The organism is Pseudomonas sp. NY15435 (assembly GCF_048068295.1).
Lineage (GTDB): Bacteria > Pseudomonadota > Gammaproteobacteria > Pseudomonadales > Pseudomonadaceae > Pseudomonas.
Window position 1 is genome coordinate 165,353 of the sequence record NZ_JBLUQA010000009.1, and the last position, 55,856, is coordinate 221,208.

Consider the following 55,856-nt stretch of genomic DNA (forward strand, 5'->3'; position numbering starts at 1 on the left):
CGAGAAGAATCGCCCCCAGAGACCGGCTCACGCGCCGGCCAGACATGGATTCTGGAGGGCAACCAGATGAGTACCTGCACGATTGCATTGGCGCGCCGACACGCGCCGCCGTTCGTTCCCACGCTGCTGGCGGTGGTCATCACCTCGCTGGTGGCGCTGCCTTCGCTGGCCGAGGATTTCGACACTCCACAGTCGTTTTCCCCCTGGGAGAACAACACCAGCGAGCTGCACGACGCCCACTTCGACGTGAATGCCAGCCAGTCCGCCATCACCGTCAACGACATGGAATTCAGCATGGACGGCGGCTGGGTCCATAACACCGGCGCGGGCGGTGGCCTGCTGTTCAACCTGTGGAGCGGCAAGCAGGACCAGGTCGACCACGTGGAGATCGACAGCGCCGGCAGCTTCGGCCTGCAGGTCAACGGCGGCAAGGTCAGCATCGTCGACTCCCAGGTCAGCACCCATGGCGACAACGACGCCGGCCTGGACGCGCAGAGCGGCGGCCAGGTCGAGTTGGTGGGTGGCAGTGTCGCCACTGACGGCGACAACTCCGCAGCGGTGCACGCCCACAACAACGGCGGCGCCCAGGTCAATGGCAGCGCGCTGACTACCGCGGGCGACCACGCCGCCGGCGTGCTGCTGGACAACAACGGCACGTTGCTACTGGACGCGTCGCAGATATCCACGAGCGGCGACGACAGCAGCGCTATCCAGGCCAACAACGGCGCCTCCCTGCAGGTCAGCGGAGCCACTCTCGAAACCGCCGGGCAGGGTAGCCATGGCGTGCATATTTCCAGCAACGGCGCGGACAACACGCTGGCTGACTCCAGCATCACCACCCATGGCGCCGGCAGCATCGGCGTGATGGTCAATAACGCCAGCGGCTCGGCGCAGCTGCAGAACAGCCGCATCGTCACCGAAGGCGAGGGCAGCCACGGCCTCTATACCCGTCAGGGAACCCATATCGATCTCACCCAGGGCAGCCAGGTGGAAACCAGCGGCGCCAACGCTGATGGTGCCTGGACCGCCGAGGGCGGCAGCATCGCTATCGCCGACAGCAGCCTGGCGAGCACCGGAGCCGGCTCGGCAGCCGTGCACGCGGCGGCGTCCGGCACCATCAAGGTGGAGGCCAGCCAACTCTCCAGCGGAGGCAGCGCCGGGGCGAGTGTGCATCTGGACAATGGCGGGGCGGTCACCGCCAGCAACAGCCGGATCGATTCGCAGAATGGTTCCGCCATCCTTTTCAGCCAGGGCGAGCTGCAGGGCGGCGGCGAAGCGCACATGGACCTGAGCGCCAGCCGCGTGACCAGCGATGCAGCCGTGGTGACGGCGCAGGCCGGTAGCTCGGGCACTTTCAACGCTACGGGCAGCCAGTTGCAGGCGGGCAACGGGGTGGGTTATGCCATTGCCGAAGGTGCCAATCTGCAATCCACGCTTACCGACTCCAGCCTGGACGTCGGCGATGCCGGGCTGCTGGCGGAGGTCGCCGGCAATGGCTCGCTGCGGCTGACCAGCGAAGGCAGCGACCTGCACGGCGATACCCGTTTGCAGGACAGCGACCAGGGCCTGCTCGACATGACCCTGCACAATGCCCGCTGGCAGATGAACGCCGACTCCACCCTGAGCAACCTGGACGTGGACGGCGCGACCGTGGCCTTCGGTGTCAACGGCTATCACACCTTGTCGATGGCCGGCGATCTGACCGGCTCCGGCACCTTCGACATGAACACTGATCTCTCCAGCCTGCAGACCGACCTGATCCTGGTCGGCGGCCAGGCCTATGGCGCGCACACGCTGGTGGTGGCCGACAGTGGCAAGGAGGCGGGCGGCGACCAGCTGCGCGTCGTCGGTACCCAGGGCAGTCCGGGGGCCTTCAGCCTTTATGGCGAGCACGTGGATGCTGGCGCCTACCGCTACACCCTGGAGCAACAGGGCAACGACTGGTATCTGGTCGCCAGCGGCAAGAATGTGGTCGACCCGGGCGACCCGACCGATCCCGAGGATCCCGACCAGCCCTCCACGGGAACCGGTGACGGCGGCGACCCCGGGACGACCACTCCCGATCCGGGTGACGGCGGTAATGAAAACGGCAACCAGGGCGGCACGGACGGCGGCGAACAGGGTGGCAGCTCGGGCGGGGACCAGGGCGGTACCGACGGTGGCAGCCAGGGAGGCAGCGACGGCGGTAACCAGGGCTCCAACGGGGGTGGCAGTACCAGCCAGCCGGACATCATCTCCAAGGGCTCCAACGTCGCGCTGGGCATGCAGAGCGCCGCCGCCAACCTGTACTACGCCGAACTCGGCACCCTGGTACAGCGCCTGGGTGAACTGCGCCTCAGCCAGGACGAAGGCGGCGTGTGGATTCGCGGTATCGGCAAGCGCATGCGCATGGGCGAGCACTATGGCCGGGCCTTCGATCAGAACCTCGATGGCGTCGAGATCGGCGCCGACAAGGCCATTCACCTCGACGGCGCCCGCCTGTACCTGGGCGCCATGGTCGGCGCCAGCGAGTCGCGCATCCGTTTCACCGAGAACAGTCGTGGGCATCTGGACAGCACCAGTGTCGGCGCCTACGCCACCTACCTGCGCGACGACGGCTGGTACCTGGACAACGTCATCAAGTACAGCCACATGGACGGCGACGTGAAAGTGCCGACCAACCTGGGTCAACCGGTGAAGGGTGACTACAAGGCCGATGCCTATGGTGTGAGCGTCGAGGGTGGCAAACGCATCGACCTGCAGGACCAGTGGTTCGTCGAGCCCCAGGTGCAGCTCAGCGCCACGCACTTCGAAGGGCCGCGCTACACCAGCAGCGACGGCCTCAAGGTGCGCGCGAGCGACACAGACTCGCTGCAGGGCAGGATTGGCCTGCGCGGTGGCAAGGAAATCCAGCTGGACCGCGATATGCGCCTGCAGACCTACGCGACCGCGTCCTACATCGACGAACTGGCCGGCAACACCCACGTCCGCATCAACGGCGAGAAGCTTAACAACCAACTGCCCGGCTCGCGCGGCGAACTGGGTGCCGGCGCGGCGCTACAGGTCAGCCGCCAGCAGAAGGTCTCGCTGGAAGTGGACTACGCCAAGGGCGACCACCTCGAACAGCCCTGGGCCGTGACCCTTGGCTACCGCTACCTCTGGTAGGCACAGACCCACGGGGAGGGCGCTGACGCCCTTCCATTCCCCCTTCGACATTCCGTGCGGAACCGGTGCTCCCGGTTCCAGGGAGACAATCATGTACAGGAAACTTGCGGCCGAGCTGATCGGCACCTTCTGGCTGGTCCTGGGCGGCTGCGGCAGCGCCGTTCTAGCCTCCAGCTTCGGTGGTCATGGCATCGGGCTTCTCGGCGTCGCGCTGGCCTTCGGCCTTACCGTCGTCACCATGGCTTATGCGATCGGCCCGATCTCCGGCTGCCACCTCAACCCGGCGGTAAGCGTCGGCCTGATGTTCGGCGGCCGTTTCCCGGCCGCCGACGTATTGCCCTATATCCTTGCCCAGGTCGCCGGCGGCCTGTTGGCCGGCGGCGCGCTGTACCTGATCGCCAGTGGTGCGCCCGGCTTCGATGCAGCCAGTGGTTTCGCCGCCAACGGCTATGGCGCGCACTCGCCGGGTGGTTACAGCCTGGCGGCGGTGCTGCTGTGCGAACTGATCATGACGGCCATGTTCCTCTTCGTGATCATGGGCGCCACTGATCGCGACGCTCCGGCGGGCTTTGCGCCGCTGGCCATCGGCCTGACGCTGGCACTGATTCACCTGATCAGCATTCCGGTCAGCAACACTTCGGTGAACCCGGCACGCAGCCTGGCCGTGGCCTTCTACGCCGCACCCTGGGCTCTGGAGCAGCTCTGGGCCTTCTGGCTCGCCCCGCTGGTCGGCGGCAGCCTGGGGGCGCTGGTCTATCGCGCGGTCCGCGGCCGCTGATGTCTACACTCGCTGTGGCGCTTGGCGCCGCGTCGTCTGCCACCAGGAGATCGTCATGAATACCCGTAAACTGATTCCCACCGCTCTTGCCGTCGTACTGCTGCCCTGGTCGCTGGCCCAGGCAGCGTCCCTGGGCGATGTTGCCGGCAGCCTCGGCGGCCTCGGCAACCTGTCGTCGGTGTCGTCCAGCAGCAGCGGCAACGTCGCCGGGTTGCTGGAGTACTGCGCCAAGAACAACTACCTCAACGCCGATGCGGCCACCCAGGTGAAGGACAAGTTGCTGGGCAAGCTGCCGGGCAACACCACCACCAGCGACAGCGGGTACAAGGACGGCGCCAAGGGCATCCTCACCGGCAGCGACGGCAAGAGCCTCGACCTGTCCGGCAGCGGTATCAAGGAGAAGGTCACCAAGCAGGTGTGCGACAAGGTCCTCAGCCAGGGCAAGTCTCTGCTCTGACGCTCCGGCATGTCGGAGGCGGGTCCTCGTCAGGGGCGGGATTTCTCGTAGCGGACATCCCGCTCGTCCACCCGCCCGGCGAACTGCCAACCGTGGCGACGGTAGAAAGCATTGGCGCGAATGCCGTCGCCGCCATCGGTTACCAGCCAGATGTTCCCGTGCTCGCGGAACAGCTGTTCCTCGGCCGCCGCCAGTAACAGGCGGCCCATGCCCAGCCCCTCGCACTCCGGGCGCACGAACAGGGCGAAGAGTTCTCCCTCGTCGGTATCCACCATGGCGAAGCCGCCGGGAACGCCGTCGATCTCGGCAATCCACGCGCACGGCGCGGATTCGATCGCCTCGGCCAGTACCTGCGGCGTGATACCCAACTTGGCCATCTGCTCGCGGCTCAGGTGGTTCTCACGCACGCTGGTGCGGATGTCGAAGAGGGTGTCGATGTCCGTCGGGTTTGCGGGGCGGATCGATAGGGGCATGGCGGCTGTTCTCGTCGTCAGGTCGCGGAGAAACCGCTGTGGTAGGCGACCTGGCCGGCGGCCTTCGAGCCATCCAGCGACAGCGCCATGAAGTATTCGGGCGGCACGCCCGCGTACTGGATCGCCGGGTCCTGGTGGAAGCCGAAGCGCGGGTAGTAGGCCGGGTCGCCCAGTACCACGCAGCCTTTTGCGCCGAGAGCCGCGAGTCGCTCCAGCCCCGCATGGATCAGCGCCGCACCGATTCCCCGGCCGTGCAGGTCGGGACGCACGGAGACCGGGCCGAGTCCGTACCAGCCGAGGTCCGCGCCATCCAGGGTCACGGGGGAGAACGCCACATGGCCGACGACCACACCTTCCACGGTGGCGACCAGGGAAATGCTCAGCGCCCCGGCTGCGCGCAACGCATCGACGATGGCGCCTTCGGTACCGCTGCTGTGCTCGGCCTCGGCGAAGGCGGCGGTGGTCACTTCGCGGATGACGCTGAGGTCTTCCGGGTGCTCGGGGCGAATGCTGTACTGCATGCTGTTTGTCCTCCTGGAATGCCGGCCTGGGGTGATCCTGTGGGAAGCGGGTAAAGTCGATCGTTGCAGTCTGAAGACTAGGCCGGCTGAACTGCGGGCCTGGTCATCTCAAACCTTGCGCCAAACGCTGGCCAGCCAGGGCTGCTGCTCCCGCGGCAGGCCTGCGGGGCGGTAGTAGTGTTCCAGCTCGCGGAAGCCCGCGTCTTCCAGCAGGCGGGTCCAGTTCTGCAGGTCGTGGTAGGAGCCATAGCGTCCGCCGTTCCAGCCTTCCTGGTTTTCCCCGCGAGGGTTGGAGCTGAACAGCACGCCGCCGGGCTTCAGCGCGGCATGCAACTGGCCGAGTACGCGCGGCAGCTCGCTGCGCGGCACGTGGAACAGGCTGGCATTGGCATAGATGCCGTCGAAGCGCTCGGCGGGCAGGTCGAGGGCGAGGAAATCCTGCTGCCAGACTTCGCAGCCGCTGGCTTCGCGCGCCATGGCGACAAAGCCGGCGCAGCCGTCCAGGCCGACAGGAGCATGTCCCAGGCTTTTCAGCGCGCACAGGTCACGCCCCGGACCGCAACCGAAATCCAGCAGCACGAAAGGTGCTTCGCTCTGGATGTGTCGCAGCAGCGCGGCAATGTTCTGGGTGACGTCGTGGTCCCAGGTGCCCTCACGGAAGGACTGGGCGCTGTCCTGATAGTGCTGCAGGGTGACGCGGGAGATGTCGCGCAGGATCGGGTCTTCGGTGCTCATGGCCGTAGTCGGTCTGGGTGGATGCCTGTGATTCTACAATGCGCCACGCGCGGTGGCCCAATCGACGGGCCACCCGCAGCAGCGAGCGATGCCCGTTTCTGCAGGTCCGGTTTGAAAGTCAGTGCCGGGACGCGAACGGCAAGGGGGCGGTTCTAGACTGAGGCATTGCCACCACGGATTGCCAAGATGTCCCTCTCCCGAAACCTGCCTGCCGTAGATTGGCCCGCACTCACCGGGCAACTCGACGCCGATGGCCATGCACTGATCCCCGGCCTGCTGGACAGGGCACAGTGCGAGACGCTCCGCGCGCTGTACGACCAGGACGCGCCATTTCGCAGCCGCGTGGTCATGGCCCGACACAACTTCGGTCTCGGCGAATACCGCTACTTCGCCTATCCCTTGCCGGCGCGGCTGCAGGAGCTTCGCGAGGCCCTCTATCCGCCGCTGCGCGCCATCGCCAATACCTGGCAGGAGCGCATGGACACCGGCATCCAGTACCCGCCGGAGCATGCCGGCTTCCTCGCCCAATGCCACGCCGCCAGCCAGCGCCGGCCGACGCCCTTGCTGTTGCGCTACCGCGCCGGTGACTACAACTGCCTGCACCAGGACCTCTACGGGGAGCTGGCGTTCCCGTTGCAGGTGGCGATCCTGCTTTCGCGGCCGGGCGAGGAGTTCGAGGGCGGCGAGTTCGTGCTGACCGAGCAGCGCCCGCGCATGCAATCACGGGTGACGGTAGTGCCGCTGCAGCAGGGCGACGCCGTAGTGTTCGCGGTGGCCCAGCGGCCGGTGCGGGGCGTGCGCGGCTACCATCGGATCAACCTGCGCCATGGTGTCAGCCGCCTGCATACCGGCGAGCGCTTCACCCTCGGAGTGATCTTCCACGATGCGCTGTGAGGAGTAGCATGGATCGGTCCAGGGAACCGGGAGATCGACATGCACTACGAAGTGATTCAACGCCACCGTAGCGAGTACCCCGCGCCCATCACTTTCGCCAAGGGTGCGCCGCTGTTCGTCGGCGAACGTTACGAGGGCGCCGAGGGCTGGGAGGACTGGTACTTCTGCTCCACGCCCGGCCAACGTGAAGGCTGGGTGCCGGCGCAGGTGTTCAACATGACCGCGCCGGGCGCCGGCGTGGCCATGGAGGACTACACCGCCCGCGAGCTCGACGTGGAGGTTGGCGAATGCCTTGAAGGTGGCCGCGAACTGGGCGGCTGGCTCTGGTGCGTCCGCTCCGGTGGCGAGGCCGGCTGGGTGCCGCTGGATTGCCTGCAGGAAGTCAGCGCCTGACCCTGCAACGCCTGATCTGCAATAGAGTCAGGCCTTGTAGCGGCGCCCGGCGTGCTGCTTGAGCCAGGCCATCAAGCCGCGCTGCTGCACCACCGTGGGTTGCTCCACCAATAGCGCGGCGCTGGCCTTCTGGCGGAAGTCCAGCAGGCGGCCCATGGCCTCGGCAATCTCCTGGCGCGCCTCCATGCAGGGGGCGAGGGTCTGCTTGTCGATGTAGTAGGCGGCGCCATCGCTGATCGCGGTGAATTGCGCCTGCCACGCGGAGCCGGTGAGCACGCCGGCCTCGCCGAACACTTCGCCCGGTCCCATGCGGCCGGCCTCGATGGTCTGGCTGTCGTGGGGCAGGGTGACGCTGACCACGCCGGAATCGATGATCAGCAGGCGCTCGCTGACATCCCCCGGCGCCAGCAGCACTTCGCCTTGCTTGAATGGGCGGCGCTGCATGCGGGTCGCCAGCTCGTCACGCTCCTCGTCACGCAGCGCATCGAACAGCCCTGAGCGCACCAGCAGCGCCCGTGCGCGTGAGGCGCTTTCGCGGATCGGAGCATCGGCCTCGGCCAGCAGGTTGATGCCGGCGGCCTGCAGGTGGCGGTAGGCGAGGTCGAACAACTGGTTGCGCACCTCGCGCTTCTCGCCCATGGCGGCGACGAAGCCGCTCATTTCATATTCCACCCCATCGGGCGCGGACTTGCGCACGCTCACCGCCGGTGCCGGGGTAGCCAGCAGGGCACGACAGCCGCCCAGGGCATGCTCAAGCGCTTCGATCACCTTGCGCGGGCGGATGTGCGGGCTGACCGTCAGGCTCACGCTGACGCCATAGAGGTTTGCCGGGCGACTCAGGTTGAGCACCTTGGCCTTGGCGGCGAGGGAGTTGGGCACCACCGCCAGCGTGCCCTGGGAGGTCTGCAGGTAAGTGGAGCGCCAGTCGATCTCGGTGACCTTGCCCTCGATGCCGTCGATGGAGATCCAGTCGTCCAGCTGGTACGGCTTGGTGGTGTTCAGCACGATGCCGGAGAACACATCGCTCAGGGTGCTCTGCAGCGCCAGGCCGAGGACGATGGCGACTACCCCGGAAGTGGCCAGCAGGCCCTTCACCGGCAACTCCAGCACGTAGCCCGCAGCGGCGATGATGGCGACCAGGAAGATCAGCGCGCCGACGACGTCCTGCAACAGCCGCCCGCCATGGCCGATGCGCTGCACCAGGAGGAAACCCAGGACAACCGTCAGGCAGCGGGCGGCGAACAGCCACCAGATGATCTGCACGGCGGTAGCGACCATGTGGCTGGGTAGGTCGTCCGCCCAGGGCGCGGCGCGCAGCGGGTTCATCCCGGCGTTGAACAGCAGCAGGCTGAACAGCAGGAAGCCGAGCAGGCGAACGGCCAGCCGCCAGTGCGGATGGGCCGGGCCAACCAGCCGCCAGAGCAGCAGGTCGATCAGCAGCAGGGCGGGGGCGGCGAACAACGGGTGGGTGGTGAGCAGCGCGGGCATCGAGCCTCTCCTTGGAACGATCGCAAGAAGATGGCACAGAAAGCGCTTTCTGGCAGCGGCTTCAGCTCGGGTTGTGCGGGCCCACCAGCTTCAGCCACTCATCGGTCTCCACTTCACCGGCAATGCGTAGCTGCGGCCTGGTCTCGTCGAACAGCACCAGGGCGCTGCCGTACTCGGGAGTATCGGTCTCGCGCACCTTGAGGTTCTCGCGCAGCAGGTCGAAGCATTCGCTGTGGGTGACCAGCACCAGGTTGCGATGCGCGGTCTTGTGTTCGCGGATCTGCGCGGCAAGGTCGCCGTCCTTGCAGGTCAGCAGCCAGTCCTGGCGCGCCACACTCTGGTTGAACATCAGGTCGGCGGTCTGCATGGTGCGGTTGGCGGGGCTGCTGTAGATGTCGGTGGCCGTCAGGCCCAGGCGGGTGATGCTGTCACCCATGCTCCGGGCCAAGGCGGCGGCGCGCGCGGTGATACCGTCGGCAGCGCCCAGGCACTCGGCGCTGGAACGGTCGCAGCGCTCCATGTGGCGCACCAGCAGCACGACTCCGCCGCGGGCCCAGTTCTGGGCGAACAGGCTGCTGCTCGGCACGTCTTCCAGTGGCGTGGGCAGCGAGCGCCAGGCCACCAGGGCGAGGGTGGTGCAGGTCAGCAGGGAAGCGGCCAGAAGGCGAAGGCGGGGCAAGGGGCATCCTCGTGCGCAGGCGTCCGCGCGGGATGCGGGAAGCTGGGTGCATGCTGCACCGGGCGGGTGACAATCACGCGATGGGTTGATGACGGGGCGGTGATGAAAGTTCCCCCTGCCCATCGGAAGTTTGGGGGCTAGCGGGCGCCTTCGACCACGCTGACGGTGGCGGTGGTGCCGGCTCTGAGGAGGTCGCGGCCCTTGTAGTCCGGGTCGATGGCGATGCGCACGGGGATGCGCTGGGCGAGTTTCACCCAGGTATAGCTGGGGTTGATGTTCGCCAGCAGGCGCGCGCCGGGGGCGTTCTCGCGGTCGGTGATGGCGAAGGCGATGCTTTCGACGCGACCGTCGAAACGTTCGCCGCTCATCAGTTGCACGTCCACCGCATCGCCTTCGTGGATACGCGGCAGCTTGGTTTCCTCGAAGTAGCCGCCGACGTAGAAGGAGTCGCTGTCCACCAATGCCACCAGCGAATGGCCGGCGGTGGCGTAGTCGCCGGCGCGGGTCAGCAGGTTGGTCACGTAACCGTTCACCGGCGCCACCACCTGGGTGCGCTCCAGGTCCAGGCGGGCCTGCTTCTGCGCGGCTTCGGCGAGGGCGACGTTGGCCTGCGCCAGGCCCAGGTTGGCCTGCTCGCGCAGCAGTTGCGCCTCGGCGACGGTGACATCGGTATGCGCCTTCTCCCATTCCTCGTTGGAGATCGCCGAGCGCGCCTTCAGCGCCTTGCGGCGGACTTCCTCGCTCCGGCGCTGCTGCAGCAGCGCCTGGTTGGCGGCGATGGCGGCCTGGGACTGGCCGAGCGCGGCGCGGGCGACTTCCACTGCGCGGTCGGCGTGCAGCACTGCCAGTTCGTAGCGCGCCGGGTCGATGCTCAGCAGCAGCTCGCCTTTGCTGACGTGCTGGTTGTCCTCCACCCGCAGGTCGACGATGCGCCCGGTGACGTCCGCAGAGACGGTCACCACGTCGGCGCGCACTCGGGCGTCGCGGGTCCAGGGCGCGCGGGTGTAGTAGGTCCAGGCGAAGTAGCCGAGAATCAGTGCGAAGCCGACGACGGCCAGGGTGATCAGCGGTGGCAGGGCTTTGCGCAGGCTGGCCATTCAGTGTAGGGCTCCCATGAGCAGGATCAGGCCCGCGCAGATGCAGGCGTAGAGCGCGCCTTCGAACAGCGCCTCGTGCCACACCAGGCGTAACACGCCGAGGCGGCGCAGGCTCCAGTCCAGCAGCAGGAAGATCGGCAGGGCCAGCAACAGCGCCTGGGCGAGCGGCGGCAGGTAGACCCCGCCCAGTTCGATATCAACGGGCATGCAGTGCGGCTTCCCCGTGGTCGTCGTGGAAGGCGGCGGACTCGCCGTAAAGGTCACGGAAACGCTCCAGCAGGTCGGCCGCTACCAGTAGCGCCACGCCGCTGACGAACACCGGGCGCATGGCATCGCCGCTGGGGTAGTTGCCATGGCTTTGCAGTTCGTCCAGCTCATTGCCCAGCTCGCGCATGGCGGGCAGTACCCGGTGCAGCGGCGCGGCGGGCGGCTGGTCAAGGCAGGCGGCGAGTTCATCGAGCAGCAGCGACAGGCGCTCGCGCAGGGCTTGCGGCAGGCCGTTGGGGTTCAGGCTCTCGCGGCGTAGCTGGTGCAGCACCACGCCCAGGGTCATGCTCGCCAGGCTGCACTGGAAACGCTCGCTCGAGTGCGGGTCGCGCGCCGCCGGCAGCAGCCCGAGCATGATCGCCAGGCGATCCACCATGCGGCTCTCGAACAGGAAACGACGTGCCTCGCTGGGTTTGGACAACAGCACCGAACGCACCTCGGCGCGGGTCCGGCGCGACTGGCGACGCAGGCGTGCGTCGGCGTCGAAGGGGAACACCCAGGCGTACACCAGCAAGGCCAGCACCCCGGCGCTGACATAACCGCCGGCGAACTCGAACCATTGCAGCGAGGTATTGATCCACGCGCCCTGGTTCTGCGGGCCGACCAACAGGAAGGTGGATAGCCCAAGGCCAATGCCGATGCCTGCGGTCTGCGGATTGGCCAGCCCTACCGCGATCACGTACAGCAGCGGTGTGAGGAACAGCGCGAGCATCTCGAAGTCGCCGACGCTGGGCAGCAACAGGAACTGCAGCAGCGCGGCCGCCACCAGGGCCATGGCCAGCCCACGCATGTACGCCAGGCTCGCCATCAGCGGGCGCGGGAAGGTGGCGAGCAGGGAGCAGAGGATGCCCACCAGAATCATCCCGGCGCGGGCGCCGTCCCAGGCGGTTTCGATCCAGATCCAGCCGGCGCAGCACAGCGCGACGAAGGCTCGGGTGGCGTTCATCGCAGCCAGGTGGAAGTCCAGGTGCAGCGCGTGGGCCTGGCTTTGCGGGTAAGAGCTGCTGCCGGGGCGGCCTTCCTGGATCGCTTCGCTCAGCTCGATCATCTCGTCCAGCTGCTGCATCAGCCGCGCCTGCTCGAAGCGCAGAGCCCAGGCCAGGGAGCGCAGCGAAGCGGGGAGGCCGTCGGCCAGCTCCTCGGCCTGCCGCGCGGCGGCGTCGAAGCGCTGGCGCAATTGGGTTATGCGCTTGCGGGTGGCGCCGGGCAGGTGGCGGCCAAACTCGGCCAGCTCAGCCAGGCAGGCCAGTTCATCCTCGCGCAGGCGCCGTACGGATTCGGGCAGCGGGCCGCTCAGGCGCGCCTCGATCAGCTTGCGCTGGCGTCGCAGGATGGCTAGCCGCGACGTCATCAGCACCAGTTGGTTGGCCAGCTGTTGTACCAGCTCATCAGCGCCGCGCAGGCGCGGTGCATCGAAATAGAGGTGGCGGCGCAGCATCTCCAGGGCGGCGATTTCGCCCAGCAGCTGCTTCTGCCGTTGCTGGAAATCTTCCTCCAGTTCCTCGCCCCGGATCACTGCGGCGGCGTGCACGGCGATCAGGCGGATCAACTGGTCAACCTTGGCGAAGTAACCGCGTGCCACGCTTTGCGGGCGGGCGAAGAACAGGCTGACCAGGGTCACGCACGCCACGCCCAGCAACGTTTCGGTGACCCGGGTGATGGCCAGGGTGTAGGTGGATTCGGGCGCCGGCTGGGCCAGCAAGGCGACGATCACGGCGGTGAACCCGCTGAGCACGAAGGCGTGGGAGTGAGTAAAACGCATCAACGTGCCGCCCGCCGTGCAGATCGCCAGCCACAGCGCCAGGGTGACGATGAAGGGCAGCGGCGCCTGGGGAAACAGCGCCATGATGGCCACGGCAACCATGGCGCCAATGGTGGTGCCGATCACCTGGGCGAAGCTTTTCTGCAGGGTCATGCCGGCCAGCGGGGTGCTGATGATCACCACCGTCATGGTCGCCCATTTGGGCTGGTCGAGGTCCAGCAGGAACGCCAGGTACAGCGTCAGCAGCCCCGCGAGCACGGTGCGCAGGGCGAACAGCAGGGTATCGCGGCCAGGATGGATGATGGCGCGCAGGTACAGCAGCATGGGTGACATGCCAGGCCCCTTCGATCTGAGCGGGACGGCACGGCGTTACAGCGCGGTGCCAGCGAACCTTGATCAGTGTGGTCGAGGATCGCCGACTGTGCGGGAAATTTCCTTCAGCCGGTGGCATGCAGCGACTGCGCCAGACGCTCCTGGATAAAGTCGAGGAAGCACTGGATGCGCAACGCCAGCTGCGAGTTGCGGTAGTACACCGCATGAATCGGCTGGCGGCGTTCGCTGGTCATCTCCGGCAACACGCGCACCAGTCGCCCGGCGCGGATGTCGTCGCAGGTCATGAAGCTGGCAAGGCAAGCGATGCCCTGGCCGCCGATGGCCAGTTGGCGCAGGGTTTCGCCACTGGAGGCGGACAGCGACGGGTCGACCGTGAGGGTATCGCCGCCAGCGTGGCGGATCGGCCAGACGTTCAGCGCCTCGGGCTGGGTGAAGCCCAGCAGCGAGTGGCCGAGCAACTGCTCCAGGTTGGTCGGGATGCCGTGGCGTTCCAGGTACTCCGGCGCCGCCAGCAGGTTCAGGCGGCTGCTGCCGAGCGGGCGGGCGTGCAGGCTCGAGTCGGCGAGGTGACCGATGCGGATGGCGATGTCCGTGCTCTGTTCCAGCAGGTCGATGTTCAGGTCGTTGGTGTTGAGTTGCAGCTCGATGTCCGGATAGCGCTCGCGGAAGGCGCCGATGTGCGGCACCACGGCGTGCAGCATGAAGGGCGATGCGGCGTTGATCCGCAGGCGCCCGGCCGGGGACTGTTGGCGCAGGGCCAGGCGCTCTTCCAGGGCATCCATCTGTTCGAGGATATGTCGGGCGTTCTCGAGGAAGAACTCGCCTTCCTCGGTCAGCTTCATTCGCCGCGTGGTGCGGTTGAGCAGGGTGGTGCCAAGCTTTTCCTCGAGCTTCGACAATGCCCGGCTGACCGCCGAGGGCGTCAGCCCCAGCTGTTCGGCGGCGGCAGTGATGGAGCCGCAGTCGATGACAGTGGCGAAGGTCTTGAGTTCGTCGGAGTGGGCTTTCATCGGCGGGCCTGTCAGGAAGCGGCGGGGTGGATTGTAGGAGGGGCAGCGGGGCGTTGTCTCGGGGTGATGGGTGTAGGAGCGAGCTTGCTCGCGAACAGATTCCTGGCAATTGCGGCGTTGGGCGGTTCGCGAGCAAGCTCGCTCCTACAGGCTGACTGCGGTGCTTCGGTCGTCGTAGGAGCGGACTTTGTCCGCGATTGACTCATCGTCACTTCGTTCAATCACGGAGCACGGCCAGCCAATCGCGGATGGAGTCCGCTCCTACGGGATATCGCACCAGTCGAGGCCAGGATCAGTACGTCCCCGGATACGCCCCGCCATCGAGCAGCAGGTTCTGCCCAGTCAGGTAGCCGGCCTGTGCGCTGCAAAGGAACGCGCAGAAAGCGCCGAATTCCTCTGCCGTGCCGAAGCGTCCGGCGGGGATTTCCCGTTTTCCGGCTTCTACCAGTTCGCCTTCGTCCTGGCCGCTGAGGTTCGCTGCGCGGTGGAAGCCGCTGCGCAGGCGGTCGGTATCGAACGAGCCGGGCAGCAGGCCGTTGATGGTCACATTGTTGCCAGCAACCTGAGGCTGGCGAGCGACACCGGCGACGAAGCCGGTCAGGCCGCTGCGCGCGCCGTTGGACAGGCCGAGGGTGGCGATGGGCGCTTTCACCGAACCGGAGGTGATGTTGACGATGCGCCCGAAGCCGCGATCGGCCATGCCGTCGAGGGTGGCCTTGATCAGCTCGATGGGCGTGAGCATGTTCAACTCCAGGGCGCGCAGCCAGTCTTCGCGCTCCCAGTCGCGGAAATCTCCGGGCGGCGGGCCGCCAGCGTTGTTGACCAGGATGTCCACCTGCGGGCAGGCGGCGATCAGTGCGGCGCGCACGTCCGGCTGGCTGATGTCGCCAGCCACCTCGCGCACCTCCACGCCCAGTTGGCGAAGTTCGGCGGCGGTGGCGGCGAGGGTGTCGACGTCGCGTGCGTTGATCGCCAGGTTTACGCCCTCGCGGGCCAGCGCCAGGGCGCAACCCTTGCCCAGGCCCTTGCTGGCGGCGCAGACCACCGCCCAGCGACCCTTGATGCCCAGATCCATGTTGTTCTCCTGATATAGGTAGCTAACCCTGTAGGAGCGAGCTTGCTCGCGAACCAAGCCCCGCTGCAATGCGGTTCGCGAGCAAGCTCGCTCCTACGAAAAGCGCAATTCAGAGCCCATCGGCGCGGTCAGGCAACGACCATCGGCGCGGGCAGCAGACTGATCCATTTACCGCCGCTTTCGCCGGACTTCAAGCGGCGCAGCGCTTCGGGCAGTTCGGCAAAGTCGACGAACTGCTTCGCCGGGGCCTGCAGCTGGCCGTCGGCGACGCCCTGCATCAGGTTTGCTGCGGCTGCGTGCAACTGCTGCCAATCGAGGGCTTCGCCGTGGGCGTGGATGCTGTTGAGCGCCACTTCATGCAGTGAGATGGCGGTGCTGAAGGCCGGCAACGGCGCATTTTCCTGGCGATCCTGGATGCACACCAGATGGCCGTTGTAGCCCAGCAGCGGGGCGAGGCTGGCGGCGTGGTTGCCGCTGACCGTATCGAAAATGCCATGCAGGCGGCGAGGGCCGAGGGCTTCGCGCAGGTGTTGGGACCACTGGCCGTCGCGGTAATCGAAGACACCGGCGACACCCAGTTGCAGCAGGTGCTCACGGTGTTTCGCCGAGGCCGTCACCCACACGCGCAGGCCGCGCTGCAACGCGAGTTGTGCCAGCAGGTAGCCGACCGCGCCGCCAGCGCCCGTTACCAGTACGTCGCGATTGCTGCAGGCTGGCAGCTTGTCCAGCGCCTGCCAGGCGGTGAGGCCGGGGCAGGGCAGGCTGGCGGCTGTGGCATCGTCCAGCGCATCCGGCACCGGGTAGACGGCACGGGCGCGCAGCAGGCTGTACTCGGCAAAGCTGCCGCCGCGGGTCAGCGCCTGGTGGTAGGCGACGCGGGCGCCGGCGCGCAGGTTTACCTCGCTGCCCACGGCGATGACGATGCCGACGCCATCCACGCCGGGCACCTGGCCTTGCTGCCAGTCGTCGCGGCCCCTGTCGATCATCTTCCAGTCCACTGGGTTCAGGGCGATGGCGGTGTTGGCCACCAGCACTTCGTCCGGACCCGGCGCAGGCACCGGCAGGTGGGCGAGGCTCAGTCCGTCGAGGCTGGCGCCGGGCGTCCAGGTCCAGGCGGCATAGTGGTTTGCGGTCGTAGGGCCGTTTGTACTCATGAAAACTCCTCGAAAACAGGAAAGCCGCCCCGAGGGGCGGCTGTCGATCAGCTACGGATCAGTCCCAGGCCGGGGCCAGGCTTTCCGGGCTGGTGATGCGCTCGTTGCGCTCCAGCGCGGCGATGGCGGCCATGTCGGCATCGGTCAGGCGCAGGTCGACGGCGCGCAGGTTGCCTTCCAGGTTCTCGCGCTTGGTGGATGACGGAATTACCGAGTAACCCAGCTGCATGGCCCAGGCCAGGGTGACCTGCGCCGGGGTAACGCCGTGGCGCCTGGCGATCTCGATGATCGTCTCGTCGCTCAGCACCTTGCCGTAGCCCAGGGTCATGTAGGAGGTGATGTGGATGCCCTGGCTTTTGGCGAAATCGACGACCTTGCGGTTCTGCAGGTACGGGTGAAGTTCCACCTGATTGGTGGCGATCTGGCCGGCGCCGACGGCAGCGATGGCTTCCTGCATCAGCGCGATGGTGAAGTTGGACACGCCGATTTCGCCGGTCAGGCCCTGGGCCTTGGCTTCGGCCAGGGCGCCCATGAACTCGGCTACCGGTACCTCGCCCTTGGGCGACGGCCAGTGGATCAGGGTCAGCTCGACGCGATCGGTACGCAGCTTGTGCAGGCTGTCCTTGAGGCTGGGGATCAACTTGTCGGCGGCGTAGTTCTCGGTCCAGATCTTGGTGGTCAGGTACAGCTCGTCACGCTTGACCCTGGCGCCGGCAATGGCCTCGCCAACGTCGGCTTCGTTGCCGTAGATCTGCGCGGTGTCGATGGCACGGTAGCCCAGGTCCAGCGCGGTGCGGATGGAGTCGATGACGGTCTGGCCCTTGAGGCGGAAGGTGCCGAGGCCGAATGCGGGAACGCTCATGGGATGTCTCCTTGGTCGATCAGTGGGTGGGAACCGCGCCAGGGGCGGTCGGTTCCATGGAATTTCTGCGGTCCAGACGACCACTCAGGGCGGTCAGGCCGAAAGCGGCGAGGGTGACGACGGCGGCGATCCACGGCGTATGGCCCAGGCCCAGGTGGCTGACGACAAGGCCGCCCGCCCAGGAGCCGCCGGCCACGCCGAGGTTGAAGGCGGCAATGTTGAAGCCGGCGGCCACGTCCACTGCATCCGGTGCCACGCGCTCGGCCTGTTGCACGACATACACCTGCAGACCGGGGACATTGCCGAAGGCCACTGCACCCCAGGCCAGCACCGTCAGAACCACCAGCCACGGGTTGCCGGCAGTGAAGGTCAGCACCAGCAGTACCGAAGCCAGCAGGCCGAAGATGATCTTCAGGGCGCTGACCGGGCCGCGCTTGTCGGCCAGGCGGCCACCCCAGATATTGCCGATGGCCACCGAGACACCGTAGGCCAGGAGTACGGCGCCGACCATGTTCGGGCTGAAACCGGCGAGGTCCTGGAGGATCGGTGCGAGGAAGGTGAAAGCGATCAACGAGCCGCCGTAGCCCACGGCGGTCATCGCATAGACCAGCAGCAGGCGCGGTTGCAGCAGCACGCGGGCCTGGCGCAGCAGCGGTGCCGGCGGGGTGTGCTGGATGTTCTTGGGTACGAACAGCAGGCTGCCAAGCAGGGCGACCACGCCGAAGGCGGCGACCACCAGGAAGGTCACGCGCCAGCCCAGGTGCTGGCCGATGAAGGTGCCCAGCGGGATGCCGGTGACGAAGGCGACGGTCATGCCGCTGAACATGGTGGCGATGGCGCTGGCGGCCTTGTCCTTGCTCACCAGGTTGGTGGCGATGATCGAGCCGACCGAGAAGAACACGCCGTGGGCGAGGCCGGTGAGAATCCGCGCGATGATCAGCGATTCGTAGCTGGGCGCCTGCCAGGCCACCAGGTTGCCGACCGTGAACAGCGCCATCAGGCCGACCAGCAAGGCCTTGCGCGGGATGCGCCCGGTCATGGCGGTGAGCAGCGGTGCGCCAATGGCGACGCTGAGGGCGTAGAGGCTGACCAGCAGGCCGGCGGAGGGCAGGGTGACGCCCAGGTCGGTGGCGATGGTCGGAATCAGGCCGACGATGACGAACTCCGTCGTGCCGATGGCGAAGGCGCTGAGCGTCAGCGCCAGGAGTGCGAGGGGCATGGTGTGGGGCTCCGGACGAATGGGATGCGATGGCAGGCATTGTCCGGAAGTCGGCCCTTGAGAAAAACGCGGCAAACGGCAAAGGATAGTTGAGCTGGAGTCATGAATGGTGCGACGGTCTACGCTGGACGTCATGTCACCCGAGGAGTTGGACCATGCACTACACCGGTACCTGCCACTGCGGTGCAGTGGGCTTCGCCTTCGAAGCCGAGCTGGATGAGCTGGTGCGCTGTGATTGTTCGCTGTGCGGCAAGCGCAACGCCCTGATGGCGACTGTGCCAAAGGACCAGTTCCGGCTCACCCGCGGCGACCAGGCGTTGCGCCTGTATCGCTGGAACAGCGGCGTCGCCCTGCATTACTTCTGCGGGACCTGCGGCATCTACGTCTACCACCAGCGCCGCAGCAATCCGGCGATCCTCAGCGTCAATGCCAGCTGCATTGACGGCCTCGACCCGGAGTCGCTGCCGTTGCGGCGCGTCGACGGCAAGAGCATGAGCACCGTGGCTGGGCCGAGCGTGTAGGAGCGAGCTTGCTCGCGAACCCGTCCAGCTTCGAAGCCGCCGGGAAACTCATTCGCGAGCAAGCTCGCTCCTACACGTCAATGCAGCATGCCGCACTGGAGGCAGGCTTTGTGCAGGAGCGGACTCCGTCCGCGATTGACTGAGCGCCGCGCCGATCAACACCCACCGACGAAAAAAGCCCCGCACAAGGCGGGGCTTCTTCTTTATCTATGCGCGATCAGTTGGCGGCTGCGGCAGCGGCGGCCATGTCCGATACGCTCTCGCCACGGTGCGCGCTGAACTGCGGAGCCAGCGAACCGACGATCATGCCGATGGCGCTGCAGATCAGGCCCACCAGTTGCGGCGGCCAGAAGTCGCCTTCCTGGTAACCCAGCTCCAGCGATACCCAGCCGATCAGGCCGCAGGCGATGGCGGTCAGGGCGCCCTGGGTGGTGGCGCGCTTCCAGAACAGGCCGAAGAACAGCGGCACTACGGCAGCGACCAGGGTCACCTTGTAGGCGTTGCCGACCATCTCGTAGATGCTGGCGTTGGACAGCAGGGCGAACAGGCAGGTGGCGACGGTCATCGCCAGCACGCTGCAACGCATGGCCAGCAGGGCCTGACGGTCGTTCATGTTGGGCAGGAAGTGCTTGACGATGTTCTCGGTCAGGGTCACCGACGGGGCCAGCAGGGCGCCCGAGGCGGAGGACATGATGGCCGAGAGCAGGGCGCCAAAGAACATGATCTGGGCGAACAGCGGAGTACGTTCCAGGATCAGGTGCGGCAGGATCTGCTGGGAGTCTTCGGCCAGCCAGTGCTTGACCATCTCCGGCTCGATCATCGAGGCGGCGTAGATCAGGAAGATCGGCAGCATGCAGAAGACCAGGTAGCAGCAGGCACCGGTCATGGTGGCGCGCTGGGCGATCTTCTCGGTCTTGGCCGACATCACGCGGGCATACACGTCCTGCTGCGGGATCGAGCCGAACATCATGGTTACCGCCGCGCCGAGGAAGGCGACGATGTCTTTGGCCGAGGTGCCGTGCAGGAAGGTGAACTTGCCTTCGCTGGCGGCGTGGCTGATCACGTTGACCGGGCCGCCGGCCATGTCGCCGATCAGCCAGACCAGGTAGAACAGGCCGCAGACGATGATGATCATCTGCAGGAAGTCAGTCAGCGCAACGGACCACATGCCGCCGAACAGAGTGTGCAGCAGGACGATGATGGTGCCGATGATCATGCCCTGGGTGGTGGTCAGGCCACCGTCGGAGAGCACGCTGAAGACCACGCCCAGCGCGGTGATCTGCGCAGCGACCCAGCCCATGTAGGAAATGATGATCACCAGGCTGGTGAAGATTTCCACGTGTTGGCCGAAGCGCTTGCGGAAGAAGTCACCGATGGTGAGCAGGTTGAGGCGGTACAGCGGGCGGGCGAAGACCACGCCGACCAGCATCAGGCAACCGAAGGAGCCGAAGGGGTCTTCGATGATCCCGGCGAAGCCTTCTTCGAGGAAGGTGGCCGGAATGCCCAGCACGGCTTCGGAGCCGAACCAGGTGGCGAACACCATGGTCACGACGAGGGGGAAGGACATGCTACGACCGGCGGCCGCGTAGTCCGAGGAGTTGTGCACGCGGGTGGTGGCGTAGAAACCGACAGCTACGGTGATCACCAGATACACCGCTACAAACCAGATCAGCATTTGTTCGTTCCGTTGGCTCGCCGGGAACCGTACCGCCGAGACGAAACTCGGGCAGGTGGGCCACGACTGACAAAGTTGTTTTTGTTGTGTTGCGCGGCCGAGGTCATCCGGTGCACCAGGCAGGGGAGCCGGAAAAACGTAACCAGTTGCGACAACGGGCCGCAGTCTGCCAAATCCGTTAAATATGTCAAACACTTGAATCGCTCATGAGCGAAAAAAATTACATCCTTAGACGAGTGGTGTAGCTAAAGGATTGATTTGATTGGTTGCTAACGATCTGGAGTGACCGTTTAGTCGTTTATTTTTTACAGCCTATGTTCGATAAGCAGAACATCCGCCAAGCCGCTAGGCTCTTGGCACGGCACGTTTTCAGGGGCGTTCATGTTCGAGCATTTCGATCTGGCTCAACTGCTTTCCAGCTACGGTTATCCGGTACTTTTCCTCGGGTGCCTGCTGGAGGGCGAATCGATACTGCTGTTGGCAGGTATTGCGGCGCACCAGGGGTTGCTCGGCTTCACCCCGGTGGTGTTCTGGGCGACGCTGGCGGGAACGCTGGGGGACCAGTTGCTCTTCTGGGGCGGCCGCCGCGCGGGCGAGCGTGCCGTGCCCTGGCTGCAACGGCGGGGGCTGGCCGTCGAGCGGGTGACCGGTTTGATCGAGCGCTATCCGCACCTGTCGATCTTTGCGGTGCGCTTTCTTTACGGCATGCGGCTGGCCGGGCCGCTACTGATCGGCGCGAGCCGGGTAGGGCCGCTGCGCTTTCTGCTGATCAACCTGCTCGGCGCTTTCTGCTGGGCGCTGCTGTTTGCCAGTGCCGGATACTGGGCCGGCCAGTTGCTGGAGCAATGGCTGGGCAACCTGCGGCCATACCGCCTGCCGGTGTTCGTCGCGGTGGCGCTGGTGTTCGGTGGTCTGGCGTTGTGGCGCTACGGGCGGCACCGGCACAAGCGCAAGCTCGGCACATCCGCGAACTGATCGCCAAGTCCTTGATACAGAGCGGTTTGGATTCGTGCGCGGGGCGATTAGAATCGCCGCTCTTTCGTTCAAGGACGCTGTCATGAGCCTTTACCAGCCCGGCATTCTCGCCACCCCGGTTCCCGCCCACGCCCGCCACCTGTTCTTCGATCTGAAGTCGCTGCAGGACCTGCCGGCTGCGCTGGACCGCCTGATGCAGTTCGCCGATGGCGAGCGTGCGGTGGTTGGCTTCGGCGAGTCGTTGGTGCGCGCGCTGGGGCGCCGCATCGACGGGCTGCGCGAGTTCCCGGCGATCTCCGGCGTGGGCGTCGACAACCCGTCCACCCCGCATGCGCTGTGGGTCTGGCTGCGTGGTGAGGAGCGCGGCAGCCTGCTGCTGCGCACCCAGGAACTGCAATCCCTGCTGGCCCCGGCACTGGAGCTGACCAGCCTGACCGAGGCCTTCCGCCACGGCAGCGGCCACGACCTGACCGGTTACGAGGATGGTACCGAGAACCCGCAGGACGATGACGCCATCGCCGCCGCCATCGTAGAGGGCGACGCCGGGCTTGCTGGCGGCAGCTTCGCTGCGATCCAGCAGTGGCGCCACCAGTTGCAGGACTTCGCCGCGCTGCCGCAGCACGAGCGCGACGACATCATGGGCCGTCGCCTGAGCGACAACGAGGAGCTGGACGATGCGCCGGAGTCCGCCCACGTCAAGCGCACGGCGCAGGAGAGCTTCGAGCCGGAAGCCTTTATCGTGCGCCGCTCCATGCCCTGGACCCAGGGCCAGGACGCCGGGCTGATGTTCCTCGCCTTCGGCTGCACCCTGGATGCCTTCGAAGTGCAGCTGCGTCGCATGAGCGGGCTGGAGGACGGCATCACCGACGCGCTGTACCGCTTCAGCCGACCGCTGACCGGTGGCTACTACTGGTGCCCGCCGCGCAAGGATGGACTGCTGGACCTGAGTGCGCTGCTGGGCTGATCCTCCTGCTGCGTCGCGAGAGCCCTGCCATGGCGCAGGGCTTTTTGTTGGGCCGGTGCATTCGTAGGGCGTACAACCGTTCGCGGTTGTACGCCGTTTCGCTGTGGGGCGAAGAGCCGGCGCATAACGTCGAACGTTATGCGCCCTACGTTCTGGAGAGCTCCGCCGTTGTGTTCCGGCGCAGGCGCGCCGGTTCGCGAGCATGCTCGCTCCTACGGGTAAAGCCGGTCCGCTCTTCGTAGGAGCGAGCTTGCTCGCGAACCCGCATGGCACGCACCATCCGGTATCTACGAATGGCACCCCGATCTTCCGCGGAATTGGCTGTTGGTCGGCCAACTCGCAAGGCGTAGCGTGAATCCCACGACCTGACTGCCCGAGGATTCCCCCATGCGCCCATCCACTTCCCTGAAATGCCTCCTCGCCGGCCTCGGCCTGGCGCTGAGCCTGCCGCTCTTCGCCCACGACGCCACCCAGGAAAGGATCGAAGTCCAGCAGGAGCAGAAGCTCCCCGACGCCGCAGGCAAGAAAGGCCTGATGATCATGGTTGCCTACGAACCCGGGCAGTCCTCCGGTGCCCATGTGCACAGCGGTTCGGTGTTCGCCTATGTGCTCGAGGGCGCCGTGATTTCCCAGCTGGAAGGGCAGAAGCCGGTGACCTACCAGGCTGGCCAGTCCTGGTACGAGGCACCGAATACGCCGCACCTGGTGTCGCGCAACGCCAGCGACAAGAAGCCGGCCAAGCTGCTGGTGTGGATGTTGCTGGACGAGGGCGCGCCGGTGCTGACGCCGCTGAAGAAGTAGCTCCCCGAAATGAAGAACCCCGCCAATCGGCGGGGTTCTCGTTCAGGCGCGGAGGATCACTGCGCCGCGCCGGGCACCTTGCGCGGGGCCATGAAGAACATCCAGGTCAGCGCCAGGAAGTACATGGTGGGAATGATGGTGAACAGCACCGCATAGTTGTTGTGGGTGACGGTGAGGATGTAACCGACGATCTGAGTCATGAACATGCCACCAATCGCCGCGCACATGCCGCCGAAGCCGAACACCGTGCTCATCATGTGCTTGGGCGTGTAGTCCATTACCAGGCTCCAGATGTTCGCCGTCCAGGCCTGGTGCGCGCCCACGCCCAGGGCGATGGCGCCCACGGCGATCCACAGGCCGCTGGCCTTGGCGGCGAAGACCACGCCGATGATCGCGCAGGCGCAGATGAACATGGAAAGCAGGCGCGCGTTGATCGCCTTCATGCCGCGGCCGATCAGCCAGGACGAGAGAATGCCGCCGCCGATGCTGCCGAAATCCGCGGTCAGCCAGATCAGCATCAGCGGGATGCCCATCTGGGTCACGCTGATGCCCAGGCCGTATTGCTGGTTGAGGAAGGGCGGCAGCCAGTAGAGGTAGAACCAGAACACCGGCGCGGTCAGCGAAAGGGCCACGGCGAAGGCCCAGGTGCCACGCATGCGCAGCACGGCGGAGAAGGGCACGCGCTCGGCCGGCGGCTCGTTGGCCTCCTGAATGTAATCCAGCTCGCTCTGCCTGACGGTGGGGTGCTCTTCGGGGTTGAAGTACTTCAGGCTCCACAGCACGACCCAGATGAACCCCAGCGCGCTCATGCACAGGAACGCCGCCTGCCAGCCCCAGGCTGCGAGGATCAGCGGCAGCAGGGCGGGAGTGATCATGGCACCGACGTTGGTGCCGGCGTTGAAGATGCCGGTGGCCATGGCCCGCTCGCCGGCAGGGAACCACAGCCGCGTGGTCTTCACGCAGGCCGGGTAGTTGGCCGCCTCGGTCAGGCCGAGGATGAAGCGGCAGACCATGAAGCCGGCCGCCGAACTGGCCAGGCCGTGGGCACCGGTGGCGAAGCTCCACAGCAATACGGCGAAGAAGAACGCGCGCTTCACCCCGATACGGTCGATCAGCCGGCCCTGCAGGACGAAGCCGATGGCATAGCCGACCTGGAACCAGAAGTTGATGTTGGCGTAGTCCATGGCCGTCCAGGCCATCTTCTCGGCGAGCACCGGCTGCATCACGCCCAGCGCAGCGCGGTCGATGTAGTTCAGGGTAGTGGCGAAGAACACCAGGGCGAGCATGCCCCAGCGCACCTTGCCGACGGCCATGGCGCCACGCACCTTGCCGAAGAAGGAAGAACCGTGCGGAGCGACCGCAGCAAGGGGAGCGGATTGCGTATGGATCATGATCGGGGCCATCCGTTATCGGGCTGACGCGCAGCCTCAGGAATTATTGTCGTGCCGCAGGCGCTCCGCGTGGCCCACCGCTAATCGGCGAGGCCTTGGGAAAGACGTGCGGTGGCTGGCGAAAATCAGTGCGCGCGATGGCGCCCGCGCAGGCTGCACTGGCCTGGCATCAGATGGGCCAGGACGGTTTGCGGATGACGGATGGAGGCGGTGAGGGGAGGGTGAGGGATGTACATGAGCATTTACCCGTTCTTGAAATTGTTATGGATGACACGCAGGCCATCTCGCAGCGGCTGTCGGTGTTACGGGGATTGAGGCAGGTCCCCGGCGAGCCGGATTGCGTCGACGTGGCTAAATCTTGAGCAGCGGCCGGAACAGCGTCAATTCGATAAACGGCCTTTGGTTCGGTAATCGAACACAAAACTAACCAGTTAGTACACTTTAAATTGCCGGCATCCCGGACCGCCAGAATAATCAGACTCAGCCGGAGACCGATTCCAACAAGCCCCTCACCACGCCCGGCAGGAGTCCAGAGATGCAACGTTCGATCGCTACCGTTTCCTTGAGCGGAACCCTGCCGGACAAACTCGAAGCCATCGCCGCTGCCGGTTTCGACGGCGTGGAAATCTTCGAGAACGATCTCCTCTATTACGGCGGCAGCCCGCGCGAAGTCCGCCGCCGGTGCGCCGACCTGGGGCTGGCGATCACCCTGTTCCAGCCGTTCCGTGACTTCGAAGGCTGCCGCCGCGATCGCCTGCCGCGCAACCTCGACCGCCTGGAGCGCAAGTTCGACCTGATGCAGGAGCTGGGCACCGACCTGGTGCTGATGTGCAGCAACGTCGCCGCCGACTCTCTTGGCGAGCGCGAATTCCTCCTCGAAGACCTCGGCCTGGCCGCCGAGCGGGCGGGTGCGCGCGGCCTGCGCGTGGGCTATGAAGCCCTGGCCTGGGGTCGCCACGTCAACACCTGGCAGCAGGTCTGGGACCTGGTGCGCGAGGTGAACCACCCGGCGCTGGGGGTGATCCTCGACAGCTTCCACACGCTGTCGCTGAAGGGCGACCCGGCCGGCATCGCGCAGATTCCAGGGGAGAAGATCTTCTTCGTGCAGATGGCTGATGCGCCGATCCTGGCCATGGACGTACTGGAGTGGAGCCGGCATTTCCGCAATTTCCCCGGGCAGGGCGAGTTCGATCTGCCGGGCTTCCTCGCGCCGATCCTGAAAAGCGGCTATCGCGGCCCGCTGTCGCTGGAAATCTTCAACGATGGTTTCCGTGCTGCGCCGCCACGCGCCAACGCCGCCGATGGCCTGCGCTCGCTGCTCTATCTCGAGGAGAAGACCCGTGCCCGCCTCGAAAGTGAAGGCACGCCGAAGGAACAACTGGACTGCCTGTTCGCGCCGCCGCCGGCCAGCCAGCTCGACGGCGTGGAATTCCTCGAATTCGCTGTCGACGAAGCCCTGGGGGCGCGCCTGGGCAACTGGCTGGAGCGCCTGGGCTTCGCCCGCGCTGGCGAACACCGTTCCAAGGCGGTGAGTCTGCTTCGCCAGGGCGATATCAATATCGTGCTCAACGCCGAGCCCTATTCGTTCGGCCACAGCTTCTTCGAGGCCCACGGGCCGTCGCTGTGCGCCACCGCCTTGCGCGTGCGCGATGCCGCCAGTGCGCTGGAGCGCGCCCAGGACTACAAGGGCCAGCCGTATCGCGGGCTGGTCGGCCCCAACGAGCGGGAGATTCCCGCCGTGCGTGCGCCGGACGGCAGCCTTATTTACCTGGTTGAAGAGCACCTCGCCGAAGAGCGCGTCACCGGGCAGACCATCTACGACATCGATTTCCGCCTGGATCCGGACGCCAGGCCCAGCGGCCAACTGCAGCGCATCGACCACATGGCCATGGCCCTGCCGGCGGACGGGCTGGACAGCTGGGTGCTGTTCTACAAGGGGCTGTTCGACTTCGAGGCCGACGACGAAGTGGTGCTGCCCGACCCCTATGGCCTGGTGAAGAGCCGTGCCTTGCGCAGCGCCAACGGCAGCGTGCGGTTGCCGCTGAACATCTCGGAGAACCGCAACACGGCGATCTCCCACGCGCTGTCGAGCTATCGCGGCTCCGGTGTGCACCACATCGCCTTCGCCTGCGAGGACATCTTCGCCGAGGTGGCGCGGGCCAAGGACGCCGGCGTGCCGCTGCTGGAAATCCCGCTCAACTATTACGACGACCTCGCGGCGCGCTTCGATTTCGACGACGAATTCCTCAGCGAGCTGGCCTACTTCAATGTGCTCTACGACCGCGACGGCAGCGGCGGCGAGCTGTTCCACGTGTACACCGAACCGTTCGAAGAGCGTTTCTTCTTCGAGATCATCCAGCGTCGCGGCGGCTATGCCGGCTACGGCGCGGCCAACGTCGCCGTGCGCCTGGCGGCCATGGCCCAGGCGCGCAACGGCACCACGCGGCGGCCGAAGGTCTGAGCCGCTGCGCTTTGCCTGAAGGACGCGCGGGCGCATAATCCGCGCATCCTTTCACCGCAAACCGGCGCCCCTGGCGCCGGTCAGACGATCTCTCGCCATGACCGACAGCGCCACCCAGCCGATTCCCGCCGAAGCCACCCGCCGGGGCCGCAAGAACAATCCGGAGAAGACCCGCGAGGACATTCTTCAGGCGGCCATCGTCGAGTTCGTCCAGCAGGGCCTTTCCGGCGCGCGGGTGGATGCCATCGCCGAGCGCATGAACACCTCGAAGCGGATGATCTACTACTACTTCGGCAGCAAGGAGCAGCTCTACCAGGCCGTGCTGGAGAAGCTCTATGGCGACATCCGCGGCACCGAGCAGACCCTGCACCTGGCCGAGCTGGAGCCGCTGGAGGCCATGCGCCGGCTGGTGGATTTCACCTTCGACCACCATGATCGCAACGTGGATTTCGTGCGTATCGTCAGCATTGAGAACATCCACTACGGCCAGTTCGCCGCAGGCTCCGAGGCGATCCGTTCGATGAACAGCAACATCCTGCGCACCATCGAGGACATCCTCCAGCGCGGCGCCGCCAGCGGTGCCTTCCGCGCCGGGTTGCCGGCGATCGATGTGCACATGCTGATCAGTGGGTTCTGCTTCTATCGCGTGTCCAACCGCCATACCGTGGGCTCGCTGTTCCAGGTCGAACTGGAAGACCCGGCGATCAAGGCGCGGCACAAGGACATGATCGTCGAGGCGGTGTTGCGCTACGTGCAGCCGTAACCAGATCTGAAGCGAAGGCCGTTCGCGAGCAAGCTCGCTCCTACCATCGGCACCGCATTTCCATGGACCTGTAGGAGCGAGCTTGCTCGCGAACCTGGGATTCGCCGGCCCAGGGCATCGCCCTACATCGCTGCGAAATGCGCCAGCATCCTTTCGGCATCCGCCTCCAGGCCGCTGAACAACTCGAACGCTTTCACCGCCTGGAACACCGCCATGTTGCCGCCATCCAGCGTGCGGCAGCCCAGGCTGCGGGCGTGGTGGAGCAGTTCGGTTTCCAGCGGGAAGTAGATGATCTCCGCCACCCACAGGCGGGCGTGCAGCAGTTCCAGCGGCAAGGGCGCACCGGGCAGCTTGGCCATGCCCACCGGCGTGGTGTTGACCAGCCCGTCAGCCTCGGCGACCGTGCAGGCCAGGTCATGACCAACCCGCGCGCGCTGACCGCCAAAGTGGGCATTGAGGTTGTCCACCAGTGCCTGGGCGCGGGCCGAGTCCACTTCGAAGATCGTCAGTTGCCGCACCCCTTCGCTGAGCAGCGCGTGCGCCACAGCTGCACCGGCACCTCCTGCGCCCAGTTGCACCACGCGTTCGCGCGGTGCATCGCTGAGGTTGCGCCGGAAGCCTTCGGCAAAGCCCAGGCAGTCGGTGTTGTGGCCGATGCGCTTGCCATCGCGAAGCACCACGGTATTCACCGCGCCGATGCCGCGCGCCTCGTCGGACAGCTCATGCAGCAGCGCAATCACTGCCTGCTTGCAGGGAAAGGTAATGTTCAGCCCGGTGTAGCCCATGCGTTCGGCAGCAGCGAGCAGGTCGGGCAGGGCGCCGGCATCGACGCCGAGGCTATCCAGGTCGATCAGCCGATAGAGATAGCGCAGCCCCTGGGCGTCGCCTTCGCGCTCGTGCAGGGCGGGAGTGCGCGAAGCCTGGATGCCGGCACCGATCAGGCCGGCCAGCACGGTGCGGTAGTCGTTCATGGCACTCACCCCTCAAGCAATTTGGCGAAGTGCTGGATGCCAGCGCGGTAGCCGTCGCTGCCCAGCCCTGCGATGACACCCACGGCGACAGCGGAGACGAACGAGTGGTGCCGGAACTCCTCACGCTTGTGCACGTTGGAAAGGTGCACCTCGATCACCGGCAGCTCCACGGCGGCCAGCGCATCGCGAATGGCCACCGAGGTGTGCGTCCAGGCGGCGGGGTTGATCAGGATGCCGGCGCAGCGACCGCGCGCCTGGTGAATCCAGTCGATCAATTGGCCTTCGTGGTTGGTCTGGCGGAACTCGATTTCCAGGCCATTTTCGACAGCAGTGTGCTGGCAGAGCGCTGCGATGTCGTCGAGGGTTTCGTGGCCGTAGGTGGCCGGCTCGCGGGTGCCGAGCAGGTTGAGGTTCGGCCCGTTGAGCACGAGCAGGGTATGGGGCATGGGAAGGGGCTCCGTTGTTCTTGTATGGCCATGATGGAAAGGCCTGTCGGAGCAAAATGTACCAAATAGTTAATTTGGTCAATGTGAGCGATGACCAAGGTAACCTGTGGCGAAAATCCAGTGGAAGTGCCTAATGAGAAGGTAACGTCGGGGAATGCGTCGGTTGTACGCCCGATAAGAAGAAGTGTGGAAATCCACAATCCGTGCGGTGATCGACCATGGGTAGGAGCGGACTCCGTCCGCGATCGGTTCAAGACCGCGGAGAACTTCCAAGCAGCACAATCCCTGTAGGAGCGAGCTTGCTCGCGAACGATCTACGCAGCGGTACAACGGGTTCGCGAGCAAGGACTAGGCGTCCCCCTCGGTCCTACGAAAAGCCGACCGACAAAAAAAGACCCGCCAGGCGGCGGGTCAGGGGAGGGTGACGCTGGATTCAGATGTGCAGTGCATGCCCCAGTGCGCGCAGGGCTGCTTCCTGCACCGCTTCGCCGAGGGTCGGGTGGGCATGGATGGTGCCGGCGATGTCTTCCAGGCAGGCGCCCATTTCCAGGGACTGCACGAAGGCCGTGGACAACTCGGAGACTGCCTTGCCTACCGCCTGCCAGCCGAGGATCAGGTGGTTGTCCTTGCGCGCCACCACGCGGACGAAGCCGTCGCTGGATTCCAGGGTCATGGCGCGACCGTTGGCGGCGAACGGGAAGCTCGAGGCCAGCACTTCGTATCCCGCGGCCTGTGCCTGTTCCGGCGACAGTCCAACCACCACCACTTCCGGATCGGTGAAGCACACCGCCGGGATGGCCGTGGGGGTGAAGGCGCGGCGTTTGCCGGCAATGATCTCGGCGACCATCTCGCCCTGCGCCATGGCGCGGTGGGCCAGCATGGGCTCGCCAGCAATGTCGCCGATCGCCCAGACGTCGCGCATGGAGGTGCGGCATTGGTCGTCGATCTGCACGGCGCGGCCGTTCATGTCCAGGCGCAGGGTGTCGAGGTTCCAGCCCGCGGTGTTGGGGTGACGGCCAACGGCAACCAGTACCTGGTCGGTCTCGATCACTCGTTGCGAGCCCGCGCCATCCTGCACACGCAGGCCTTTGCCGTCCGGCTCCAGGCCCATCACGCTGTGGCCCAGGTACAGCTCGATGCCGAGCTTTCGCAGCGAGTTGGCGACCGGCTTGGTCAGTTCCTCGTCATAGGTCGGCAGGATGCGTGGCTGCGCTTCCACCACCGTGACCTCAACCCCCAGCTTGCGGTAGGCGGTACCCAGTTCCAGGCCGATATAGCCGCCACCAACCACTGCCAGGCGCTTGGGCAGCGTCTTCGGTGCCAGCGCCTCGGTGGAGGAGATGACATTGCCGCCCACCGGCAGGAACGGCAGCTCGACGGATTTCGAGCCGGCCGCCAGCAGCAGGTGCTCGGTGTGGATGTGCTGGGTGCCGCCTTCGGTGAGATCGACCTCCACGGTCTTGCCGTCGACGATCTTCGCCCAGCCATTGACCACGGTGACGCCGTGCTTCTTGAGCAGCGCGGCGACGCCGGTGGTCAGGCGGTCGACGATGCCGTCCTTCCATTCCACGGTGCGCTGGATGTCGATGCTCGGCGCCTGCACGCTGATGCCCAGCGGCGACTTGCCGGCGAACTCGCGGGTCTTGAGGTATTCCTCGGCGGCGTGGATCAGGGCTTTCGAGGGAATGCAGCCGATGTTCAGGCAGGTGCCGCCGAGGGCCGCGCCCTCCACCAGTACGGTGCGGATGCCCAACTGGCCGGCGCGGATCGCCGCGACATAACCGCCGGGGCCGCCACCGATCACCAGCAGGGTGGTTTCGAGAGTCTGGTTCTGTTTCACGTCTCTGGCTCCACTCATCAGTCGATGAACAGGGTGGCGGGATGTTCGAGCAGGGCACGCACGGCCTGGATGAAGGCCGCCGCGTCCATGCCGTCGACCACCCGATGATCGAAGGACGAGGACAGGTTCATCATCTTGCGCACGATGATCTGCCCGTTGATCACCATGGGCCGCTCGACCATGCGGTTGACCCCGACGATTGCCACTTCCGGGTAATTGATCACCGGTGTGCTGACGATCCCGCCGAGCGCGCCGAGGCTGCTCAGGGTGATGGTCGAGCCGGACAGTTCCTCGCGGCTGGCCTTGCCGTGGCGCGCAGCTTCGGCGAGGCGCGCGACTTCTGCGGAGTTGCCCCACAGGTCGCGAGATTCGGCATTACGCAGCACCGGCACCATCAGGCCGTTGTCGCTCTGGGTAGCGACGCCCAGGTGCACCGCGCCGTAGCGGGTGATCACGTCGGCATCGTCGTCATAGCGCGCGTTGAGCTGCGGGAAGTCGCGCAGGGCGACGACCATGGCGCGGGCGATGAAGGGCAGCAGGGTGAGCTTGCCGCGCGCCGCGCTGTGCTTGGTGTTGAGGTGGACGCGCAGGGCCTCCAGATCGGTGACGTCGATTTCCTCGACGTAGCTGAAGTGCGGGATGCGCCGCTTGGCCTCGGCCATCTTCTGCGCGATCTTGCGACGCAGGCCGATCACCGGGATCTGGTGCTCGTCATGGCGCGCCGCGTAGCCGGAGGCGATGGTCGCGCCGCCATGTTCGAGGAAGTGCTCCAGGTCTTCACGCAGGATGCGTCCGGCCGGACCACTGCCCTGGACGAACTGCAGCTCCACACCCAGATCGCGGGCGCGCTGGCGTACCGCCGGCGAAGCCAGCGGCTTCTCGCCCGGCGCGCGGCGCGGGGCCGGAGACGGGGCAGGGCGCGCGGCCGGGGCAACCGGTTTGCTCTCCACGCGCGGTGCAGGTTTGGGCGCTTCGGCTGCCGGTTCAGGCTTGGCCGCCGGCTGGGCCGGTGCTGCTTCGTGGGACTTGGGCTGCGCAGCTTCCTTGTGGTTGCCGTGGCCTTCGACTTCCAGGCGGATCAGTTCGCCGCCCACGGCCATGACCTGGCCGGGCACGCCGCCCAGGGCGAGAATCCTGCCGGCCACCGGCGAGGGAATTTCCACGGTGGCCTTGTCGGTCATGACTTCCGCCAGCAACTGGTCCTCATGGACCTCGTCGCCGATCTGGACGTGCCACTCCACCAGTTCGACCTCGGCGATGCCTTCGCCGATGTCCGGCATCTTGATGACGTGAGTGCCCATTCAGACCTCCATGGCGCGCTTGAAGGCCGCGCCGACGCGAGCGGGGCCGGGGAAGTAGTCCCATTCCTGGGCGTGCGGGTAGGGCGTGTCCCAACCGGTGACGCGGGCAATCGGGGCTTCGAGGTGGTGGAAGCAGTTCTCCTGCACCAGCGACATCAGCTCGGCGCCGTAGCCGCAGGTACGCGTGGCCTCGTGGACGATGACGCAGCGGCCGGTCTTCTTCACCGACTCGACGATGGTGTCCAGGTCCAGCGGCCAGAGGCTGCGCAGGTCGATGATCTCGGCGTCGATGCCGGTTTCCTCGGCGGCGGTCTGGGCCACATAGACGGTGGTGCCGTAGGTCAGCACGGTCAGCTCGGAGCCGGGGCGGGCGATGGCGGCCTTGTCCAGCGGCACGCTGTAGTAACCCTCGGGCACCTGACTGGCCGGGTGCTTGGACCAGGGGGTCACCGGGCGGTCGTGGTGTCCGTCGAACGGGCCGTTATACAGGCGCTTGGGCTCGAGGAAGATCACCGGGTCGTCGTTCTCGATGCAGGCGATCAGCAGGCCTTTGGCGTCGTAGGGGTTGGACGGCATGACGGTACGCAGGCCGCAGACCTGGGTGAACATCGCCTCCGGGCTCTGGCTGTGCGTCTGCCCACCGTAGATGCCGCCGCCGCAAGGCATGCGCACCACCATGGGCACGGTGAAGTCGTTCACCGAGCGGTAGCGGATGCGCGCCGCCTCGGACACCAGCTGGTCGGTGGCCGGGTAGACGTAGTCGGCGAACTGGATTTCCACCACCGGGCGCAGGCCGTAGGCGCCCATGCCGACGGCGGCGCCGATGATGCCGCTTTCGGAGATCGGTGCGTCGAACACCCGCGAGGTGCCGTATTTTTTCTGCAGGCCCTCGGTGCAGCGGAATACGCCGCCGAAGTAGCCGACGTCCTGGCCGAATACCACGACGTTGTCGTCGCGTTCGAGCATCACGTCCATGGCCGAGCGCAGCGCCTGGATCATGGTCATGCTGGTGACCGCCTGGGCGTTCTCGTGTTGCGGGTTCATGGCATTCATACCCCAAGCTCCTGGCGCTGCCGGCGCAGGTGTTCCGGCAGGTCCTTGTAGACGTCGTCGAACAGGTTGGCGGCGCTGAACACGTGGCCATCCACCAGGGAACCGTGGCGCTCGGCTTCTTTCTGCGCGGCGATCACTTCGGCTTCCAGTTCCTTCTTCAGCGCCTCGTGCTGGTCGTCGGACCAGATGCCGAGGCCGATCAGGTGCTGTTTCAGGCGGGCGATGGGATCGCCGAGGGGGAAGTTGGTCCAGTCGTCGGCGGGGCGGTACTTGGACGGATCGTCCGAGGTGGAGTGCGGGCCGGCGCGATACGTGACCCACTCGATCAGGCTTGGGCCATGGCCACGCCGGGCGCGCTCGGCGGCCCACTGCGAGGCGGCGTAGACGGCGAGGAAGTCGTTGCCGTCGACCCGCAGCGAGGCGATGCCGCAACCCACGCCACGGTTGGCGAAGGTGGTGCCTTCACCGCCGGCGATGGCCTGGAAGGTGGAGATCGCCCACTGGTTGTTGACCACGTTGAGGATCACCGGCGCGCGGTAAACGTGGGCGAAGGTGAGGGCGGTGTGGAAGTCGGACTCGGCGGTGGCGCCGTCGCCGATCCAGGCGGACGAGATCTTCGTGTCGCCCTTGATCGCCGAGGCCATGCCCCAGCCGACAGCCTGGATGAACTGGGTGGCAAGGTTGCCGGAAATCGAGAAGAAGCCCTTCTCGCGGCTGGAGTACATGATCGGCAGCTGGCGGCCCTTGAGCGGGTCCTGCTCGTTGGAGAGCAGCTGGCAGATCATGTCCTTGAGTGGGTAGTCGCGGGTGATCAGGATGCCTTGCTGACGGTAGGTCGGGAAGGTCATGTCGCCGTCGCGCAACGCCATGGTGTGGGCGGTGGCGATGGCCTCTTCGCCCAGGCACTGCATGTAGAAGGACATCTTCTTCTGGCGCTGGGCGGTGAGCATGCGCGCGTCGAAGATGCGCGTCTTGAGCATCAGGCGCATGCCGCGCAGCAATTGCTCGTGGCTCAGCTCCGGGGCCCAGGGGCCAACGGCGTTGCCGTCCTCGTCGAGCACGCGCACCAGGCTGAAGGCCAGGTCGGTGGTCTGCGCCGGTTCGACGTCGATGGCGGGCTTGCGTACCTCGCCGGCGGGCGAAAGATGCAGGTAGGAGAAGTCGGTCTTGCAGCCTGGGCGTCCGGTGGGTTCGGGGACGTGCAGGCGGAGTGGGGCGTAGTCGGTCATGGCGGGTCTCCAGTTGTGATCGTGGGTGTGGATCAGCAGACGGAAGAAGCCAGGCCTGGCGGGCGCACCCGGCCGGGTAGGGCTACGGTGCAGGTGCCGCGCGGGGTCGCGAGGCGGGTGGTGACATCACTCATGGTGAGGTCCTCGGTTGTTGTAGTTGTGGTTTCAGTATAGGTGTGACCGATTGGTTTTTTGCTCCAAATTGACTAGGTCTGAGCTTACGGATTAGTGTGTTTGCACTATAAAAACAGCGCTGAGTAGTACGATAGAAAATGGCTGATCTAGACCGCACCGACCTGAAAATCCTCCGCGCCCTGGCCGACGATGGCCGGCTTTCCTGGCGCGATCTGGCGCAGAACATCGGCCTGTCGCTGACCCCGACGCTGCGCCGGGTCCGTCGCCTGGAAGAGGAGCACTACATCCAGGGCTATTTCGCACGGCTGGACGAGGAGCGCCTGTCCGGCGGCATGAGCGTGTTCGTCTCGGTATCCCTGGAAAAACAGACCGGCGACTACCTCGCACGGTTCGAAGAACGCATCGTTCAGGCGCCGCAGGTGATGAGCTGTTTCCAGATGACTGGCGATGCGGACTACATGCTGCGTGTGGTGGTGAAGGACCTGTCGGCGTACCAGCTGTTCCTCACCAACACCCTGACGCAGATTCCCGGCGTGGCGGGGATCAAGTCGGCGTTCGCGCTGAAGTCGGTGATGCTGCGCTCTGCGCCGCCGATCTGAGTCCCGCAGTCAGGGCGCGAATCCAATAGGCCCATTGCGGGCCGTCCGGTTGACGGTAGGAGCGAGCTTGCTCGCGAACCTGCGGCGACCCGCTCGCGGATGAATCCGCTCCTACCTGAAATATCGCGCCGGGGCGCCCTCTCCCCCCGCCCTCTCCCTGAAGGGAGAGGGAGCCGCCCGTGCCGGCTGACGCTTTGGATTCAGCCTGCACCATACGGTCCCCTCTCCCTTCGGAGCGGGGCGCGTAGCCAGGGTTAGGGAGAGGGAGTCACCGGCACGGACTTTCAGAGAAAGACAGTTGCTCCTGCAGCAGTGGCACCTCTTCCGCGCGGGCGTAGGAGCGGACTCCGTCCGCGATGGCTCGCCGCAGGCACTGAAACATCGGCGAAGTGCGGTTCGCGAGCAAGCTCGCTCCTACGACGAGCGCCACGGGCCTGTGAATCAGCCGTTTCGGCGGAACTGCTCCCGATACTGAGTCGGCGTCACCCCAAGACGCTGGGTGAACACCAGCCGCATCCGCGCCGCGCTGCCGAAACCGCAGCGCCAGGCGATCACTTTCAGCGCCAGGTCACTGCCTTCGAGCAATCCGCGCGCCGCGTCGATGCGGGCGCGCTGGACGAACTCGGCCGGCGTCACGCCCGCCTCGCGTACGAAGGTGCGGGCAAAACTGCGCGGGCTCATGCTTACTTCGGCGGCCAGTTGCGGTACGCCCAGGGGTTGATCGAGGTGTTCCTGCACGTAGCGCTGGATGCGCGCTATCGGCGAAGTCTCATCGGCCGGCGCCTGCAGGAAGGGGCTGAACTGCGACTGCCCGCCCTGACGCTGCGCTACCACTAGCAGCCGTTTCGCCACCGACAGCGCCACTGCTGCGCCGTGGTCCTCGGCGACCAGAGCAAGCGCCAGGTCAATGCCGGCGGTCACGCCCGCCGAGGTTACCAACGCACCATCGCGGACGTGGATGCGATCAGGCTCCACCAGCGCCTGCGGGAACAGCTCGGCCAGTCGTCGCGCATCGCTCCAGTGGGTCGTCACGCGCTTGCCGTCCAGCAGCCCGGCATGGCCGAGGAGAAAGGCCCCGGTGCATATCGACCCATGCCGCGGGGCACGGGCACAAGCCGCGCGCAGCCAGGCGAGCAACTCGCTGGAGGGTACTTCGTCCGGCAGCCTGGGCCCGCCCGGCACCAGCAGGATATCCGCCGCTCCGTCACACTGGTCGATGCTGACATCGGCACCGAGCAATTGCCCGTTGGAAGCGCGTAAGGGGAGGGGCGATGCGGCGAGGGTAACCACCTGGTAACCCGCGCCGGCCGGCACGAAGGCATTGGCCTCGGCGAATACGTCCAGCGGCCCGGAAACATCCAGCGCCTGCACGCCGGGGAACAGCAGCATGGCCACGCGCTTCATGGCGCCTCCCGATCTGATCGATGGCGCTCATTCTTGCGGCGGAACGCCCTGGCTGCAATCGACCAATGGGTACGAATGCTGCCATTCTGGCAACGGAAGGCGTCACAATCACAGGCGATGGCGCAGCCGCAAGGCAATATTGTTGCGTGAACTGAAGAAATGCATTGTCGAAGTCGATCTGTGTAGGAAAGGTCTCATCGGCTAGATTTATGGCAGTGGGCCACGATCGACGCGACCCGCGTGATCCCTGAGGTTCCTGCCATGAAATCCACTCTTCGTGCCCTGTTTGCCATCCCCGCCTTGCTGCTGACCTTCAGCGCTTTCGCCGACGAGGCGGCCGTGTACCACTACGGCATGCCGCTGGACGTGGCCAAGGTGCTGAGCATCTCCCAACCCAACGAGCGCTGCGAAGTCAGCCAGGCCACCATGGTCTACCTGGACTCCCAGGGCCAGCAGCACACCGTCAAGTACCTGCGCCAGACCCCGCGCTGCAGCGACATCTGAGTCAGGCGCGGAACTGCTCCACCAATCCCTGCTGCCGGCTGGCCAGATCGTTCAGGGAGCGACTGGCGCTGGCGGCTTGCTGTGCCTGATCGGAAATGGTCTGGGTGACGTCGCGGATGCCGGCGATGTTGCGGTTGATCTCCTCGGCGACGCTGCTCTGTTCCTCCGCCGCGCTGGCGATCTGCAGGTTCATCTCGCTGATCAGGTTCACCGCCTCGCCGATCCGGCGCAGTGCGTCGATGGCCTGGCGCGCCTGATCGACGTTGCCCTGGGCCTGGGCGAAGCTGCCCTGCATCGCGCTGGTCACCGAGTGGCCGCGAGCCTGCAGGTTCTCGATCACCTCGCGAATCTCCTCTACCGATTCCTGGGTGCGCCGAGCCAGCCCGCGCACTTCGTCCGCGACCACGGCGAAACCGCGCCCGGCATCACCAGCGCGCGCCGCTTCGATGGCGGCGTTGAGGGCCAGCAGGTTGGTCTGCGCGGCGATGCCACAGATGACCTCGAGGATCGAGCCGATCTGCTCGTTGCTCGCCGCCAGTTGCTGCAACTCGGCCATCGCCTGGTTCATCCCGGCGGCCAGCAGATCGATGCCGCTGTTGGTGGCGTCGAGCGTGCGGAAGCCATCGTCGCAGGCCTGTTCCGCCGTACGTGCAGCTTCGGCGGCGCGAGCGGCGCTGCGCGCCGAGTCCTGGGCGGTGGCGGACATCTGCTGGAGCGCCGTGGCGACCATGTCGATCTCGCGGAATTGCTGCTGCATGCCGTCGCTGGTCTGCCGGGCGATCTGCGCCGAGCGGTCGGCCGTGGAGTGCGCCTCGCGGGTTGCCGATTGCACGGCGGCGATGCTCGGTTGCAGCTTGTCGAGGAAGCGGTTGAAGGCGCTGGCCAGGCGGCCCAGCTCGTCGCGGCGCGGGTAGTCGAGGCGGCGGGTGAGGTCGCCTTCGCCGTCGGCGATGTCTTCGAGCATGCGCGCCAGACGCAGGATCGGCCGGCTGATGCCCAGCGCTGTGAGCGCCACCAGCAGCATGCCAAGCAACCCGGCAGCGATGCCGACGCCGGTCTCCAGCGCGGTGCTTTTCCAACGCAGGTCATCCAGCGTGCCCTTGAGGCGTTCTGCCGGGGCGAGCATCACCGCCCGCGGCACGCTGAGCAGGATGCCCCAGGGCGCGGCGTCCGGCACCGGCGCGAGGCTGTGCAGCACGCTGATGGAGTCGCCGTCGTCGCTGGACTGCGAACGCCCGGCGGCGATCTCGGTGAGCACGGCCTTGTCGTCGAACTTCTGTCCTAGCTTCGACGCATCGCCGCTGTCGCTGGCAACCAGGCCATTGGGGCTGAGGATGCGGATGCGGCCCTGACCGTCGAACAGGTTGCGGCTGCCTTCCGCGCTGCTTTGTTGCAGGGCCGCCAGGTCAATGTCGAAGCCCACCGCGGCGATCGCCTTGCCGTTCTCCAGCAACGGCAGGGTGACGCTGGTGACCAGCCGGCGCTGGCCGGAGGCGTCGTCGAAATACGGGTCGAGCACGCAGGCGCGGGCGTGTTCGGTGGAGCAGGTGAAGAAGGCGTTGTAGGGCTGGCCGCTGGGGCCGGGCGTGGTATCGCCGAGGACCTGCTCGGTGCCGATCACCCGCTGGGTTTGCCCGCCGTTCTGCAGCAGGTAGAGGGCGAAGCGGCCGGTCTCGTTGCTGCCCAGGTCTTCGCGGGCGGCGAACTGGCTGTCGGCGGCGTCCAGTGCATCGGGCTGGAACACCAGGAACAGGCCCAGCAGCTCCGGGTGTGCACCGAGGGTGTCGGCCATCGAATGATTGAGGGCGGTGCGCAGCGCAGCGGGGTCGAGGACACCCTGATGCTGTTGCGCGCGCAGGGCCTGCACGGTGCGCAGCAGGCCTTCACCGAGCAGCAGGTTGTTCTGCAGGCGTTCGCGGATCAGCAGGGCCTGCACCTGGCCCTGGGTTTCCAGGTTGTGCCGCGCGGCAACGGCGAAGAGTTCGCCGCTGTCGTGCGCGATGGTGCGGCTGTCCTGCCGCGCCTGATACAGCGAGAGGCCGATCAGGACGCTGGCGACGAGGATCAGGCAGAGGCCCGCCAGCCAGGTGATACGGCCCTGGATGGACGTCAGGATGCTGGGCATGGCGGGCTCGCTTTCGTTGGATCAGAAGGTGGTGGAGAACAGCAACTGGCTGTAGAGGTTGCTGTTGTCGTTGCCGATCTGGGTGCCGCCTTCGGCTGCGCTCTTCTTCGGCTGGTACAGGCCCACCAGCGGGATGATCACCAGGTGCTCGTTGATCGCCCATTCGGCGTAGAGGTCCAGCTCGCGGCCGTCGGTGTTGCCCAGGTCGGTGTCCAGGGTGTGGAAGTCGAAGTACTGCGCGCCGATGGAAAGGTTCTCCAGCGGGGTGACCTTGGCGCCGACGTTGTGTACACGGGTGTTGTTGTTGAACGGACCGGAGTAGTTGCCTGCCACCTCGCCCTGGAACCAGGTGCCGAAGCCGCGGCTGAAGCCGTAGAAGAGGGTGTCGTAGCCTTCCGAGAAGCGGCTGAAGCGGTAGCTGATATAGGGCTTCCAGGTGACGTCGGAGAAGGTCCAGCCGGCCTCCAGGTACCAGGCGTTGGCGGTATCGTCGGTGTACTGGGCGTCGCGCTTGTCCTGCCAGGCGTATTCGCCGGAGAGGAACAGGTTCTCCACGCCGGCGTTGCCGGTTCCGCGCAGGCTGTAGGTCTTCATGTCCTTGCGGTCGAGCTGGATGGGCGAGGCGTAGCGCTCGTCGATGTCGGTGACGTCGATGTAGGTCAGGCCGAAGGTCGCTTCCGGGGCAACGTGTTCCAGGGTGGCGACGTACAACTCCGAGTTGGCCTGGGCGCGGTTGTCCGACTTCAGGCGCATCAGGTCGCCGCGCCAGCCTTCCTTGCCGCCGATGCGCAGCACGGCGGTCTCGTCGAAGTCGCGGCGAGCGGCCAGGTAGTAGGCGCCGCCACGGTTGTATTCGCCGTCCGCCAGGCCCTTGCCCATGTTCAGGGCGTCGCCGTCGATCAGGAAGCCGTCGCCGACCACGATGTTCTGGCGGCCAAAGGACAGGTCGATGCCGTCCTCGCCCAGCATCGGGAACAGGCCGGCGGAGCGCCAGCCGGCGTAGGCGTCCTCGATCTTGGTGGTGCGCTCGGAACCGTCGCTGAAGCCCGCGGCGTCGCCATCGCCCCAGGTGCCGGAGCTGAGCAGGTTGAAGGCGCCGTAGGCGGTGCCTGCGCCGCCGAGCTTCTGGTCGCCGCTCAGGCCGTACTTGATGAAGCCTTCCTGCCAGGAGGACGAGCCCTCATCCAGCGTGCCGGTCATGTTGTAGCGTTCCTGGCTGTGGAACAGCCCGAAGGTCGCCGAGAGGTCGGCGTTCAGGTGCGTGTCGTCGGTCGCGTACAGCTCGTAGGCGCTGGCGGAACTGGCCCCGGCGATAAGCAGGGCGAGCAGGGTGGGGCGCAGCACGGCGGCGTGGGTCATGGTGAAGGCATCCGTTTCGTTATTGTCGATTGAGGGGATGTGACTTCTGCCGATGCTAAGTAAGGGCTGGCCCTGTGCCGTTGCTCCTGTCTGCCAAGTGATTGGGTGTGGTTGCCAGATCGGCGAGATGCTCTCGTGTGTTTTGAAAGACCCTCTCCCCAGCCCTCTCTCTGAAGGGAGAGGGAGCCGCACGTGCCGGCTGCCAGCATGGTTTCATCCTGCACCGAACAGTCCCCTCTCCCTTCAGGGAGAGGGTTAGGGAGAGGGGCAAGAGCGTCTTCCAGAAAGCTCAGCGCGGGCGCGACATCAGCGAAGGCTGCTCCGCGTACAGGCGCTTGTACAAGGCCGAAAAATGGCTGGAGCTGGCAAACCCCAGGTCCAGCGCCAGGTTCGTGATGCTCTGCTGCGGCTCCTGCTTGAGCCGCCGGCGGGCTTCGGCCAGGCGCAGGCTGAGGAAGAACTGCTGCGGCGTGCTCTGGCAGATCTGCCGGAAGCAGTACTGCAGGGTGCGCTGGCTGGTGTTCAGGCTCTGGCTCAACTCCAGCAACGACAACGGCTGGGAGAGATCCGCCTGCATGCGCTCGATGGCCGCCAGCACCAGGCGGCGGTGCTGCTGCAGTGAGCGCGGCGCGCCCTCGCGGTCATGACCGGGGAGGATTTCCTCCAGCGCCTGCAGTACATGGCTGAGCACCAGGGCAACGGCGTGGCCGGCCTGCTGCGGGTCTTCGGTGCGCCAGGGTTCGTCTTCGAAGGCAGCGATGGCGTCGCACAGGCTGCGGCGCAGTTCGCCCGCTCCGCTGGCCGAGAGTTGCAGGCGGCGCTGCGAGAGGGCGCGCTCGAACAGCTCGCGCTCCTCGGCGCCGAGCAGGCGTTCGAGCTGCGGCTGGCTGAAGGTCAGGCCGAGCATGTGGATTTCCCCGGCGGCGCAGATTTCCAGCTCGCGGCCGCCTTCGAGCACCAGCAGGGTGTCGTCGTGCAGGGCCTGGCCGTTGAAGCGCGAATCGGCACTGGCGCGCAGGGGAATGCCGATGACCAGGTGGCCGGCGGGCGGCGCCATGTTCTCGTGCAGGTGCAGGTTGGAGTGTTCGTAGATCAGCGAGGCGCCGGGCAACTGCACATGCAGCAGCTCTGCCTGCAGGCGGCCGTGGCCGAGCTGGGTGTAGTCCTGGCTCCAGCCGGCGAGGGCGCAGGCCAGTTCATCGGAGTCGGTTGCCTGGTGGCGGGCTATGCCGGTCATGGCGGTTCACCTCGGTGGTGCGCCGAGTATCGGTCAGTGCTGGCGCGCAGACTTGTGCCTGCGCGCCAGGGTGTTGCGGCGCTCTGCCAGTTTCAGCGGCCGGCGAGGTAGGCGGCGGCCAGTGTACAGGCACGTTCGATCAGCATGGGGGCCAGTTCCCGCGCGGTTTCGCTGTTGCGCCGGGTGTGTACCCAGCCCAGGTAGGTCGTGCCGCGCAGGGCGAGGAACAGCGGCAGGGCGGCGCGGTCGGCGGCGGACAGCGGCTTGACCGAGTCGTAGCCGGCCAGCAGCGCCGCCTGGATCTGCGCCAGGCGCGGATCGTCCAGGCAGAAATACAGCGCGGTAGCCAGTTCGAACATGTGCCAGCCGAAGCCGGCGTCGTCGAAGTCGATCAGCTGTAGTTCGCCGCCCTCCAGCAGCAGGTTCTCCGGCACCAGGTCGGCGTGGATCATGCCGAAGTTGCTCAAGGTCCGGCCGTAGCGGCGCAGGTCCAGACGCGCTTCCTGGCGGGCGCTCTGCAGCAGGTCGCGCTGCTCTGCGCTGAGCAGGTCCAGCTCCCAGAAGCGCCCCCAGAACGGGTTGGCGCCCACCAGGCCTTCTTCGTCCCAGGCGTGCCGGGTGAACTCGTTGGGCTGGCGCCACTGGGCCGAGTTCAGGTGGATGCGCGCGGCCACGGCGCCGGCCTGGTGGAACAGCGCCTCGATGTCGCCATCGGCGCTCAGCCCCTGTTCGGCGGAGCCCAGCGTGCTGCCGGACAGCCAGCCGAGCATGTCGACGAAGCGCGGCTCTGCCAGTGCGGCGCTGCGCACCTCGGCGAGGTGTTCACCGCTGCGGGTACGGATGATGCTCGGTACGCCGATGCCACCGGCGGCCAGTTGCTCCATCCAGGTCAGCTCGGAGCGCAGCGCCGCTTCGCTGTGGTAGCCGCCCCGGTGCACCCGCAGGGCGCTGCGCGTGCCGTCGCTGCGGGTGGCGCAGAACACGGCGTTCTCGCGGTACTTGAGCAGTTCCAGGCCGACGAAGTCGCCGTCCCAGTGGCGCAGGGCGTCCAGCGCCAGTTCACGCAGGCAGGCGATCTGCTGGTGGTGTTCCAGCGTCGAGAAATCAGTCATGGGCATTCTCTCCATCGGGGTGGCCTCATAGCTCGCCCAGGACCTGATCCAGAGTGTCGATGAAGCGCTCGCCGTGCTCGGCTTCGAACACCAGCGGCGGACGGACCTTGAGGATGTTGTCGTCGCCACCGATCTTGCTGATCAGCACGCCGCGCTGGCGCATGGCGTTGACGATGCGCCGCGCTTCGAGGCCGGCCGGCTCGCGGCTGGTGCGGTCGCGCACCAGCTCCACGGCGAAGAACAGGCCCTGGCCGCGTACGTCGCCGATGATCGAGTGGCGCTCGGCGAGGCGATGCAGTTCCGCGCTGAGCTTCGCGCCCTGGCGTCGGGCGTTGCCTTGCAGGTCCTGCTCGGCGATCACGTCGAGCACCGCCTGGCCGACGGCCGCGGCCACCGGCGAGCCGCCGAAGGTGTTGAAGTACAGGTTGCTGCGGCCGAAGGTCTCGACCCGCTCGCGGTTGGTCACCACGCCCGCCAGGGGGAAGCCGTTGCCCATGGGCTTGCCGAGGGTGACGATGTCCGGCACCAGCGGGTGCGACTGGTGGCCCCACATGTGGTCGCCGGTGCGGGCGAAGCCCGACTGCACCTCGTCGGTGATCAGCAGGCCGCCGGCATCGCGTACCAGCTTCGCCACGCGCTCCAGGTAGCCGGCCGGCAGGCGCGGGATGCCTTCGTTGGCGAACAGGGTGTCGATCAGCATGGCAGCGAGCCCGACGCCGGCCGCCTGCAGTTCGGCGATGGCTTCGGCGACCTTTGCCACGTAGCGGTCGGCGACCTGTTCGGGTGTGCCGTCGGCGTGGTACAGGCACGGAATCGGCACGGCCCGCGCATGCGCCGAGAAGGGCTCGGAGCTCGGCAGCGCGGTGGTCACGGCCGCCAGGCTGGTGGTGTTGCCGTGGTAGTTGTAGTCGCTGACGATTACACCCTTGTGGCCGGTGGCGAAGCGCGCCATGCGCAGGGCCAGCTCGTTGGCCTCGCTGCCGGTGCAGGTGAACATCAGGCTGTCCAGCGGTTCGGCGAAGGTCGCGGTAAGGGACTCGGCGTAGCGCACCACGCGCTCATTGAGGTAGCGGGTGTGGATGTTCAGCGTCGCCGCCTGTTCGGCCATGGCCGCCACCACCCTGGGGTGGCAGTGGCCGACGCAGGGCACGTTGTTGTAGCAGTCCAGGTAGCGCTTGCCGGCGGCGTCGATGAGCCAGACGCCTTCGCCTTTCACCAGCTCCAGCGGCTCGTCATAGAACAGCGGCGAAGCATCGCCCATGACCCGGTGGCGGCGTTGCAGCAGGGTTGCTTCAGACATTCTCGGCATTCTCCAGAGGCTTGCCGGCGCGGCTCGCGGCGCGCAGCAGGTAGTTGAGGATGAGGATGGCAACCACCAGCGCGAGGGCGCTGAGCATGGCCACTTCCAGCTGGAAGCAGGCGGCGATCACCACCAGTGTCAGCAGCATGCCGACGCTGGCCACGACCGGGCCGCCGCGCAGGCGGAACGGGCGCACCAGACCGGGCTGGGTGCGGTGCAGGCGCAGGTAGGCGGCGAACAGCACCAGGTGGCAGCTGCCCAGCAGCAGGACGATGCACAGCAGGAGTTTTTCCGGCGGCACCAGGGTCAGCGGCAGGCCGATCACGGTCAGCACCAGCAGCGCGACATAGGGCGCACCACGGCGGTTGGTGCGGGCGAGAGCGGCCGGGAAGAAGCCGTCGCGGGCCAGGGCGAACAGCTGGCGGGAGGCGGAGAACACCACCGAGAAGAAGGTCGCCAGCAGGCCGCACACGGCGCCGGAGCCGACCAGCAACGGCAGCCAGTCACGCTCGCCGTAGAGCCCACCGTGGGTCATGGCGGCGTACAGCGGATCGCCGGCGTTGCCGACCACGTCCACACCGGCCGCGCCCGGCGCGCTGATCACCACGGTCAGCGCGGTCAACAGCAGGGTGCCGACGGCGGCGATGATGCCGCGCGGCATGCTGCGGCCGGGTTCAGCGGCTTCCTCGGCGGCGGAGGCGACCTGTTCCAGACAGATGAACATCCAGATGGCGAAGGGCACGCAGGCGAATACGCCAGCCACGCTCACGCCCGGCAGTGCACTGCCGCTTGTAGCCAGCAGGTTCTCCCAGTGCACGTGGGGCAGCATGGCGCCGCCGAAGGCGAGCAGGGCGATGGCTGCCACGGCGCCGGCCAGCAGGGTCAGCCCGAGGGCCTCGCCGACACCGATGATGTGGATGCCGATGATCACCGCGAACAGGCCGATGCGCACTGGCCAGCCGCCGAAGCCGAACACCGACTCCATGTACGCGGCGAGGAAGTTCGCGGCCGCGCCGGTGCCGATGGTCAATGCCAGCGCGCAGGCGGCGCCGACCAGGTAGCCAACGAAGGGCCCGAAGGCCAGTTGCGCGTAGGCAAACACGCCGCCGGCGTGAGGCCGGGCGGTGGAAAGTTCGCACACGCACAGCGCCAGGCCGCCGCAGAGCACGGCCATCAGCAGGGTAGCGACGAGCATGTTGGCCCAGCCGCTGCTGGCCAGGCCGTAGTTCCAGCCGGAGAACTGTCCGGCGATGACCAGTGAAATGCCGAGCCCGGCGATCTGGGGCCAGCGAAGTACGCCTTGTTTGAGCATGTTGGTTGTCCCTTGCCTGTGAGTGATGGGGAGTCGAACGGCAGTCAGCCGCGTGCGCCGAAGCGCTGCGGGCAAGGGAGATCGCCGACGGGTGCCGACGCTTGGATGCGTGGAGTCATGGAGCGGGCCCTTCTTGTTGTTTTATGGGATGCACGCGCTCGCCGTCAGGTGCGGCGGGCAGGGAGAAGGTACGAAGGGCGTGGGGTGGGGCGATATCAGAAATGCGCAAAGACGCGGGGAGGGGCGTTTCACGCAGGGGGGCGGTACGGGCTGATCACCCTGGCCCTCTCCCGGAAGGAGAGTGCCAGAGTGAGGGCGACCCAAGCGCTGAGGTATCAGGAAGGCACGGACTTTGTCCGTGATTGCTGTGAACTGACTTATTGGATCGCTGCCACCGGTTGCCCGGCCAGTTGTCGGCTCGCCGCATCCTGCGGCGCCGGATTGGCCCAGTCGGCGGCCTTGAAGTCGCGGCGGATCAGGCCGTAGGACTTCGCCGCCGTGATCGATGCATCCAGGCGGCCGAGGAAGTCGGCGTCGAGCTTGGGCGAGAGCACTTCCAGCAGCGGGCGGCCCTGGTATTCGCTCTTGAAGATCACTGCCGGGTAATTGGCCTGCTTCGATATCAGGTCGATGAAAGCATCGCGGTTGGCGTCGGCGCTGGCCCACTGTACGGCCTGCAGTTGCACCTTGAGCAGGCGCTCGACGATGTCCGGGTGGGCGTCGACGAATTCGCCGTTGCCCACCAGCAGTGCCTGCAGGGTACCGGCGCCACCGAGGTCATGGGTGCTCAGCGGGATTTCCGCCAGGCCCTTGTCGCGCAGGGCGAACAGGCCCGCCAGGCCCCAGGTGGCGTCGATCTGCTTGGCCGCCAGGGCGGCGAGGGCGGCGCTGAAGTCGAGGTTGATCACCTTCAGGTCCTTCTCTGACAGGCCGGCGCTGGCCAGCGCGTTGTCGAAGGACAGCTGGCTGGCGGTGCCGCGGAAGATGCCCACGCGCTTGCCCTTGAGGTCGGCCAGGTTCTTGATCCCCGAATTCGGTTGCACGCCCAGGTAGTGGTTGACCCCGCGCGCCGTGGCCGCCAGCACGCGGCTGTCCAGGCCGCTGGACTTGCCGATGATCGCGGCGAGATCGCCCAGGTAGGCGAAATCCACCTGGCCGTTGGCGAAGGCTTCGTTGACTACCGGACCGGCGCCCTTGAAGAAGCTCCATTTGACCTGGATGCCGTCGGCGGCGAATTCCTTCTCCAGCAGTTGGCGGGTGTAGAGGATGTCCGCCACGCCGCCGCTGGAGTGGTTCTGCCCGGCGCTGACATCGGGCACGGCGATACGGATTTCCTTGACCGGATCGGCCGCCTGGGTGATCAGCGGATAGGCGCCGAGCAGGCCGGCCAGGGCCGGCGCAGCGAAGAGGGACAGCAATTGATGGGTAAGGGCCTTCATGGCGCCTGCCTCCTGCAGTGGGGGAGCGCACGTGGCTCCGGCGCCCGCACTAAAGGCATGGGGCTGTCCATCAACAAAATAATAAAAAGTGATTTTTTAGTAATTATTCGAGCTAAGCGAGGGTTCACGAGGCTTCGCGGGGAGATGCCCGCAGGGCATAAAAAATATTCGGCGAATGCATTGGATGCGCACCGGGGCCTTCCCTTAAATGGCCTGTGTTAGCTCATAAATGCATTGATATAAATATTTATATTCCAATGAAGAATATTACGAAGCCGTACCGCCTTGCTCTTCCCAGTCCGCGCCTGAAGCCTGCGACAGCGGCCTGGCGCTGGCTCGAACCCACACTACCGTGGCTGGTGCCGCTGGCCATCGGTGTGCTCTGGTGGACAGCGAGTCACCGCCACTGGATGTCCGCGCAGATCCTTCCCACACCCGAACTGGTGCTTCAGGCCGGCCGCGAGCTGTTCGCGGGCGAACTCTGGCAGCAGTTGGGCGTCAGCCTGAAACGTCTGCTCTGGGGCCTGCTGGCCGGCATCCTCAGCGGGCTGGCACTGGGCGCCTGGCTCGGCTTCAGCCGCCGCGCCGAGCGTCTGGTGCTGCCCACCTTCAGTGCCTTGGCTCAGGTCCCGACGCTGGCCTGGATTCCGCTGTTCATGCTGTTCTTCGGCATCGGCGAGTTGCTCAAGCTGGTGGTGCTGATCAAGGCCATCATCGTGCCGGTGACGCTGCACACGCTGGTGGGCGTGCGTGATGCCCAGCCGCGCCTGCGCGAGGCCGCTGCGGTGTTGCGACTGCCGCGCCGGCTGTTGTTATGGCGGCTGATTCTGCCAGCGGCGTTGCCGGCATTCCTCACCGGCGTGCGACTGGCGTTGGCGCAGGGCTGGACCTCGCTGCTGGCCGTGGAACTGCTGGCTTCCAGCGAGGGCATCGGCTACCTGATGGTGCAGGCGCGGCAACTCTTCATGCTCGACATCGTGTTCGTCTGCATCCTGGTCATCGGCCTGGTGGGCGCGGCCATGGATCGAGGCATCCAGGCGCTGGACCGGCGCCTGGTGCACTGGCCGCAGCTGGCGGCCGGCGAGCTGCGCCATGGAGAGCTCCGTCGCAGCGGCGCGGGGCAGGGCTGGGAGCGCCTGCAACCCTGGTGGCTGCCGCTGGGCCTGCTGGCGATCTGGCAGGCGGCAAGCGCGCTGGAGTGGGTCGATCCGGCCATTCTCGCCAGCCCCGCATCGGTGGCTGTTGCGCTGTGGGACGGCCTGCTGGACAACAGTCTCACCGTTGCGCTGCTGGCCAGCCTGCAACGCACTCTCGCAGGCCTGCTGCTGGGCGGCTCGCTGGGCTTCCTGCTCGGTCTGGGGTTGGGCCTGTGGCGGCCGGCGGAAAGGCTGCTCGGGCCTTCCTTCGCGGCGCTGCGGCAGGTGGCGATCTTTGCCTGGGTACCGCTGCTCACTGCCTGGTTCGGCCTCGGTGAGCTGGCCAAGGTGGTGTTCGTGGGCCTGGCCGCATTCTTCCCGCTGCTGCTGGCGACCCAGCGCGGCATCGCCAGCCTGCCGGCGCAACTCAGCGAGGCGGCCATCGCATTGCGGCTCTCACCCTGGCAACGGCTGCGCCGGCTGGTATTGCCGGGGGCGGCGCCTTCGGTATTCGCCGGGGTGCGCCTGGCGCTGATCTACGCCTGGCTGGGCACCATCGGCGCCGAGTACTTCATGCCTTCGGACGGCGGTATCGGCAGCCTGATGATCGGCGCGCAACAACTCTTCCGCATGGACTTGGTCGGCGCCGGCATGTTGCTGGTCGGCCTCACCGGAGCCTTGCTGGCCGCCCTCGGCCAACGCATCGAAGCGCGGGTGACGCGCTGGAGACACGCATGAACGCATTCGCTTCCCCGGCCCTGGTGAGCTTTCGCCAGGTCGCCAAGAGTTTCCCCGTGGACGGCCGCGAGCTGCAGGCCATCGAACGCTTCGACCTGGAGATCGCCGACGGCGAGTTCATCGCCATCGTGGGCGCCAGCGGTTGCGGCAAGTCCACGCTGCTGCGGCTGCTTGTCGGCCTGGATCGCGAGTTCCAGGGCGAAATTCGCATCGACGGCGCGCCCATCGACGGCATCGGCGGCGAACGCGGCATCGTGTTCCAGGAGCACCGCCTGTTCCCCTGGCTGAGCGTGGAGCAGAACGTCGCCCTCGGGCTGGTCAACGAACCGCTGAGCGAGACCGGCAAGGCCGCCAGGGTTGCCGACTATTTGCAGCTGGTGGGCCTGACGGCCTTCGCCCGGGCCTACCCGCACCAGCTTTCCGGCGGCATGGCGCAACGCGTCGCCATCGCCCGTGGATTGGTCGCCAGCCCGCGCATCCTGCTGCTGGACGAACCTTTCGGGGCCCTGGATGCGCTGACCCGCCAGCAATTGCAGGAAGAGCTGCTGCGCATTCGCCAGCGCGAGCGCATTACCACGGTGCTGGTGACCCATGACGTGGAGGAGGCGCTGTTCCTTGCCGACCGCGTGGTGGTGATGGCGCCGCGGCCGGGGCGCATCAAGCGCATCGTCGAGGTGCCGCTGGAGCACCCGCGTGAGCGCGGCGGCTACGACTTCCTGCGCCAGCGCGAGGCGCTGTTGCACGAGTTGACGGGCGAGGGTGACTACGTCGCGCCGCAGCTCAAGCGGGTAGAGGACTTGCCGTTCGAGTTTCTCGCCTGCTGATTCGATCAACCCCCCCTGTAGGAGCGAGCTTGCTCGCGAAGCTCTTCGAACAGACCGTTCCGGAATGTTCGCGAGCAAGCTCGCTCCTACAGCCAAACCCACCTACCGAGTCCGACCATGAGCAAACGCCCCAACTTCCTCGTCATCGTCGCCGACGACCTCGGCTTCTCCGACCTCGGCGCCTTCGGTGGCGAGATCGCCACGCCGCACCTGGACGCCCTGGCCCTCGAAGGCCTGCGCCTGACCGACTTCCACACCGCGCCGACCTGCTCGCCGACGCGCTCGATGCTGCTCACCGGCACCGACCACCACATCGCCGGCATCGGCACCATGGCCGAGGCGCTGACACCCGAGCTGGAGGGCAAACCGGGGTACGAGGGCTACCTCAACGACCGCGTGGTGGCACTGCCGGAGCTGTTGCGCGAGGCGGGCTACCAGACGCTGCTGTCGGGCAAATGGCACCTGGGTCTGAAGCTTGAGCAGGCACCCCATGCGCGCGGCTTCGAGCGCTCCTTCTCGCTGTTGCCCGGCGCGGCCAACCACTATGGCTTCGAGCCACCCTACGACGAAACCACCCCGCGCATCCTCAAGGGCACGCCGGCTTTGTATGTCGAGGACGACCAGTTCATCGACGAGTTGCCGGCAGACTTCTATTCCTCCGACGCCTTCGGCGACAAGCTGATCCAGTACCTGAAGGAGCGTGACCAGAACCGTCCGTTCTTCGCCTACCTGCCGTTCTCCGCGCCGCACTGGCCGCTGCAGGCGCCCAAAGAGGTGGTGGACAAGTACAAGGGCCGCTACGACGCCGGCCCCGAGGCGCTGCGCCTGGAGCGCCTGGAGCGGCTCAAGCAGCTGGGCCTGATCGACGCCGACGTGAAGGCGCACCCGGTGCTGGCGATCAGCAAGGAATGGGCGCGCCTCAACGACGAAGAGAAAGCCAAGTCCGCACGGGCCATGGAGGTGTACGCGGCGATGGTCGAGCGCCTGGACTGGAACGTCGGCCGCGTCGTCGAGTACCTGCGCCAGCAGGGCGAGCTGGACAACACCTTCGTCCTGTTCATGTCCGACAACGGCGCCGAGGGCGCACTGCTGGAAGCCTTCCCGCGCTTCGGCCCGGACCTGCTGAGCTTCCTCGACCAGCACTACGACAACAGCCTGGAGAACATCGGCCGCGCCAACTCCTACATCTGGTACGGCCCGCGCTGGGCCCAGGCGGCTACCGCACCGTCGCGCCTGTACAAGGCCTTCACCACCGAAGGCGGCATCCGCGTGCCGGCGCTGGTGCGCTACCCGGCGCTGCAGCGCCAGGGCGAGATCAGCCACTCGTTCTCCACCGTGATGGACATCACTCCGACCATTCTCGACCTGGCCGGCGTGCGTCATCCGGGCAAGCAGTGGCATGGCCGCGAAGTGGCGGAGGTGCGCGGCAAGTCCTGGCTGGGCTGGCTCTCCGGCGAGACGGAACAGGCTCATGACGAGAAGACCGTCACTGGCTGGGAGCTGTTCGGCATGCGCGCCATCCGCCAGGGCGACTGGAAGGCGGTGTACCTGCCGGCGCCGGTCGGCCCGGCTACCTGGCAACTCTACGACCTGGCGACAGACCCCGGCGAAACCCAGGACCTGGCCAAGGCGCAGCCCGAGCGGCTGGAAACGCTGATCGAGCACTACAAGCAGTACGTCAACGAGACCGGCGTGATCGACGCGCCGCCACCGTTCCTCGCGCGCTGACCTGGCCTTGCCTGCGAAGCCCTGCCGATGCGTCGGCAGGGCTTCGTTCATTCTGCACGCCAGCGAACCGCCGGTAAAAAAGCCTGAACTCCGCGGACTGCTCCCCACCCAACGGATAGGAACAAGTCCGAGGCTGCCCGTGCCGATCCCGGCGCGCGGCGGCCCTTCACCTGTACTGAGGAGTGAACCTTCATGGCCAAGCAACCCGGCAAAGAAGCAGGCAAGCGCAGCGAACTGGCAGGTACCGACACGACTGACCGTGGCAACCGCAACGACAAGCTCGACCAACTGGAACGTTTCCGCGAGGACGCCACTGGCGAAGCGCTGACCACCAACACCAACGTGCGTATCGCCGACAACCAGAACAGCCTGCGCGCCGGCGATCGCGGGCCGTCGCTGCTGGAGGATTTCATCCTGCGGGAGAAGATCACCCACTTCGACCATGAGCGCATTCCCGAGCGCATCGTCCATGCCCGTGGCGCCGCGGCCCATGGCTATTTCGAATCCTACGAGGACTGGAGTTCGCTGACCAAGGCGTCCTTCCTGGGCAAGGCCGGCAAGCAGACGCCGGTGTTCGTGCGCTTCTCCACCGTGCAGGGCCCGCGTGGCTCGGCGGACACGGTGCGCGACGTGCGCGGCTTCGCGGTGAAGTTCTACACCGACGAGGGCAACTACGACCTGGTGGGCAACAACATGCCGGTGTTCTTCATCCAGGACGCCATCAAGTTCCCCGACTTCGTCCATGCGGTGAAGCCCGAGCCGCACAACGAAATCCCCACTGGCGGTTCGGCCCATGACACCTTCTGGGACTTCGTCTCGCTTACCCCGGAGTCGGCGCACATGGTCATGTGGGCCATGTCCGACCGGGCGATTCCGATCTCCCTGCGGCACATGCAGGGCTTTGGCGTTCACAGCTTCCGCCTGATCAACGCCGCCGGCGAAAGCTCGCTGGTGAAGTTCCACTGGCGGCCCAAATCCGGCGTCTGTTCCCTGGTCTGGGACGAGGCGCAGAAGCTTGCCGGCAAGGACCCGGACATCCATCGCCGCAAGCTCTGGGAAGACATCGAGAGCGGCGACTATCCCGAGTGGGAACTGGGCGTTCAGGTGATTGCCGAAGCCGATGCGGACAAGTTCGACTTCGACCTGCTCGACCCGACCAAGCTGGTGCCCGAGGAGCTGGTGCCAGTGAAGCTGCTGGGGCGCATGGTGCTCAACCGCAACCCGGACAACTTCTTCGCCGAGACCGAGCAGGCGGCGTTCCACCCCGGGCACATCGTGCCCGGCATCGATTTCAGCAACGACCCGTTGCTGCAGGGGCGGCTGTTTTCCTACACCGATACCCAGCTGCTGCGCCTGGGCGGGCCCAACTTCAACCAGATTCCGATCAACCAGCCGCTGTGTCCGTTCCACAACAACCAGCGTGATGGCCTGCACCAGCACATGGTGCACAAGGGGCGCGCCGCCTATGAGCCGAATTCCATCGATGGCGGCTGGCCCAGGGAAACCCCGCCGGCCGCCCGCCAGGGCGGCTTTACCAGCTACCACGAGCCCATGACCGGCGCCAAGGTGCGGGTGCGCGCCGACTCCTTCGCCGATCACTTCACCCAGGCGGCGCTGTTCTATCACAGCTTGAGCGAGGCGGAGCAGGGCCATGTGGCGTCGGCCTATGCCTTCGAGCTGTCGAAGGTGGAGCGTATGTCTATACGCGAGCGTGAGGTGAACGAAATCCTTGCCAACATCTGCCCGAAACTGGCGGAGACGGTGGCCAGCCAGATCGGCGTAAAGGTCAACTACAAGCCGGGCACGGCGCCGCAGCCGACACCTTCGCCCGCGCTCAGCCAGGTCAACCTCCTGGCAGGCGATATCCGCTCGCGCAAGGTGGCGATCCTGATTGCCGATGGCGTCAGCGAGAACGATGTGAGCGAACTGCGTGACGCGCTGGACAAAGCCGGTGCCAGCGCCAAGTTGATCGGGCCCAGCGCATCGCCGGTCAAGACCGAAAAAGGCGCGGAGCTGGTTCCCGATGCGAGCTGGCACGGCTTGCCCTCGGTGGCCTTCGACGCGGTGTTCGTGCCAGGCGGGGCGAAGTCGGTGCAAACCATGGGCGGTGATGGCCGTGCGCTGCATTACCTGCTGGAGGCCTACAAGCACCTCAAGCCCCTGGCCTTCGCCGGCGATGCGCAAGCGCTGCCGGGGCAACTCGGGCTGTCGCCCGACGAAGGCGTCGTCCAGGGCGGTTCCGCGGCGGATGTGTTCGCCGGGTTCGAGAAGGCGCTGAAGCAGCACCGTATCTGGGCGCGTGAAGCGAACGTCGCGAAGATCCCGGCCTGACGTGGGCTGGGAACAAGGGCCAGAGCCCAAGCTGGAGCCCCTCTCCCTGAGGGAGAGGGGTGAGGCAAACCGCTCGCACCAAGCAGCCCGGCCTGCGTAGGAGCGGACTCCGTCCGCGATGTCCTCCAGCTGGCCGGGGGACGATCGCGGATGAATCTGCTCCTACAGGAGCCGATCGGTTCAAGCCAGACGCTTCACCGTCACGGTCACCGCCGCAATGCGCTCGGCTTGCTGGTAGGCCGAGCAGTCCAGCTCTTCGCCGAATACGTCCGGGTCCATCTCATCGTAACGCCAGCTCACCGGCCGGTTCGTCAGCAGGGCGTCCAGCTGCGGGCGCAGCGGCGCATCGCCGTCGATCACCGCGGCGCCGGTATAGAGCAACAGCGTGCCTCCTACATTCAGGCGTTGCAGCGCTGTTTCGACGATGCGCAGGGACAAGCCTGCGCCGAACTCGCCGCCGCCATGGCGGTAGGTACGCTCTTGCGGGTCGAGCAGGTAGGGCGGGTTGGCGACGATCAGGTCGAACTGGCCGCCGATGCCATCCAGCAGGTTGCTCTGGCGGATCTGCAAGTCATCGATGCCGGCGAGGCAGGCGTTGGCGCGGGTGAAGTCCAGGGCGCGCGGGTTGATGTCCACGGCGGTGACTTCCGCCTCCGGGTAGGCCTGGGCGATGAGGATGGCGCCAGGGCCGGCGCCGCAGCCGATGTCCACGGCGCGACGTACCGTGCCGGCTTCTCCACTGAGAACGTGCTGGCGCAAGGCGTGGGCGAAACGATAGGTATCCGGGCCGAAGAACACGGCGTCGGTCTCCACCGTCGGGTAGGCCGAGTGTGCGAACAACTGGCCATCCAGACTCGACCAGCGCACGGCGCTGCGCCACTGGCTGTCCTGGCGCAGGAGCAGGCCGCCGGTTTCCAGCAGGGCCAGCATGCGCTCGCTGATGAGCGCGTCGGGGAACGGCCGGCTCCAGCCGAACACGCCTTGCAGATCGCCGGCCAGTGAGTTCTCCGGTCGCGCGTTGACCCGCGCGTGGGTCGTGGGGGTGACAGTGGTGAAGCGGTAATCCTCCGCCTGCAGTTCCTGGCCCAGGCTGATCAGCACTTCCAGCCGCGAGTCGAAGAATGAAGTCATGGTTCGATCCCCAGTTTGTCGGTGTAGATGCGCGTGGCCAGCAGCCCGGCGGGCGTCCAGTGGCGGTGCGGGGCCATCAGGGCGACCAGGCGCTGCATGCGGTTGCGCGGCGAAAGTGTGGACAGCTCGTTGAGCAGGGCGCGCTCTTCGGCGGCGAATTCCGAACGTATCGGTGCATCGTCGGCGACGGTCTTTTCGCTGCCGCTCCAGGGGTTGCGCGGCGACGGCTCGCTCCAGTCGCCGGCGATCCAGTCGTGCAGCAGTTGGCGCTCATAGGGATTGAACACGCCGAACATGGCGACGCTGTCGCCGCTCACCAGGTTCCACAGGCGGCTGTGGCCTGGGTCCTGGTGGCGCTTGATCCACCCCTGGCGCTGCAGCGCAGCGAGGAACTCGCCCATGCGCCCGGGGCCGGCCAACCACTGGTTCACCGTGCGCCCGCCGATGCGCGCGCGGTCATCGTGCATCTGTCTGGCGAAGGGGCGCTTGCGCTCGAGCATGGCGACTACTTCGGCATCCAGGTTGAAGCCCTGGAGAATCTCCCGGTTCGACAGGCCCGCGCCGTTAAGCCGGTAGCCTGCATGCACGCGGCGCAGGAAGGCGTCGCGGTCGGCCAGTTGCGGCAGGTTGGCTTCCAGCGCCTGCAATGCCTTGCGGCCGTGGCCGCTGGCGGCGTTGTCGATGGTGATGTGCAGGCGGAAGTATTCCGG

The 55,856-nt window shown here is 66.5% G+C and carries 48 protein-coding genes and 1 pseudogene (1 of these 49 cut by a window edge); 17 read left to right on the plus strand and 32 right to left on the minus strand.

Annotated elements, in window-relative coordinates:
- Positions 1–66: 66 nt before the first annotated feature.
- The 3 genes from ACNFH5_RS21560 (at position 67) to ACNFH5_RS21570 (ending at position 4,379) form a co-directional block, all read left to right on the plus strand.
- Positions 67–3,144 carry an autotransporter outer membrane beta-barrel domain-containing protein gene (locus ACNFH5_RS21560; protein ID WP_416749465.1) on the plus strand — a complete coding sequence of 1,026 codons (3,078 nt, stop codon included), beginning with the start codon at positions 67–69 and terminating at the stop codon, positions 3,142–3,144.
- Positions 3,145–3,235: 91 nt separating this feature from the next.
- On the plus strand, positions 3,236–3,922 hold the full coding sequence (gene aqpZ, locus ACNFH5_RS21565) for an aquaporin Z (protein ID WP_416749467.1): 687 nt from the start codon (positions 3,236–3,238) through the stop codon (positions 3,920–3,922).
- Between the two features lie 55 nt (positions 3,923–3,977).
- Complete coding sequence (locus tag ACNFH5_RS21570) at positions 3,978–4,379, plus strand: DUF2501 domain-containing protein (RefSeq protein WP_416749469.1); 402 nt, start codon at positions 3,978–3,980, stop codon at positions 4,377–4,379.
- A gap of 29 nt (positions 4,380–4,408) precedes the next feature.
- Here ACNFH5_RS21570 and ACNFH5_RS21575 read toward each other — a convergent pair whose 3' ends face one another.
- The 3 genes from ACNFH5_RS21575 to ACNFH5_RS21585 all read right to left on the minus strand — a co-directional run bounded on the left by ACNFH5_RS21575 (position 4,409) and on the right by ACNFH5_RS21585 (position 6,108).
- On the minus strand, positions 4,409–4,852 hold the full coding sequence (locus ACNFH5_RS21575; RefSeq protein WP_416749470.1) for a GNAT family N-acetyltransferase: 444 nt from the start codon (positions 4,850–4,852) through the stop codon (positions 4,409–4,411).
- A 17-nt stretch (positions 4,853–4,869) separates the two neighbouring features.
- Positions 4,870–5,373, minus strand: coding sequence for a GNAT family N-acetyltransferase (locus ACNFH5_RS21580; protein WP_416749471.1), 504 nt, complete (start codon positions 5,371–5,373; stop codon positions 4,870–4,872).
- Positions 5,374–5,481: 108 nt separating this feature from the next.
- Positions 5,482–6,108, minus strand: coding sequence for a class I SAM-dependent methyltransferase (locus ACNFH5_RS21585; RefSeq protein WP_416749472.1), 627 nt, complete (start codon positions 6,106–6,108; stop codon positions 5,482–5,484).
- Positions 6,109–6,294: 186 nt separating this feature from the next.
- Here ACNFH5_RS21585 and ACNFH5_RS21590 point away from each other — a divergent pair, with 186 nt between their 5' ends.
- Positions 6,295–7,002, plus strand: a complete 708-nt coding sequence (locus ACNFH5_RS21590) for a 2OG-Fe(II) oxygenase (RefSeq protein ID WP_416749474.1) — start codon at positions 6,295–6,297, stop codon at positions 7,000–7,002.
- A 39-nt stretch (positions 7,003–7,041) separates the two neighbouring features.
- Positions 7,042–7,395: an SH3 domain-containing protein gene (locus ACNFH5_RS21595; protein WP_416749476.1), complete on the plus strand. Its 354-nt coding sequence runs from the start codon at positions 7,042–7,044 to the stop codon at positions 7,393–7,395.
- 27 nt (positions 7,396–7,422) lie between these two features.
- On the opposite strand, the gene ACNFH5_RS21600 is transcribed toward ACNFH5_RS21595, so the two are convergent.
- From ACNFH5_RS21600 to ACNFH5_RS21645, 10 genes are all read right to left on the minus strand, one after another.
- Positions 7,423–8,883, minus strand: a complete 1,461-nt coding sequence (locus tag ACNFH5_RS21600; protein ID WP_416749477.1) for a mechanosensitive ion channel domain-containing protein — start codon at positions 8,881–8,883, stop codon at positions 7,423–7,425.
- Between the two features lie 61 nt (positions 8,884–8,944).
- Entirely contained in the window at positions 8,945–9,562 is a 618-nt protein-coding gene (locus ACNFH5_RS21605; protein WP_416749479.1) for a histidine phosphatase family protein, read from the minus strand.
- A gap of 137 nt (positions 9,563–9,699) precedes the next feature.
- Positions 9,700–10,659, minus strand: a complete 960-nt coding sequence (locus ACNFH5_RS21610) for an HlyD family efflux transporter periplasmic adaptor subunit (protein WP_416749481.1) — start codon at positions 10,657–10,659, stop codon at positions 9,700–9,702.
- A complete protein-coding gene (locus ACNFH5_RS21615; protein ID WP_045207441.1) occupies positions 10,660–10,866 on the minus strand; it encodes a DUF1656 domain-containing protein in 207 nt (68 codons plus the stop codon).
- Positions 10,856–13,021, minus strand: a complete 2,166-nt coding sequence (locus tag ACNFH5_RS21620) for an FUSC family protein (RefSeq protein ID WP_416749483.1) — start codon at positions 13,019–13,021, stop codon at positions 10,856–10,858. The genes ACNFH5_RS21615 and ACNFH5_RS21620 overlap by 11 nt, the downstream gene beginning before the upstream one ends.
- A 104-nt stretch (positions 13,022–13,125) precedes the next feature.
- The gene (locus ACNFH5_RS21625) at positions 13,126–14,031 is read right to left on the minus strand and encodes a LysR substrate-binding domain-containing protein (RefSeq protein WP_416749485.1); all 906 of its coding nucleotides are present in this window, start codon (positions 14,029–14,031) and stop codon (positions 13,126–13,128) included.
- Positions 14,032–14,323: 292 nt separating this feature from the next.
- Complete coding sequence (locus ACNFH5_RS21630) at positions 14,324–15,106, minus strand: SDR family oxidoreductase (RefSeq protein WP_416749487.1); 783 nt, start codon at positions 15,104–15,106, stop codon at positions 14,324–14,326.
- Positions 15,107–15,234: 128 nt separating this feature from the next.
- On the minus strand, positions 15,235–16,260 hold the full coding sequence (locus ACNFH5_RS21635; protein ID WP_416749489.1) for a zinc-binding dehydrogenase: 1,026 nt from the start codon (positions 16,258–16,260) through the stop codon (positions 15,235–15,237).
- A gap of 58 nt (positions 16,261–16,318) precedes the next feature.
- Positions 16,319–17,122 carry a 2,5-didehydrogluconate reductase DkgB gene (gene dkgB / locus ACNFH5_RS21640; RefSeq protein WP_416749491.1) on the minus strand — a complete coding sequence of 268 codons (804 nt, stop codon included), beginning with the start codon at positions 17,120–17,122 and terminating at the stop codon, positions 16,319–16,321.
- Positions 17,123–17,141: 19 nt separating this feature from the next.
- The gene (locus tag ACNFH5_RS21645; protein ID WP_416749493.1) at positions 17,142–18,341 is read right to left on the minus strand and encodes an MFS transporter; all 1,200 of its coding nucleotides are present in this window, start codon (positions 18,339–18,341) and stop codon (positions 17,142–17,144) included.
- 155 nt (positions 18,342–18,496) lie between these two features.
- Between ACNFH5_RS21645 and ACNFH5_RS21650 the strand changes: the two genes are divergently transcribed.
- Positions 18,497–18,862, plus strand: coding sequence for a GFA family protein (locus ACNFH5_RS21650; RefSeq protein ID WP_416749495.1), 366 nt, complete (start codon positions 18,497–18,499; stop codon positions 18,860–18,862).
- A 217-nt stretch (positions 18,863–19,079) separates the two neighbouring features.
- Here the strand turns inward: ACNFH5_RS21650 and ACNFH5_RS21655 are convergent, their stop codons facing one another.
- Positions 19,080–20,537 (minus strand): sodium:solute symporter family protein, encoded by a 1,458-nt coding sequence (locus tag ACNFH5_RS21655; protein ID WP_416749497.1) that lies wholly within the window; start codon positions 20,535–20,537, stop codon positions 19,080–19,082.
- 381 nt (positions 20,538–20,918) lie between these two features.
- Between ACNFH5_RS21655 and ACNFH5_RS21660 the strand changes: the two genes are divergently transcribed.
- The 3 genes from ACNFH5_RS21660 to ACNFH5_RS21670 all read left to right on the plus strand — a co-directional run bounded on the left by ACNFH5_RS21660 (position 20,919) and on the right by ACNFH5_RS21670 (position 23,277).
- Positions 20,919–21,512 (plus strand): DedA family protein, encoded by a 594-nt coding sequence (locus ACNFH5_RS21660; RefSeq protein WP_416749499.1) that lies wholly within the window; start codon positions 20,919–20,921, stop codon positions 21,510–21,512.
- A gap of 82 nt (positions 21,513–21,594) precedes the next feature.
- Entirely contained in the window at positions 21,595–22,476 is an 882-nt protein-coding gene (locus tag ACNFH5_RS21665) for a Dyp-type peroxidase (RefSeq protein WP_416749501.1), read from the plus strand.
- A 387-nt stretch (positions 22,477–22,863) separates the two neighbouring features.
- Positions 22,864–23,277: a cupin domain-containing protein gene (locus ACNFH5_RS21670; RefSeq protein ID WP_416749503.1), complete on the plus strand. Its 414-nt coding sequence runs from the start codon at positions 22,864–22,866 to the stop codon at positions 23,275–23,277.
- 56 nt (positions 23,278–23,333) lie between these two features.
- On the opposite strand, the gene ACNFH5_RS21675 is transcribed toward ACNFH5_RS21670, so the two are convergent.
- Complete coding sequence (locus tag ACNFH5_RS21675) at positions 23,334–24,668, minus strand: MFS transporter (RefSeq protein ID WP_416749505.1); 1,335 nt, start codon at positions 24,666–24,668, stop codon at positions 23,334–23,336.
- 535 nt (positions 24,669–25,203) lie between these two features.
- Between ACNFH5_RS21675 and quiC the strand changes: the two genes are divergently transcribed.
- Positions 25,204–27,129, plus strand: a complete 1,926-nt coding sequence (gene quiC, locus ACNFH5_RS21680; protein WP_416749506.1) for a 3-dehydroshikimate dehydratase QuiC — start codon at positions 25,204–25,206, stop codon at positions 27,127–27,129.
- Between the two features lie 97 nt (positions 27,130–27,226).
- Positions 27,227–27,892: a TetR/AcrR family transcriptional regulator gene (locus ACNFH5_RS21685; RefSeq protein ID WP_416749508.1), complete on the plus strand. Its 666-nt coding sequence runs from the start codon at positions 27,227–27,229 to the stop codon at positions 27,890–27,892.
- A 122-nt stretch (positions 27,893–28,014) separates the two neighbouring features.
- Here the strand turns inward: ACNFH5_RS21685 and ACNFH5_RS21690 are convergent, their stop codons facing one another.
- From ACNFH5_RS21690 to ACNFH5_RS21715, 6 genes are all read right to left on the minus strand, one after another.
- Complete coding sequence (locus ACNFH5_RS21690; RefSeq protein ID WP_416749510.1) at positions 28,015–28,863, minus strand: shikimate dehydrogenase; 849 nt, start codon at positions 28,861–28,863, stop codon at positions 28,015–28,017.
- A gap of 5 nt (positions 28,864–28,868) precedes the next feature.
- Complete coding sequence (gene aroQ / locus ACNFH5_RS21695; protein WP_416749512.1) at positions 28,869–29,309, minus strand: type II 3-dehydroquinate dehydratase; 441 nt, start codon at positions 29,307–29,309, stop codon at positions 28,869–28,871.
- 433 nt (positions 29,310–29,742) lie between these two features.
- Entirely contained in the window at positions 29,743–31,149 is a 1,407-nt protein-coding gene (lpdA, locus tag ACNFH5_RS21700; protein ID WP_416749514.1) for a dihydrolipoyl dehydrogenase, read from the minus strand.
- Between the two features lie 17 nt (positions 31,150–31,166).
- On the minus strand, positions 31,167–32,450 hold the full coding sequence (locus ACNFH5_RS21705) for a dihydrolipoamide acetyltransferase family protein (protein ID WP_416749516.1): 1,284 nt from the start codon (positions 32,448–32,450) through the stop codon (positions 31,167–31,169).
- A complete protein-coding gene (locus ACNFH5_RS21710) occupies positions 32,451–33,503 on the minus strand; it encodes an alpha-ketoacid dehydrogenase subunit beta (protein ID WP_017518320.1) in 1,053 nt (350 codons plus the stop codon).
- The gene (locus tag ACNFH5_RS21715) at positions 33,500–34,732 is read right to left on the minus strand and encodes a 3-methyl-2-oxobutanoate dehydrogenase (2-methylpropanoyl-transferring) subunit alpha (RefSeq protein ID WP_205335635.1); all 1,233 of its coding nucleotides are present in this window, start codon (positions 34,730–34,732) and stop codon (positions 33,500–33,502) included. The genes ACNFH5_RS21710 and ACNFH5_RS21715 overlap by 4 nt, the downstream gene beginning before the upstream one ends.
- A 272-nt stretch (positions 34,733–35,004) precedes the next feature.
- Here ACNFH5_RS21715 and ACNFH5_RS21720 point away from each other — a divergent pair, with 272 nt between their 5' ends.
- Entirely contained in the window at positions 35,005–35,466 is a 462-nt protein-coding gene (locus tag ACNFH5_RS21720; protein WP_024762520.1) for an Lrp/AsnC family transcriptional regulator, read from the plus strand.
- A gap of 441 nt (positions 35,467–35,907) precedes the next feature.
- On the opposite strand, the gene ACNFH5_RS21725 is transcribed toward ACNFH5_RS21720, so the two are convergent.
- On the minus strand, positions 35,908–36,870 hold the full coding sequence (locus tag ACNFH5_RS21725; protein ID WP_416749519.1) for a GlxA family transcriptional regulator: 963 nt from the start codon (positions 36,868–36,870) through the stop codon (positions 35,908–35,910).
- A gap of 261 nt (positions 36,871–37,131) precedes the next feature.
- Here ACNFH5_RS21725 and ACNFH5_RS21730 point away from each other — a divergent pair, with 261 nt between their 5' ends.
- Positions 37,132–37,374 carry a DUF2790 domain-containing protein gene (locus tag ACNFH5_RS21730; protein ID WP_416749520.1) on the plus strand — a complete coding sequence of 81 codons (243 nt, stop codon included), beginning with the start codon at positions 37,132–37,134 and terminating at the stop codon, positions 37,372–37,374.
- Position 37,375: 1 nt separating this feature from the next.
- Here the strand turns inward: ACNFH5_RS21730 and ACNFH5_RS21735 are convergent, their stop codons facing one another.
- The 8 genes and pseudogenes from ACNFH5_RS21735 to ACNFH5_RS21770 all read right to left on the minus strand — a co-directional run bounded on the left by ACNFH5_RS21735 (position 37,376) and on the right by ACNFH5_RS21770 (position 47,258).
- Positions 37,376–38,131 (minus strand): methyl-accepting chemotaxis protein, encoded by a 756-nt coding sequence (locus tag ACNFH5_RS21735; protein WP_416749653.1) that lies wholly within the window; start codon positions 38,129–38,131, stop codon positions 37,376–37,378.
- 102 nt (positions 38,132–38,233) lie between these two features.
- Positions 38,234–39,499: pseudogene (locus ACNFH5_RS21740) on the minus strand (HAMP domain-containing protein); the annotation flags it as partial.
- A 21-nt stretch (positions 39,500–39,520) separates the two neighbouring features.
- A complete protein-coding gene (locus tag ACNFH5_RS21745) occupies positions 39,521–40,858 on the minus strand; it encodes a hypothetical protein (RefSeq protein ID WP_416749522.1) in 1,338 nt (445 codons plus the stop codon).
- A gap of 289 nt (positions 40,859–41,147) precedes the next feature.
- Entirely contained in the window at positions 41,148–42,095 is a 948-nt protein-coding gene (locus ACNFH5_RS21750) for a helix-turn-helix domain-containing protein (RefSeq protein ID WP_416749524.1), read from the minus strand.
- A gap of 92 nt (positions 42,096–42,187) precedes the next feature.
- Complete coding sequence (locus tag ACNFH5_RS21755; RefSeq protein WP_416749526.1) at positions 42,188–43,207, minus strand: phosphotransferase enzyme family protein; 1,020 nt, start codon at positions 43,205–43,207, stop codon at positions 42,188–42,190.
- A gap of 25 nt (positions 43,208–43,232) precedes the next feature.
- Positions 43,233–44,507 carry an aspartate aminotransferase family protein gene (locus ACNFH5_RS21760; RefSeq protein ID WP_416749528.1) on the minus strand — a complete coding sequence of 425 codons (1,275 nt, stop codon included), beginning with the start codon at positions 44,505–44,507 and terminating at the stop codon, positions 43,233–43,235.
- Entirely contained in the window at positions 44,500–45,819 is a 1,320-nt protein-coding gene (locus ACNFH5_RS21765; RefSeq protein WP_416749530.1) for an amino acid permease, read from the minus strand. The genes ACNFH5_RS21760 and ACNFH5_RS21765 overlap by 8 nt, the downstream gene beginning before the upstream one ends.
- 377 nt (positions 45,820–46,196) lie before the next feature.
- Complete coding sequence (locus tag ACNFH5_RS21770) at positions 46,197–47,258, minus strand: ABC transporter substrate-binding protein (RefSeq protein ID WP_416749532.1); 1,062 nt, start codon at positions 47,256–47,258, stop codon at positions 46,197–46,199.
- Between the two features lie 257 nt (positions 47,259–47,515).
- On the opposite strand from ACNFH5_RS21770, the gene ACNFH5_RS21775 reads away from it, so the two are divergent.
- From ACNFH5_RS21775 to katE, 4 genes are all read left to right on the plus strand, one after another.
- Positions 47,516–49,132 carry an ABC transporter permease gene (locus ACNFH5_RS21775; protein WP_416749534.1) on the plus strand — a complete coding sequence of 539 codons (1,617 nt, stop codon included), beginning with the start codon at positions 47,516–47,518 and terminating at the stop codon, positions 49,130–49,132.
- A complete protein-coding gene (locus tag ACNFH5_RS21780; RefSeq protein WP_416749536.1) occupies positions 49,129–49,956 on the plus strand; it encodes an ABC transporter ATP-binding protein in 828 nt (275 codons plus the stop codon). The genes ACNFH5_RS21775 and ACNFH5_RS21780 overlap by 4 nt, the downstream gene beginning before the upstream one ends.
- A 117-nt stretch (positions 49,957–50,073) precedes the next feature.
- Positions 50,074–51,684, plus strand: a complete 1,611-nt coding sequence (locus ACNFH5_RS21785) for an arylsulfatase (RefSeq protein WP_416749538.1) — start codon at positions 50,074–50,076, stop codon at positions 51,682–51,684.
- Between the two features lie 192 nt (positions 51,685–51,876).
- The gene (katE, locus tag ACNFH5_RS21790) at positions 51,877–54,015 is read left to right on the plus strand and encodes a catalase HPII (protein WP_416749540.1); all 2,139 of its coding nucleotides are present in this window, start codon (positions 51,877–51,879) and stop codon (positions 54,013–54,015) included.
- Positions 54,016–54,195: 180 nt separating this feature from the next.
- Here the strand turns inward: katE and ACNFH5_RS21795 are convergent, their stop codons facing one another.
- Entirely contained in the window at positions 54,196–55,146 is a 951-nt protein-coding gene (locus ACNFH5_RS21795) for a methyltransferase (protein ID WP_416749542.1), read from the minus strand.
- A protein-coding gene (locus ACNFH5_RS21800; protein WP_416749544.1) for an iron-containing redox enzyme family protein crosses the window boundary here: on the minus strand, positions 55,143–55,856 show its 3' portion. 660 nt of this gene lie beyond the right edge of the window; only the last 714 of its 1,374 coding nucleotides appear in the window; its start codon lies beyond the right edge, outside the window; the stop codon is at positions 55,143–55,145. Before ACNFH5_RS21800 ends, ACNFH5_RS21795 begins: the two co-directional genes overlap by 4 nt.

What these genes read in the sequence shown, in the direction of transcription:
- ACNFH5_RS21560 (WP_416749465.1), top strand. Translation starts at nt 67, where the DNA reads ATGAGTACCTGCACGATTGCATTGGCGCGCCGACACGCGCCGCCGTTC.
- aqpZ (WP_416749467.1), top strand. Translation starts at nt 3,236, where the DNA reads ATGTACAGGAAACTTGCGGCCGAGCTGATCGGCACCTTCTGGCTGGTC.
- ACNFH5_RS21570 (WP_416749469.1), top strand. Translation starts at nt 3,978, where the DNA reads ATGAATACCCGTAAACTGATTCCCACCGCTCTTGCCGTCGTACTGCTG.
- ACNFH5_RS21575 (WP_416749470.1), bottom strand. Translation starts at nt 4,852, where the DNA reads ATGCCCCTATCGATCCGCCCCGCAAACCCGACGGACATCGACACCCTC.
- ACNFH5_RS21580 (WP_416749471.1), bottom strand. Translation starts at nt 5,373, where the DNA reads ATGCAGTACAGCATTCGCCCCGAGCACCCGGAAGACCTCAGCGTCATC.
- ACNFH5_RS21585 (WP_416749472.1), bottom strand. Translation starts at nt 6,108, where the DNA reads ATGAGCACCGAAGACCCGATCCTGCGCGACATCTCCCGCGTCACCCTG.
- ACNFH5_RS21590 (WP_416749474.1), top strand. Translation starts at nt 6,295, where the DNA reads ATGTCCCTCTCCCGAAACCTGCCTGCCGTAGATTGGCCCGCACTCACC.
- ACNFH5_RS21595 (WP_416749476.1), top strand. Translation starts at nt 7,042, where the DNA reads ATGCACTACGAAGTGATTCAACGCCACCGTAGCGAGTACCCCGCGCCC.
- ACNFH5_RS21600 (WP_416749477.1), bottom strand. Translation starts at nt 8,883, where the DNA reads ATGCCCGCGCTGCTCACCACCCACCCGTTGTTCGCCGCCCCCGCCCTG.
- ACNFH5_RS21610 (WP_416749481.1), bottom strand. Translation starts at nt 10,659, where the DNA reads ATGGCCAGCCTGCGCAAAGCCCTGCCACCGCTGATCACCCTGGCCGTC.
- ACNFH5_RS21615 (WP_045207441.1), bottom strand. Translation starts at nt 10,866, where the DNA reads ATGCCCGTTGATATCGAACTGGGCGGGGTCTACCTGCCGCCGCTCGCC.
- ACNFH5_RS21620 (WP_416749483.1), bottom strand. Translation starts at nt 13,021, where the DNA reads ATGTCACCCATGCTGCTGTACCTGCGCGCCATCATCCATCCTGGCCGC.
- ACNFH5_RS21625 (WP_416749485.1), bottom strand. Translation starts at nt 14,031, where the DNA reads ATGAAAGCCCACTCCGACGAACTCAAGACCTTCGCCACTGTCATCGAC.
- ACNFH5_RS21630 (WP_416749487.1), bottom strand. Translation starts at nt 15,106, where the DNA reads ATGGATCTGGGCATCAAGGGTCGCTGGGCGGTGGTCTGCGCCGCCAGC.
- ACNFH5_RS21635 (WP_416749489.1), bottom strand. Translation starts at nt 16,260, where the DNA reads ATGAGTACAAACGGCCCTACGACCGCAAACCACTATGCCGCCTGGACC.
- dkgB (WP_416749491.1), bottom strand. Translation starts at nt 17,122, where the DNA reads ATGAGCGTTCCCGCATTCGGCCTCGGCACCTTCCGCCTCAAGGGCCAG.
- ACNFH5_RS21645 (WP_416749493.1), bottom strand. Translation starts at nt 18,341, where the DNA reads ATGCCCCTCGCACTCCTGGCGCTGACGCTCAGCGCCTTCGCCATCGGC.
- ACNFH5_RS21650 (WP_416749495.1), top strand. Translation starts at nt 18,497, where the DNA reads ATGCACTACACCGGTACCTGCCACTGCGGTGCAGTGGGCTTCGCCTTC.
- ACNFH5_RS21655 (WP_416749497.1), bottom strand. Translation starts at nt 20,537, where the DNA reads ATGCTGATCTGGTTTGTAGCGGTGTATCTGGTGATCACCGTAGCTGTC.
- ACNFH5_RS21660 (WP_416749499.1), top strand. Translation starts at nt 20,919, where the DNA reads ATGTTCGAGCATTTCGATCTGGCTCAACTGCTTTCCAGCTACGGTTAT.
- ACNFH5_RS21665 (WP_416749501.1), top strand. Translation starts at nt 21,595, where the DNA reads ATGAGCCTTTACCAGCCCGGCATTCTCGCCACCCCGGTTCCCGCCCAC.
- ACNFH5_RS21670 (WP_416749503.1), top strand. Translation starts at nt 22,864, where the DNA reads ATGCGCCCATCCACTTCCCTGAAATGCCTCCTCGCCGGCCTCGGCCTG.
- ACNFH5_RS21675 (WP_416749505.1), bottom strand. Translation starts at nt 24,668, where the DNA reads ATGATCCATACGCAATCCGCTCCCCTTGCTGCGGTCGCTCCGCACGGT.
- quiC (WP_416749506.1), top strand. Translation starts at nt 25,204, where the DNA reads ATGCAACGTTCGATCGCTACCGTTTCCTTGAGCGGAACCCTGCCGGAC.
- ACNFH5_RS21685 (WP_416749508.1), top strand. Translation starts at nt 27,227, where the DNA reads ATGACCGACAGCGCCACCCAGCCGATTCCCGCCGAAGCCACCCGCCGG.
- ACNFH5_RS21690 (WP_416749510.1), bottom strand. Translation starts at nt 28,863, where the DNA reads ATGAACGACTACCGCACCGTGCTGGCCGGCCTGATCGGTGCCGGCATC.
- aroQ (WP_416749512.1), bottom strand. Translation starts at nt 29,309, where the DNA reads ATGCCCCATACCCTGCTCGTGCTCAACGGGCCGAACCTCAACCTGCTC.
- ACNFH5_RS21705 (WP_416749516.1), bottom strand. Translation starts at nt 32,450, where the DNA reads ATGGGCACTCACGTCATCAAGATGCCGGACATCGGCGAAGGCATCGCC.
- ACNFH5_RS21710 (WP_017518320.1), bottom strand. Translation starts at nt 33,503, where the DNA reads ATGAATGCCATGAACCCGCAACACGAGAACGCCCAGGCGGTCACCAGC.
- ACNFH5_RS21715 (WP_205335635.1), bottom strand. Translation starts at nt 34,732, where the DNA reads ATGACCGACTACGCCCCACTCCGCCTGCACGTCCCCGAACCCACCGGA.
- ACNFH5_RS21720 (WP_024762520.1), top strand. Translation starts at nt 35,005, where the DNA reads ATGGCTGATCTAGACCGCACCGACCTGAAAATCCTCCGCGCCCTGGCC.
- ACNFH5_RS21725 (WP_416749519.1), bottom strand. Translation starts at nt 36,870, where the DNA reads ATGAAGCGCGTGGCCATGCTGCTGTTCCCCGGCGTGCAGGCGCTGGAT.
- ACNFH5_RS21730 (WP_416749520.1), top strand. Translation starts at nt 37,132, where the DNA reads ATGAAATCCACTCTTCGTGCCCTGTTTGCCATCCCCGCCTTGCTGCTG.
- ACNFH5_RS21735 (WP_416749653.1), bottom strand. Translation starts at nt 38,131, where the DNA reads ATGCAGCAGCAATTCCGCGAGATCGACATGGTCGCCACGGCGCTCCAG.
- ACNFH5_RS21745 (WP_416749522.1), bottom strand. Translation starts at nt 40,858, where the DNA reads ATGACCCACGCCGCCGTGCTGCGCCCCACCCTGCTCGCCCTGCTTATC.
- ACNFH5_RS21750 (WP_416749524.1), bottom strand. Translation starts at nt 42,095, where the DNA reads ATGACCGGCATAGCCCGCCACCAGGCAACCGACTCCGATGAACTGGCC.
- ACNFH5_RS21755 (WP_416749526.1), bottom strand. Translation starts at nt 43,207, where the DNA reads ATGACTGATTTCTCGACGCTGGAACACCACCAGCAGATCGCCTGCCTG.
- ACNFH5_RS21760 (WP_416749528.1), bottom strand. Translation starts at nt 44,507, where the DNA reads ATGTCTGAAGCAACCCTGCTGCAACGCCGCCACCGGGTCATGGGCGAT.
- ACNFH5_RS21765 (WP_416749530.1), bottom strand. Translation starts at nt 45,819, where the DNA reads ATGCTCAAACAAGGCGTACTTCGCTGGCCCCAGATCGCCGGGCTCGGC.
- ACNFH5_RS21770 (WP_416749532.1), bottom strand. Translation starts at nt 47,258, where the DNA reads ATGAAGGCCCTTACCCATCAATTGCTGTCCCTCTTCGCTGCGCCGGCC.
- ACNFH5_RS21775 (WP_416749534.1), top strand. Translation starts at nt 47,516, where the DNA reads ATGAAGAATATTACGAAGCCGTACCGCCTTGCTCTTCCCAGTCCGCGC.
- ACNFH5_RS21780 (WP_416749536.1), top strand. Translation starts at nt 49,129, where the DNA reads ATGAACGCATTCGCTTCCCCGGCCCTGGTGAGCTTTCGCCAGGTCGCC.
- ACNFH5_RS21785 (WP_416749538.1), top strand. Translation starts at nt 50,074, where the DNA reads ATGAGCAAACGCCCCAACTTCCTCGTCATCGTCGCCGACGACCTCGGC.
- katE (WP_416749540.1), top strand. Translation starts at nt 51,877, where the DNA reads ATGGCCAAGCAACCCGGCAAAGAAGCAGGCAAGCGCAGCGAACTGGCA.
- ACNFH5_RS21795 (WP_416749542.1), bottom strand. Translation starts at nt 55,146, where the DNA reads ATGACTTCATTCTTCGACTCGCGGCTGGAAGTGCTGATCAGCCTGGGC.